This is a genomic window from Microbispora sp. H11081, from assembly GCF_012999535.1.
Lineage (GTDB): Bacteria > Actinomycetota > Actinomycetes > Streptosporangiales > Streptosporangiaceae > Microbispora.
Genome location: NZ_JABBWV010000002.1, coordinates 458,678 through 515,256, shown reverse-complemented (window position 1 = coordinate 515,256; position 56,579 = coordinate 458,678). Strand labels below are relative to the sequence as shown.

The 56,579-nt window shown below is 72.4% G+C and carries 48 protein-coding genes and 1 pseudogene (2 of these 49 running past the window's edge); 22 read left to right on the top strand and 27 right to left on the bottom strand.

What is annotated here, in order from left to right:
• Nucleotides 1–912, bottom strand: partial view of an SDR family NAD(P)-dependent oxidoreductase gene (locus tag HHX31_RS07400; RefSeq protein ID WP_169946371.1) — the 5' portion only. It extends 45 nt beyond the left edge of the window; only the first 912 of its 957 coding nucleotides appear in the window; the start codon lies at nt 910–912; its stop codon lies beyond the left edge, outside the window.
• Between the two features lie 100 nt (nt 913–1,012).
• Between HHX31_RS07400 and HHX31_RS07395 the strand changes: the two genes are divergently transcribed.
• The 4 genes from HHX31_RS07395 (at nt 1,013) to HHX31_RS07380 (ending at nt 4,593) form a co-directional block, all read left to right on the top strand.
• On the top strand, nt 1,013–1,936 hold the full coding sequence (locus HHX31_RS07395) for an AraC family transcriptional regulator (RefSeq protein ID WP_169946369.1): 924 nt from the start codon (nt 1,013–1,015) through the stop codon (nt 1,934–1,936).
• 131 nt (nt 1,937–2,067) lie between these two features.
• Nucleotides 2,068–2,643 (top strand): MFS transporter, encoded by a 576-nt coding sequence (locus HHX31_RS07390; protein ID WP_169946367.1) that lies wholly within the window; start codon nt 2,068–2,070, stop codon nt 2,641–2,643.
• Nucleotides 2,644–2,813: 170 nt separating this feature from the next.
• Entirely contained in the window at nt 2,814–3,389 is a 576-nt protein-coding gene (locus HHX31_RS07385) for a copper chaperone PCu(A)C (protein ID WP_169946365.1), read from the top strand.
• Nucleotides 3,382–4,593: a Dyp-type peroxidase gene (locus HHX31_RS07380; protein ID WP_249345691.1), complete on the top strand. Its 1,212-nt coding sequence runs from the start codon at nt 3,382–3,384 to the stop codon at nt 4,591–4,593. The genes HHX31_RS07385 and HHX31_RS07380 overlap by 8 nt, the downstream gene beginning before the upstream one ends.
• Nucleotides 4,594–4,701: 108 nt before the next feature.
• Here HHX31_RS07380 and HHX31_RS07375 read toward each other — a convergent pair whose 3' ends face one another.
• Nucleotides 4,702–5,442 (bottom strand): YcnI family protein, encoded by a 741-nt coding sequence (locus tag HHX31_RS07375; RefSeq protein WP_169946363.1) that lies wholly within the window; start codon nt 5,440–5,442, stop codon nt 4,702–4,704.
• 101 nt (nt 5,443–5,543) lie between these two features.
• Nucleotides 5,544–6,137, bottom strand: a complete 594-nt coding sequence (locus HHX31_RS07370; protein WP_169946361.1) for an MFS transporter — start codon at nt 6,135–6,137, stop codon at nt 5,544–5,546.
• A 216-nt stretch (nt 6,138–6,353) separates the two neighbouring features.
• Here HHX31_RS07370 and HHX31_RS07365 point away from each other — a divergent pair, with 216 nt between their 5' ends.
• On the top strand, nt 6,354–8,234 hold the full coding sequence (locus tag HHX31_RS07365) for a cytochrome c oxidase assembly protein (protein ID WP_169946359.1): 1,881 nt from the start codon (nt 6,354–6,356) through the stop codon (nt 8,232–8,234).
• On the opposite strand, the gene HHX31_RS07360 is transcribed toward HHX31_RS07365, so the two are convergent.
• Complete coding sequence (locus HHX31_RS07360) at nt 8,194–9,237, bottom strand: LacI family DNA-binding transcriptional regulator (RefSeq protein ID WP_169946357.1); 1,044 nt, start codon at nt 9,235–9,237, stop codon at nt 8,194–8,196. The genes HHX31_RS07365 and HHX31_RS07360 overlap by 41 nt on opposite strands.
• Nucleotides 9,238–9,422: 185 nt before the next feature.
• Here HHX31_RS07360 and HHX31_RS07355 point away from each other — a divergent pair, with 185 nt between their 5' ends.
• Complete coding sequence (locus tag HHX31_RS07355; protein ID WP_169946355.1) at nt 9,423–11,060, top strand: GH39 family glycosyl hydrolase; 1,638 nt, start codon at nt 9,423–9,425, stop codon at nt 11,058–11,060.
• A 105-nt stretch (nt 11,061–11,165) separates the two neighbouring features.
• On the opposite strand, the gene HHX31_RS07350 is transcribed toward HHX31_RS07355, so the two are convergent.
• Together HHX31_RS07350 and HHX31_RS07345 are read right to left on the bottom strand one after the other, a co-directional pair.
• Nucleotides 11,166–12,881, bottom strand: a complete 1,716-nt coding sequence (locus HHX31_RS07350; protein WP_169946353.1) for a DEAD/DEAH box helicase — start codon at nt 12,879–12,881, stop codon at nt 11,166–11,168.
• A gap of 169 nt (nt 12,882–13,050) precedes the next feature.
• Entirely contained in the window at nt 13,051–14,550 is a 1,500-nt protein-coding gene (locus HHX31_RS07345) for a von Willebrand factor type A domain-containing protein (RefSeq protein WP_249345690.1), read from the bottom strand.
• A 177-nt stretch (nt 14,551–14,727) separates the two neighbouring features.
• Between HHX31_RS07345 and HHX31_RS07340 the strand changes: the two genes are divergently transcribed.
• The gene (locus HHX31_RS07340) at nt 14,728–15,903 is read left to right on the top strand and encodes an MFS transporter (RefSeq protein WP_169946351.1); all 1,176 of its coding nucleotides are present in this window, start codon (nt 14,728–14,730) and stop codon (nt 15,901–15,903) included.
• A 60-nt stretch (nt 15,904–15,963) separates the two neighbouring features.
• Here the strand turns inward: HHX31_RS07340 and HHX31_RS34165 are convergent.
• From HHX31_RS34165 to HHX31_RS07300, 9 genes and pseudogenes are all read right to left on the bottom strand, one after another.
• Nucleotides 15,964–17,169: pseudogene (locus tag HHX31_RS34165) on the bottom strand (acyltransferase family protein); the annotation flags it as partial.
• A gap of 80 nt (nt 17,170–17,249) precedes the next feature.
• The gene (locus tag HHX31_RS07335; RefSeq protein ID WP_169946349.1) at nt 17,250–19,961 is read right to left on the bottom strand and encodes a glycoside hydrolase family 3 N-terminal domain-containing protein; all 2,712 of its coding nucleotides are present in this window, start codon (nt 19,959–19,961) and stop codon (nt 17,250–17,252) included.
• A 147-nt stretch (nt 19,962–20,108) separates the two neighbouring features.
• Nucleotides 20,109–20,831 (bottom strand): alpha/beta hydrolase, encoded by a 723-nt coding sequence (locus HHX31_RS07330; protein ID WP_169946347.1) that lies wholly within the window; start codon nt 20,829–20,831, stop codon nt 20,109–20,111.
• Nucleotides 20,832–20,903: 72 nt separating this feature from the next.
• Nucleotides 20,904–21,650 carry a copper homeostasis protein CutC gene (locus tag HHX31_RS07325; RefSeq protein WP_169946346.1) on the bottom strand — a complete coding sequence of 249 codons (747 nt, stop codon included), beginning with the start codon at nt 21,648–21,650 and terminating at the stop codon, nt 20,904–20,906.
• A 25-nt stretch (nt 21,651–21,675) separates the two neighbouring features.
• Nucleotides 21,676–22,632, bottom strand: coding sequence for an asparaginase (locus tag HHX31_RS07320; protein ID WP_169946344.1), 957 nt, complete (start codon nt 22,630–22,632; stop codon nt 21,676–21,678).
• Nucleotides 22,619–23,452, bottom strand: coding sequence for an amino acid ABC transporter permease (locus tag HHX31_RS07315; protein ID WP_169946341.1), 834 nt, complete (start codon nt 23,450–23,452; stop codon nt 22,619–22,621). Before HHX31_RS07315 ends, HHX31_RS07320 begins: the two co-directional genes overlap by 14 nt.
• Nucleotides 23,449–24,093 (bottom strand): amino acid ABC transporter permease, encoded by a 645-nt coding sequence (locus HHX31_RS07310; RefSeq protein ID WP_169946339.1) that lies wholly within the window; start codon nt 24,091–24,093, stop codon nt 23,449–23,451. The genes HHX31_RS07315 and HHX31_RS07310 overlap by 4 nt, the downstream gene beginning before the upstream one ends.
• Nucleotides 24,093–25,022, bottom strand: a complete 930-nt coding sequence (locus HHX31_RS07305; RefSeq protein ID WP_169946337.1) for a glutamate ABC transporter substrate-binding protein — start codon at nt 25,020–25,022, stop codon at nt 24,093–24,095. The genes HHX31_RS07310 and HHX31_RS07305 overlap by 1 nt, the downstream gene beginning before the upstream one ends.
• Before the next feature lie 22 nt (nt 25,023–25,044).
• Complete coding sequence (locus HHX31_RS07300; RefSeq protein ID WP_169946335.1) at nt 25,045–25,773, bottom strand: amino acid ABC transporter ATP-binding protein; 729 nt, start codon at nt 25,771–25,773, stop codon at nt 25,045–25,047.
• Between the two features lie 104 nt (nt 25,774–25,877).
• On the opposite strand from HHX31_RS07300, the gene HHX31_RS07295 reads away from it, so the two are divergent.
• Genes HHX31_RS07295 through cpt form a run of 3 tightly spaced genes read left to right on the top strand, consistent with a single transcriptional unit; the run spans nt 25,878 to nt 28,307 of the window.
• Complete coding sequence (locus tag HHX31_RS07295; RefSeq protein ID WP_211589374.1) at nt 25,878–27,020, top strand: ROK family protein; 1,143 nt, start codon at nt 25,878–25,880, stop codon at nt 27,018–27,020.
• A gap of 20 nt (nt 27,021–27,040) precedes the next feature.
• Entirely contained in the window at nt 27,041–27,760 is a 720-nt protein-coding gene (locus HHX31_RS07290; protein ID WP_169946333.1) for an HAD hydrolase-like protein, read from the top strand.
• A gap of 10 nt (nt 27,761–27,770) precedes the next feature.
• Nucleotides 27,771–28,307 carry a chloramphenicol phosphotransferase CPT gene (gene cpt, locus HHX31_RS07285; protein ID WP_311931645.1) on the top strand — a complete coding sequence of 179 codons (537 nt, stop codon included), beginning with the start codon at nt 27,771–27,773 and terminating at the stop codon, nt 28,305–28,307.
• On the opposite strand, the gene HHX31_RS07280 is transcribed toward cpt, so the two are convergent.
• From HHX31_RS07280 to HHX31_RS07260, 5 genes are all read right to left on the bottom strand, one after another.
• Entirely contained in the window at nt 28,282–29,511 is a 1,230-nt protein-coding gene (locus HHX31_RS07280) for an NAD(P)/FAD-dependent oxidoreductase (RefSeq protein WP_169946331.1), read from the bottom strand. The two genes, cpt and HHX31_RS07280, sit on opposite strands and share 26 nt — an antisense overlap.
• Before the next feature lie 91 nt (nt 29,512–29,602).
• Complete coding sequence (locus tag HHX31_RS07275; protein ID WP_169946329.1) at nt 29,603–30,547, bottom strand: RNA polymerase sigma-70 factor; 945 nt, start codon at nt 30,545–30,547, stop codon at nt 29,603–29,605.
• Nucleotides 30,548–30,595: 48 nt separating this feature from the next.
• Complete coding sequence (gene glpK / locus HHX31_RS07270) at nt 30,596–32,113, bottom strand: glycerol kinase GlpK (protein WP_169946327.1); 1,518 nt, start codon at nt 32,111–32,113, stop codon at nt 30,596–30,598.
• Between the two features lie 72 nt (nt 32,114–32,185).
• Nucleotides 32,186–33,010, bottom strand: coding sequence for an MIP/aquaporin family protein (locus HHX31_RS07265; RefSeq protein WP_169946325.1), 825 nt, complete (start codon nt 33,008–33,010; stop codon nt 32,186–32,188).
• Between the two features lie 138 nt (nt 33,011–33,148).
• Nucleotides 33,149–33,415, bottom strand: a complete 267-nt coding sequence (locus tag HHX31_RS07260) for a hypothetical protein (RefSeq protein WP_169946323.1) — start codon at nt 33,413–33,415, stop codon at nt 33,149–33,151.
• Nucleotides 33,416–33,578: 163 nt separating this feature from the next.
• On the opposite strand from HHX31_RS07260, the gene HHX31_RS07255 reads away from it, so the two are divergent.
• The gene (locus HHX31_RS07255) at nt 33,579–34,250 is read left to right on the top strand and encodes a bifunctional 2-polyprenyl-6-hydroxyphenol methylase/3-demethylubiquinol 3-O-methyltransferase UbiG (protein ID WP_169946321.1); all 672 of its coding nucleotides are present in this window, start codon (nt 33,579–33,581) and stop codon (nt 34,248–34,250) included.
• A 97-nt stretch (nt 34,251–34,347) separates the two neighbouring features.
• Nucleotides 34,348–35,577: a PP2C family protein-serine/threonine phosphatase gene (locus HHX31_RS07250; RefSeq protein WP_169946319.1), complete on the top strand. Its 1,230-nt coding sequence runs from the start codon at nt 34,348–34,350 to the stop codon at nt 35,575–35,577.
• A 61-nt stretch (nt 35,578–35,638) separates the two neighbouring features.
• Here HHX31_RS07250 and HHX31_RS07245 read toward each other — a convergent pair whose 3' ends face one another.
• On the bottom strand, nt 35,639–37,036 hold the full coding sequence (locus HHX31_RS07245; protein ID WP_311931644.1) for a PHB depolymerase family esterase: 1,398 nt from the start codon (nt 37,034–37,036) through the stop codon (nt 35,639–35,641).
• Nucleotides 37,037–37,152: 116 nt separating this feature from the next.
• Entirely contained in the window at nt 37,153–38,358 is a 1,206-nt protein-coding gene (locus HHX31_RS34160; protein WP_249345688.1) for a ricin-type beta-trefoil lectin domain protein, read from the bottom strand.
• A gap of 638 nt (nt 38,359–38,996) precedes the next feature.
• Here HHX31_RS34160 and HHX31_RS07235 point away from each other — a divergent pair.
• The 5 genes from HHX31_RS07235 (at nt 38,997) to HHX31_RS07215 (ending at nt 44,675) form a co-directional block, all read left to right on the top strand.
• A complete protein-coding gene (locus tag HHX31_RS07235) occupies nt 38,997–40,430 on the top strand; it encodes an endo-1,4-beta-xylanase (protein ID WP_169946317.1) in 1,434 nt (477 codons plus the stop codon).
• A gap of 295 nt (nt 40,431–40,725) precedes the next feature.
• On the top strand, nt 40,726–41,625 hold the full coding sequence (locus HHX31_RS07230) for a sulfotransferase (protein ID WP_169946315.1): 900 nt from the start codon (nt 40,726–40,728) through the stop codon (nt 41,623–41,625).
• An 11-nt stretch (nt 41,626–41,636) separates the two neighbouring features.
• A complete protein-coding gene (locus HHX31_RS07225) occupies nt 41,637–42,797 on the top strand; it encodes a glycosyltransferase family 4 protein (RefSeq protein ID WP_249345686.1) in 1,161 nt (386 codons plus the stop codon).
• A 160-nt stretch (nt 42,798–42,957) separates the two neighbouring features.
• Complete coding sequence (locus HHX31_RS07220; RefSeq protein WP_169946312.1) at nt 42,958–43,095, top strand: hypothetical protein; 138 nt, start codon at nt 42,958–42,960, stop codon at nt 43,093–43,095.
• Between the two features lie 314 nt (nt 43,096–43,409).
• On the top strand, nt 43,410–44,675 hold the full coding sequence (locus HHX31_RS07215) for an alkaline phosphatase (RefSeq protein ID WP_169946310.1): 1,266 nt from the start codon (nt 43,410–43,412) through the stop codon (nt 44,673–44,675).
• Here HHX31_RS07215 and HHX31_RS07210 read toward each other — a convergent pair.
• Nucleotides 44,664–45,662, bottom strand: a complete 999-nt coding sequence (locus HHX31_RS07210) for a helix-turn-helix domain-containing protein (RefSeq protein WP_169946308.1) — start codon at nt 45,660–45,662, stop codon at nt 44,664–44,666. The genes HHX31_RS07215 and HHX31_RS07210 overlap by 12 nt on opposite strands.
• 277 nt (nt 45,663–45,939) lie before the next feature.
• On the opposite strand from HHX31_RS07210, the gene HHX31_RS07205 reads away from it, so the two are divergent.
• Nucleotides 45,940–47,286 carry an MFS transporter gene (locus HHX31_RS07205; RefSeq protein ID WP_249345684.1) on the top strand — a complete coding sequence of 449 codons (1,347 nt, stop codon included), beginning with the start codon at nt 45,940–45,942 and terminating at the stop codon, nt 47,284–47,286.
• Nucleotides 47,287–47,337: 51 nt separating this feature from the next.
• On the opposite strand, the gene HHX31_RS07200 is transcribed toward HHX31_RS07205, so the two are convergent.
• Nucleotides 47,338–47,865 carry an NUDIX hydrolase family protein gene (locus HHX31_RS07200; protein WP_169947223.1) on the bottom strand — a complete coding sequence of 176 codons (528 nt, stop codon included), beginning with the start codon at nt 47,863–47,865 and terminating at the stop codon, nt 47,338–47,340.
• Nucleotides 47,866–48,058: 193 nt separating this feature from the next.
• On the opposite strand from HHX31_RS07200, the gene HHX31_RS07195 reads away from it, so the two are divergent.
• From HHX31_RS07195 to HHX31_RS07180, 4 genes are all read left to right on the top strand, one after another.
• On the top strand, nt 48,059–49,984 hold the full coding sequence (locus tag HHX31_RS07195; RefSeq protein WP_169946304.1) for an MGMT family protein: 1,926 nt from the start codon (nt 48,059–48,061) through the stop codon (nt 49,982–49,984).
• Nucleotides 49,985–50,060: 76 nt separating this feature from the next.
• Nucleotides 50,061–50,786 carry an NUDIX domain-containing protein gene (locus HHX31_RS07190; RefSeq protein WP_169946302.1) on the top strand — a complete coding sequence of 242 codons (726 nt, stop codon included), beginning with the start codon at nt 50,061–50,063 and terminating at the stop codon, nt 50,784–50,786.
• 2 nt (nt 50,787–50,788) lie between these two features.
• Nucleotides 50,789–51,952, top strand: coding sequence for a 5'-methylthioadenosine/S-adenosylhomocysteine nucleosidase (locus tag HHX31_RS07185; protein ID WP_311931642.1), 1,164 nt, complete (start codon nt 50,789–50,791; stop codon nt 51,950–51,952).
• Nucleotides 51,949–53,931, top strand: a complete 1,983-nt coding sequence (locus HHX31_RS07180) for a hypothetical protein (RefSeq protein ID WP_169946298.1) — start codon at nt 51,949–51,951, stop codon at nt 53,929–53,931. The genes HHX31_RS07185 and HHX31_RS07180 overlap by 4 nt, the downstream gene beginning before the upstream one ends.
• Nucleotides 53,932–54,015: 84 nt before the next feature.
• Here HHX31_RS07180 and HHX31_RS07175 read toward each other — a convergent pair whose 3' ends face one another.
• From HHX31_RS07175 to HHX31_RS07165, 3 genes are all read right to left on the bottom strand, one after another.
• A complete protein-coding gene (locus tag HHX31_RS07175) occupies nt 54,016–55,227 on the bottom strand; it encodes an acyl-CoA dehydrogenase family protein (RefSeq protein ID WP_169946296.1) in 1,212 nt (403 codons plus the stop codon).
• Between the two features lie 54 nt (nt 55,228–55,281).
• Nucleotides 55,282–56,247, bottom strand: coding sequence for a glucosyl-3-phosphoglycerate synthase (locus tag HHX31_RS07170; protein WP_169946294.1), 966 nt, complete (start codon nt 56,245–56,247; stop codon nt 55,282–55,284).
• A gap of 112 nt (nt 56,248–56,359) precedes the next feature.
• Nucleotides 56,360–56,579, bottom strand: partial view of a helix-turn-helix transcriptional regulator gene (locus tag HHX31_RS07165; protein ID WP_249345682.1) — the end only. 1,253 nt of this gene lie beyond the right edge of the window; only the last 220 of its 1,473 coding nucleotides appear in the window; its start codon lies beyond the right edge, outside the window; its stop codon occupies nt 56,360–56,362.

Here is a 56,579-nt window from a genome sequence, read left to right as displayed (position 1 = left end):
GTCCCCGTCGAGCGCATGGGCCGCCACGCCGCCCGGGACCCCGGGGACGGCGGGCGGGGCCTCCTGGTTGTCCTCGAAGTAGCGGCCGGTCACGCCTTCCACCAGGGGGGAGGCCGCCAGCAGCACCGACACCGCCGCGCCCTGGGCGACCGTCTTGAGGTAGGGCTGCGGGATGATCTCACCGTTCTCGTCGATCGCGCCCATCTCGCGCATGGCCGCTTCGTCCATGTGGCGCGAGAGGTTCGTCAAGATCCAGCCGGGGTTGAGCGCGTTCGCCGTGATCCCGTCGGCCGCCCACCGGCGCGCGCCGACCGCAAGCAGGACGTCCGCCGTCTTGGACTGCGCGTAGGCCGTCCACGGGTGGTAGGGCCGGCGCTCGAACTGCGGGTCGTCGAAGTCGAACGGCGTCGCGGTGTGGGCGCCGGAACTGACGACGACGATCCGGGCCCGGCCCGCCGCCCGCAGGCTGCCGTACAGGCCCACAGTGAGGGCGAAATGTCCGAGATAGTTGGTCGCGAGCTGCATCTCCCAGCCCTGGGCGGTGACCTGGCGGGCCGGCAGCGCCATGACCCCGGCGTTGGCGACCAGCACGTCGAGCGGGCCGCGCCAGTCAGCCACGAACGCCGCGACGGACGACAGATCGGCCAGGTCGAGCGTGGCGGACCGCACGGTTCCCGGCGCGCCGGCGAGGCTCGCCGCCATCGACTCCGCCGCGGCCGCGTCGCGGGTGGCGACGGTGACCTCCGCCCCGGCCCCGGCCAGGACGCGTACGGTCTCCGCGCCGATGCCCGCGGCGCCGCCGGTGACGACGACGCGCCGCCCGGACAGGTCCACCCCCTCGACGACCTCGGCGGCGGTGGCGTGGGAGTGGAACGGAGTGGTGAAACGGACCTGAGTGCTGTTGTTGTTCATGCGGCTACGCTAAAAGCGCCGCATCCGGACGCTCTATAGCGGAAAGTCCGACAGACTTCATCGATCGTCCAACCACCATCTGATCACTCCCGGAGAACCGATGGATCCGCTCGAAGACGTGCTCGCGCTGCTCGGCACCAGGGCGCACCTGTCCACGGGCATGTCGGCGGGAGGCCGCTGGGCCGTGCGCTTCGAGGCGCCGGACGGCGTGAAGTTCAACGCTCTGCAGCGCGGCCGGTGCCTCCTGGACGTCGAGGGCCTCGACGCGCCGATCTCCCTGGCGGAGGGCGACTGCTTCCTGCTCACGCGCCCGCTCGGCTTCACGCTCCTCAGCGACCCGCATGCCGTCCCCGTCGACGCAGGACCGCTGTGGGCGGCGGCCGGTGACGGCCTCCCCCACGTCGGGGACGGAACGGACACGCTTCTCATCGGCGGCCGCTTCTCGTTCGGCGACCGGGCCCGCTCGCTCCTGCTCGACGGGCTGCCGCCGGTCATCCACGTCCCCGCGGAGACCGGCGAGGCGGGCGCGGTTCGGTGGGCCCTCGAACAGATCGACGCCGAGCTCCGGGGCCGGGCGATCGGCTCGACGCTCGCGGCCGAGCATCTCGCCGTGGTCATGCTCATCCACGTCCTGCGGCTGCATCTCGCCCGCGAGCCCCGCGCGGTGTCGGGCTGGCTCTCCGGTCTCGCCGACCCCGTGGTCGCGGCCGCGCTGCGGTCCATGCACGCGCGGCCCGGCCACCCGTGGACCGTCGCGGAGCTGGCCAGGGCCGGCGCGGTGTCCCGGTCCACCCTCGCCGCGCGGTTCAAGGACACGGTCGGCCGCGGCCCCCTGGACTACCTCACCCAATGGCGCATCGAACTCGCCGCCCGGAGCCTGCGCGACGGCGGCGACACGCTCGCCACGATCGCCCGCGCCGTCGGGTACGGCTCGGAAAGCGCCCTCAGCACCGCGTTCAAGCGGATCACCGGCAGTTCGCCGTCCGAGTACCGCCGGCGGGAGCGCGGGCGGGCGGACCCCTGAGCGCCCCCGAGCCCGGGGTCGCGGGCCCGTGGCCGGAGAACAGGCGTCGGCCGCGGGCGGAACGGACCACCAGGGCGACACGGCGTCCCGGAGGGGGGACCGGCCCCCTGGCATGTCATATTGGCAGTGCCATGCAGGTCACGTCGCCGCTCCGCCTCGCCAGGGCCGCCGCCTTCACCGCGGTGTGCCTCGGCCTCGGCGTGCTGGCGCACCTGTTCGGCGGCGGCGCGGTCGCCCCAGACGCGCTCGCGCTCGGGCTGCCCGGGGTGTTCGCCGCCGCGCTGCCCCTGTCCGGCCGGGAACGCACGCTTCGCTCGATCCTCCCGCTGCTCGCGGTCCTGCAGGTCGCGCTGCACGTGCTGTTCGCCCTTTCGTCGCCCTTGTCACCGGCGCCCTTGTCACCGGCGCCCGCCCTGGGCGTCGTGGCCGGGCACCCGCACGCCGGGCCCGGCCTGGGGATGCTCATCGCCCACGGCTGGGCGGTGGTGCTGACGTCGCTGTGGCTCGCCAGGGGCGAGGCCGCCCTGTGGGCGCTGCTGCGGCGGCTCGCCGTACGCCTGACCAGGATCGCCCGCGATCCCGCGCCACCCGTGCGCACGCCCCCTGCGTCGCCGCACCCGGCCGAGCCGCGTGTCCCCCGCTCCGTCGCGCCGCGTCACTGCGTCACCCGGCGGGGCCCGCCACGCCTTCTCCTGCCGTCCCGCTGAGACGGCGCTCCTACCGCGCTCCTCACCGCGCTCCCGGCCGCCAAGGGCTCGGGGCGTGATCACATCTTTCCCGGCGGAGCACGCCCGCGCGCGTGTCCCCGGTTCTCAGCCGCGCCCGGCGCACGGGACGCGCCCGAGTGCCCGCCGGACGACCGAGAGAAGGCTTCCGCATGACCAGCACGACCGTTCACCGTGTCATCCCGGCGGCGATCGCCGCCCTCCTGACCGCGTCCGCCTGCGCCGCTCCGGCCTCCACCACCGCCGTGTCGCCGGTGGCGGCGCAGGTCTCCGCCTCGGCTCCCGCCACAGCGCCTGCCTCCGCGCCTGCTTCCGTGCCCGCCACACCGGCCGCCGCCCCGCTGTCGGTCAGCGATCCGTGGGTGAAGACGGCCCACTCGGGCATGAGCGCCGCCTTCGGCACGCTCGTCAACACCACCGGCGAGGCGATCACCGTCGTCGGGGCGAGCACGCCCGTCTCCCCCTCCGTGGAACTCCACGAGGTCACCGGAGACGCCGGCGCCACGACCATGCGCCGCAAGCAGGGCGGGATCGTGATCCCCGCCGGCGGGCGGCACGTGCTGGAGCCCGGCGGCGACCACATCATGCTCATGGACGTCCGCACGCCCGTCGAGCCCGGCGCCGAGGTGCCGTTCACGCTCACCCTGAAGGACGGCAGGACGGTGTCCTTCACCGCGGTGGCCAAGGACTTCGCCGGCGGCAACGAGTCGTACGCCCCCCATGGGTGAGCGCGAGAACTCGATGGGGCGGCGGCTCACCAGGCGCGGCCTGCTCGCGGGAGGGGCGGCCGCCGCCGCGGCGGCCGCCTGCGCGCCCGTCTCCGCCGTGCCGGCGGCCCGTGGCGCGGCGGCCGGGCCCGCGCCGCTCCCCGGCGGTGACGCCGTCGAGCCCTTCCACGGCGTCCACCAGGCGGGCATCGCGACCCCTCCGCAGACGTTCGGGGTGTTCGCCGGGTTCGACCTGCGGCCGGGGACCGATCGTGCGGCGCTGATCCGCCTGATGCGGCTGCTGACCGACGACGCGCGACGGCTCACCCGGGGCGAGCCCGCCCTCGCCGACACCGACGCGGAACTGGCGCTGCTGCCCGCCCGGCTCACCGTCACCTTCGGGTTCGGCGCCGGGCTGTTCGAGGCGGCGGGGGCCGAAGGCCTGGCGCCGAAGCCGCTGCGAGCGTTCAAGGGCGACGCCCTGCAACCCCGCTGGAGCGGCGGCGACCTGCTGCTCCAGGTGTGCGCGGACGACCGCGTCACGCTGGCGCACGCCTTACGCGTGCTCGTCAAGGACGCCCGCTCCTTCGCGACCGTGCGCTGGACCCAGCACGGCTTCCGGCAGAGCCCGCAGGTCCGCGCGCCCGGCACCACCCAGCGCAACCTGATGGGCCAGCTCGACGGCACCGTCAACCCGACGCCGGGGTCGCCCGACTTCGAGCGGGCGGTGTGGGTGCGCGACGGGTGGCTGCGCGGCGGCAGCACGCTGGTGCTGCGGCGCATCCGGATGGACCTGGAGAAGTGGGACGCCGCGGACCGGACCGCCAAGGAGTTCAGCGTCGGGCGGCGGCTGGACAACGGCGCGCCGCTGACCGGGCAGGCCGAGACCGACGAGCCCGACTTCGCCGCGCTCGGCCCGTCGGGCCTGCCGGTGATCTCCGAGTTCGCCCACATCCGGCGCGTCCGGACGGCCGACCCCGGCCAGCGGATCCTGCGCCGCGCCTACAACTACGAGGACGGCCTCAGCCCGGAGGGACGGCCGGACGCCGGACTGCTGTTCGCGTCCTACCAGGCCGACGTGGACCGGCAGTTCGTCCCGATCCAGGCGCGGATGGCGGAGATGGATCTGCTGAACCAGTGGATCACGGCCATCGGGTCGGCCGTCTTCGCCGTGCCGCCCGGATGCGCCGCGGACGGCTGGATCGGCGAGACCCTGCTGTCCTGATCCGGCCGGGGTGACCGGCCCGCGAGGAGCGGGAGGCCCTGCCGGGTCTCCCGCTCCTCGCGTAAGGCGACTCACGCCCGGGGGCCGAGTCGCCCGTGCTCCCCGGGATCAGCCCCGCGAACGGCGCAGGGCGGTCAGGCCCGCCCCCGCCCCGACCAGGCCGGCGACGAGGCCGACGCCGCCGAGCACCAGGGCCGTGGTGTTCCCGCCCTCGTCCTCGTCGTCGTCCTCGTCGTGGGCGGCGGCGGCCACCGTGGGCTGCGCGGCGGGCGCGGCAGCGGTCGGGGCGGCGGCGTGGCCGTCCTCCCCCTCCGCGGCGGCGACGAGCTTGAGCACCGGCGCGGGGTGCTCGGCCTCTGAGCCGTCGGTCTTCGGCGCGTCCGCCCACTTGACCTCCTCACCGTTGGAGTAGGTCTGCACGGTGGGGAAGGTGAGCGCGTCCACGTTCTTCGGCAGCGGCCCGACAGAGGCCTCGAACTCCTGGAACTGGCCGGACTCGATCTTCCCGCCGGACCAGGTGATCTTCAGCACCGACTCGGTGATCGTGTCGCCGGCGTCCGACTGGACGGGCTTGGGCAGCTTGCCGCGGGTGAGCTTCACGTCCCAGCCGGGCACGGGGCGTACGGACACGAACGGCAGCGGGTGGTCGGTGGGGAACTCGACCTCGACCTTGGTGGTCGAGGCGTTGTCCCGCTCGTTGGGCACGCGGAAGGCGATCTTGGTCCAGCCGCCCTGGACGGCGGTGCCGGGGTTGACGGTGACGTGGGCGAGAGCGGGCACGGCGAGGCCGAGGGTGAGCGCGAGGGCACCGGCGGTGACGGCGGCCGCGCGACGGACGTACGAGGTCATGGGGCTTCTCCAGTCGTCTGCGAGGTTACGAAGGCGCGCGGGGATGCCCCGGGAGGGAAGGGATCGATCCCCCGGAGTCGTGCGCCACCCGCGCGACAGGCTCAGAAGACGGGAAGACCAGGCGGCCCGCGCCGGACGACGACGTGCCGCAGCGCGCCCGCGGTGCGGCCCTCGCCCCCGGCGCCGGGCCGGAAACGCCGGCGAGGACGCCGTGCGGCGGCGAGATCCGCTCCCCGCGGCGCCGTCAGCGCGGCCAGCAGCGCGGCCACGGCCCGCAGGCAGCCGGCCACTCCCGCCCCGGCCGTGCGCAGCACCGTCCACAGCGCCTCCTCGCCGCGGGCCAGCCACCATCCGGTGAGCAGCGCCGCGGTGAGGTGGGCGGTGAGCATGCCGGTCTGCGCGCTCAGGCCGCCGTGCCACGTCGGATGCCTCGCCTCCGTGGCGGAGGCCGTGGCCTCGAGGAGCCAGTGCAGGAAGGCCTGGGCGCCGATCAGCAGGCCGGCGATCGCCTGGGGCGACCGTTGCCTGCCCGCGGCGACGGCCGCGCCCGCCGTGACCACGAGCACGCCCGTGAGGAGCGCGCCCGGCGCGGGCCCGCCTCCGCCGGCGAACCGGTGCGCGCCGACGGCGAGGAGCACGCAGACGGCGGAGAACGAGGCCGCCCGCGCGAGCCGGAGGGAGAGTGAGGCGCGCATGTCGCCGGGATTGTCTCACACCCCGGCGATCTAGGCCGGGTCGTCGGCGGCCCTCCGCACACCACGAGAAACGCGCCGCGACGGCCCCCGGACGAGCCGTGAACGTTTCAACGGAACGCGCTGGCGGCGGCCGGTCGTCAGGCGTGGTCTCCCGCGCGGACACTCGGTGGGCCATACTCGCAATCGATCACCGGTGCCGAGCCGAGGACGCCGACGATGACATCTCCCCAGCGCCTCCGCGGCGTGGTCGTCCCCGCCGTCGCCGCGACGGCGTTCACCGTGCTGCTGGCCGCCCTGTGGTTCGGCGGCGCCCGGCCGAGCCCGGCGATCCCGGGGCTGCCCTCACCCGGTGCGCTGACCGCCTGGGGGCTGCCGGTCGTGCGCCTCGTGCACGACGTCTGCGCCGCCGCCACGGTCGGGGCCCTGCTGGCCGCCGCCGTCCTCTCCCCCGCGAGCGGCAGGGCCGTCGTGCGGGCGGCCGGGGCCTGGGCGCTCGGCTGGGCGGCGAGCGCCGCGGTCACCGAGGTCCTGACGCTGTCGGACTTCCTCGGGCTGCCTCCCGGCGACGCGCTGCGCTCCGGCGCGCTGCCCGCCTTCGTCTTCCACGTCCCGCAGGGACAGGCGTTCCTGACGGTGACGGCCGCGGCCCTGGCGGTCGCCGTCTGCTCGCTCCTGCCGGACGGCCCGCTCCTGCGGCCCGCGCTGCTCGCCGTGGCGGTCCTCGCGCTGCTGCCCCCCGCGTACGTGGGCCACTCGGCCTCGGCGGCCGACCACAACCTCGCCGTCCTCAGCCTGATGGCACACGTCGCGGCCGTCGCGCTGTGGGTCGGCGGCCTGTACGCCCTCCTGGCGCACCTGCGCGCCGCGCCCGCGCTCACCGTCGCCGTGCGCCGCTTCAGCGCGCTCGCGCTGGGCTGCTTCGCCGCCGTCGGGGCGTCCGGCGCGCTCAACGCCTGGGTCAGGCTCGGCTCGCTGCCGCCGCTCTGGCAGTCGCGGTACGGCCTGCTCGTGCTGGCGAAGATCGCCGCGCTGGCCGCGCTCGGCTGGTTCGGGTGGCGGCACCGGCGCGGGACCATCAGGGCGATGGAGTCCGGCGGGGCCCGCGCGCCGTTCCTCCGACTCGCCTGCGGCGAGATCGTGGTGATGGCCGGGGCCCTCGGCCTGGCCGTGGCGCTTGGCCGCACGCCCCCGCCGCCCGCGCCGGCGGCCCCGCATCAGCACGACGCGCTGGGATACGCACTGCCCGCCCTCTCCCCTGGGACGCTCGCCACCGAGGTGCGGCCCGATCCGATCGCGCTGCTCCTGCTGGCCGCGGCCCTCGCCGCGTACCTGGCGGGTGTGCGGCGGCTGTCGCGCGCCGCGCCGCCGGGGGCCGCCGAGCGGTGGCCGGCCGCGCGCACCGCGTCGTGGATCGCCGGCCTGGCCGTGCTCGGCTACGCCACGTCGGGCGGGGTGGCGGCCTACGCGCCCGCGGTGTTCTCCGCGCACGCGGCGCAGTACGCGCTGCTCGGCGCGGTGGGGCCGGTCCTGCTGGTCTTCGGCGCCCCGCTGACGCTGTGGCGGCGGGCGCTCCCGGGCTCGGCGCCCTTCGCGGGCCAGGCGGGCCGCGCGCTGTCCCATCCGGTGACGGCCCTCGCGCTGTACGTGCTGCCGTATCCGGCGCTGTACCTGACGGGCCTGTTCCAGCAGGCCCAGCCGAGCCTCGCCCAGCGACTGGCCGCGCAGACGGTGGTGACGGTCACCGCGGTGCTCTTCCTCGTGGTGGCGGCCGGTGTGGACCCGCCCGCCCGCGCGGTCCGGCCGCAGGCGCGCGTCTGGATGCTCGCGGGGGCGATCGCCGTACGCGCGTGGACGGGCCTGGCGGTGCTCGCGGGGCCGCCGCAGGCTCCGGAGTGGTACGCCGCGCTGGAACTGCCGTGGGCGCCTGAACGGGCGGCCGACCAGCGGCTCGGCGCGTTGCTCGGCACGGGCGTGACCGTCGCCGTGCTCGCGGGCCTGCTCGCGCTGGTGCTCGCCGGGCGGGGCGCTCCGCGGCGGGACACGGCGCCCGGGCCGGTCAGCGCGACGGAGCGGGGCCCGTCGAGTCGCGGACGCTGAGGGTCGTCGCGAGCTGGAGATGGCGGGAGGCGGGCTGGACGCCGTCCGCCATGGCGAGGACGGTCTCGACGGCCATGCGGCCCATGCCGACGAGAGGCTGCCTGACGGACGTGAGCCGGGGCGTGGTCCACTCGGTCTGCGGGGTGTCGTCGAACCCGGTGACCGACAGCTCTCCCGGGACGGCGACGCCCGCCTCCTTCGCCGCCGCGAGGACGCCGACGGCGATCTCGTCGTTGCCCGCCACGATCGCGGTCGGCCGTTCGCCGAGCGCGAGGACGTCACGGCCGTGCCGCAGGCCCGCCTCGACGGAGAAGGCCTCGTTGCGGATCAGCGCGCGGTCCTGCGCGATGCCGGCCGAGTCGAGCGCGGCCTGGTAGCCGTGGAACCGCTCCGCCGAGGGGGCCGAGCCCGGCGGGCCGCCGATCCAGGCGATCCTGCGATGGCCGAGCCTGATGACGTGCTCGGTCGCCGAGCGCCCGCCCGCCCAGTTGGTCGAGCCGATGCTGACGACACGCGACTCCGTCGTGTCGATCGGGTCGATCGTCACGACGGGCATCCCGAGATCCTCCGCGGCGAGGAGCACCGCGTCGGGCACCGCGACGGCGAGCGCCACGAGACCCGCGACTCCGGACTCCTTCTGCTCATCCACCCAGGCACGCGCCGCCGTACGGGTCGTGCTGATCGGCTCGCCGGGCGGCAGGCGGAGGACGAGCTCGGCCTGCGCGGAGGTCGCGGCCATGAGGATCCCCTGGAGCACCGTCCCGGCGTAGCGGGACTCCACGAAGTCGAGCATGGTGACGAGGGCCCGGCCCCGCGCGCGTTCGTGACGCACCGCCGTCGGCTTGTAGCCGAGCTCGGCCATCACCGAGAGGACTCGCTCCCGGGTGCTCCGCCCCACGTCGCTGCGGCCGTTGAGGACCTTGGACGCGGTCGTCGGCGAGACGCCGGCCACTCGGGCGACATCAGCAAGGGTGGCTCGCTCGGAACGACCTCGCCGCACCATCAGGGCTCCTTCCGGCTCCGAAATTTTTTCGAATTTATCATGCGTGATTTTCGCCGATGTAACAGTAGGAACCGGCCGATTCCGGGCCGTTGACAGCGCAGTTTGCCCCATTTAGTGTCCTGGACACATCGAAGATGTTGCGAAATGTTTTCGAGCTACCGGACGATCGAGAGAGAAGTGAGCTCATGGCGGGCGACGGCGTGTTCGGCCCACGGCTGCGGATCGACGGAGAGCCGCGCGAAGAGAGCGCGTTCCCGCACCTGTGGACCGGGTGCGTCGGCGCGGGGCGGGCGAACGAGGCGTTGCGCGCGGACTGGCAGCGGCAGTTCGCCGAGGTCGTCGCCGCCTGCGGGTTCCGGTACGTCCGCTTCCACGGCCTCTTCCACGACGACATGTTCGTCTACCGGGAGAGCTACGGCGGCGGGTTCGGACCGGACGCGCCGCTCGCCTCGCCCGTCCACACGTTCAGCTACGTGGACAAGGTGTTCGACTTCATCCTCGACCAGGGTGTCCGCCCGTTCGTCGAGCTGGGCTTCATGCCGCGCGAGCTCGCGACGGTCACCGGCACGGTGTTCTGGTGGGGCGCGCACTGCAGCCCGCCCAAGGACATGGGGCGCTGGGTCGAACTGGTGAGCAGGACGGTCGAGCACTGGATCGGCCGGTACGGCCTCGACGAGGTGCGGGAGTGGCGGTTCGAGGTGTGGAACGAGCCGAACCTCGTCCCGCACTTCTGGACCGGGACGAAGACCGAATACTTCGAGCTCTACGAGCGGACCGTGCGGGCGATCAAGGACATCGACCCCGCGTTGAAGGTGGGAGGGCCCGCGACGAGCGTCTTCGTGCCCGACGACCGTTACAAGGGCGAGGTCGAGGACCGCTCCGCCACCCACGCGACGGCCGCGGCGACCGACGTGGACGCGCTCGACTGGCGGCCGGTGTGGATCGAGGACTTCCTCGCCTGGTGCGCCGCCCGCGACCTCCCGGTGGACTTCGTCTCGACCCACACCTACCCCACCGACTTCGCCTTCGCGGCCGACGGCGAGGCGGTGCAGATCACCCGGTACGCCGACGCGACGTTCGACGACCTGACCCTGCTCCGCGAGCTCGTGAAGAACAGCGCCTACCCCGATGCGGAGATCCACATCACGGAGTGGTCGACGTCGCCGTCATCGCGCGACTTCGTCCACGACACGCCGTTCGCGGCGGCCTACATCACCCGGGCCTACCTGCGCTGCGCCGCCCTCGCCGACTCGATCTCCTACTGGACCTTCACCGATGTGTTCGAGGAGGGCGGCGCCGGGATCGGGCCGTTCCACGGCGGGTTCGGCGTGGTGAACGAGTGGGGCGTGCCCAAGCCCACCTTCCACGCGTTCGCAATGCTGGCAGGGCTCGGCGACCGGCTGCTCCTCGCGACGCCCGACGGGGTCGTCACCCGTGACAGCCGCACCTCGGCCGTGTCGGCGGTGTTCTACAACTACCCCGAGGACATGGCCCTGCGCGGCCTCCCGGCGCAGACCTCCTATCCGGCGGTACGCGCGCTGGCCGAGGTGGGGCCGAGCCGGCGGATCCACCACTCGATCGGCGGGCTGGAACCGGGCGCCGCCTTCCTCGTCGAGATCGTGGACTGGGAGCACGGGAACGCCGCCGAGGCCTGGTATCGGCTCGGATCCCCTCTCAACCCGACCAGGGCCGAGAACGAGCACCTGCGCGGGGCCGCCGACTCGCTCCTCAGGTTCACCCTGACCGTGCCGGACACCGGTGTGCTCGATCTCGACGTCGAACTCGCGCCATGGGCCGTCATGTCGTTGCGGCAGGCGGTCTGAGGCCGCGTCCGCGCGGCCGTCCCAACCGGGACCGCATGGCCCCGGGAGGACGGCCGTACGCGGGAGCGGCGGCCGCCCGGCTCCGGCGGCGCGCCTCGGGGATGGTCAGCGACGGCCGCGCGGGGCGTCGTCGCGGTCCCTCCGCACGATCGGCCTCTTGCCCTTGATGGTGGTGCGGCGCAGCGCCGCGACCACCTCGTCCACGGCCCCGTCGGGGATCTCGACCAGGGTGAACCGGTCGGCGATCTCGATCGCCCCGATCTCCCGCCCGCTGACCCGGGTCTCCCCGGTGATCGCGCCGACGATGTCCTGGGGGCGCACGCCGGCGGTGCGGCCCGCGCCGACGAAGACGCGGCTCATCGGGCCGCCGGCGCGCCGCCCGCGCCGGTCGTCGCGGCCCTGCCTGTCGTCGCGCGGCCCGCGCTCGGGCCGCTGGGCGCGCGGCGCGATCTCGGGGATCTCCTCCTCGTCGGCGGCGGCGCCGGTGGACTCGTGCGCGAGCTTGACCGCCGCGAGCGCGATGGCGACCAGGTCGAACTCGTCGGCCAGCGTCTCCACCACCACGCGGAAGCGGTCGAGGTCGCCGTCCTCCATCAGGCTCTCCTGCAGCGCGGCGCGGGTCAGCTCCAGCCGCCGGGCGCGCAGGTCGGCGACCGTCGGCACCTTCTCGACCGCGATCCTGCTGCGGGTGACGCGCTCGATGGTCTTGAGCATCCGGTGCTCGCGCGGCTCGGCGAGCGTGATCGCGACGCCCTCGCGTCCGGCCCGGCCCACCCGGCCGATGCGGTGGACGTACGACTCCGGGGCGGACGGCACGTCGTAGTTGATGACGTGGGTGAGCTGCTCGATGTCGAGGCCGCGGGCGGCCACGTCGGTCGCGACGAGCAGGTCGGCGGTCCCGCTGCGCAGCCTGCTCATGACCCGGTCGCGCTGCTCCTGCCCCATGCCGCCGTGCAGGGCCTCGGCGCGGTAGCCCCGGCCGTTCATGGTCTCGGTGAGCTGGTCGACCTCCTCGCGGGTGCGGCAGAACACGATCGCCGCGGTGGGGGCCTCCACGTCGAGCACCCGGCCCAGCGCCGCCGGCTTGTAGGCCCGGGAGACGATGTAGGCGCTCTGCCGGATGAGCGGCGCCTCGCCGGCGGCGGGCGCCTCCCGCTCGATCCTGATCCGCACCGGCTCGCGCAGGTGGCGGCGGGCGATCCCGTCGATGCGCGGCGGCATGGTGGCGGAGAACAGCACGGTCTGCCGCTGCTCGGGGGTGTCCTGGAGGATCGCCTCGATGTCGTCGGCGAAGCCCATGTCGAGCATCTCGTCGGCCTCGTCGAGGACGACCATCCGCAGGCTCTTCAGTGGCAGGGTGCCCCTGCCGATGTGGTCGAGCGCCCGTCCAGGCGTGGCGACGACGACGTCCACGCCGCGCTCCAGCGCCCGCAACTGCCGCCCGATCGGCTGGCCGCCGTAGATGGGCAGCACCCGCGTGCCGAGGTCGCGGCCGTAGCGGTGCATGGCCTCCGAGACCTGGACGGCCAGCTCACGGGTCGGCACGAGCACGAGCCCGGCCGGCTCCACGCTTCCGCCCTCCTCGCCCAGCGGGTGGCCGCTGTGCAGCCGCTGGAGCATGGGCAGGGCGAACGCGGCCGTCTTGCCCGTGCCGGTCGCGGCCTGGCCGAGCAGGTCGCGGCCCTCCAGCAACGGCGGGATCGCCTCACGCTGGATCGGCGTGGGTTCCTCGTAGCCCAGGCCGGACAGGGCCTTCAGGAGCTCTGGGCCCAGTGCCAGGTCCGCGAATCCGGCTTCGTCGTCGATCTCGTTCACGGCCATGTCCTGCTCCTGGTCCTGCTCCTGGTCTCGCTCCTGACGGGGCGACTGTGCACGGGACGACCCTATGGTCTTTCCGCCCTTACCCCGAACGCCGCCCCCGGCACCCGGCCCGGTGCGCCCTGGGCTCCAGGGCGCACCGGGCCGCGCGCCGCCGTCCTCGTACGGGACGTCAGCCCAGGTCGCGGGTAGTGCGCAGCAGTGTGACCAGCTCGGTCACGGCCGGGTCATCGGTCCGCGCCGCCAGGCGGTCGGCCTGGTCGATCAGCTCGGCGAGGCTCCAGGTCCCGCCTTTCCCGGACCCCCGGCCGCGCAGATGCCCGGCGAGATCGGCGGCCACGGCGTCGACCTGGAGCCGGACGGAGGCGCTCCCCCACAGGGCCGGGGCCAGCGCGAACACGTCGACGCTCCGGTCCGCCTCGGACGGCCGGCGGGTGTCTGGGTCCAGCCAGCGCACGGTGGCGGTGGCGAGCCGGCCGTCCGCGCCCGGGCGCAGGCGTACCCGGTAGAGCGCTGTCACCGAGTGACCGGGACCGATCTCTCCGCCGTCCTTGCTGTCGTCACGGAAGTCCTCCGAGGCCAGCGCGCGGTCCTCGTAGCCGAGGAGCGAGTACGACTCGACCGCCGACGGGTTGAAGGAGACCTGCGCCTTGGCGTCCCGGGCGCGCACCTCCAGCGTGGTGGTGAGCCGTTCTGTGAAGGCCTTGCGCACCTCGTCCTCCGTGGAGACGTACACGGCCGCGCCGTCGCCCCTGTCCGCGAGCTGCTCCATGAGCTCGTCGCCGTACTCGCGGCCGACGCCCACGCACAGGAGGGTGATCTTCTTCCCCGCGTACTCGCTCACCCGGTCGAGGATCGCCCGCCAGGCGGTCTCGCCGGTGTTGGCCAGGCCGTCGGAGAGCAGGACGACGCGGTTGGTGACGTCCTCGCGGAAGGCGCCGGCCGCCAGGCGGAAGCCGGTCTCCAGGCCGTCCGACAGGTTGGTCGATCCGCCGGCGCCGAGCATGTCGACGGCCTCGTGCAGCTCGGACCGGTAGGTGACCGCCGTCGTCTCCGCGACCACGTGAGCCGTTTCGCGGAAGGACACGATGGACACCTGGTCGCCGGGCACGAGCTGGTCGACGAGCGTGTGCAGCGCCCGGCGCACGAGGTCGAGCCTGCCCGGCTCGGCCATCGACCCGGAGACGTCGACCACGAATGTCAGGCTGACGGGCCGCCGCACCGCCGCGTCCGGCTCGCGGGTCTGCAGGCCGACGCGGAGCAGCGCCGCCTGTTCCCCGGGCAGCCTGGCCCCGTCGAGGTGGACGGCGAAGCCGTCGCCGTCCGGCTCCGCGTAGTCCTGGCGGAAGGCGTTGACGAACTCCTCCGTACGCACCTGCCCCGGTTCCGGCAGGCGCCCCTCCCGCAGGGCACGGCGGGCGTAGCCGTAGGAGGCCGTGTCGACGTCGAGGGCGAAGGTCGAGGGCTCCTCCGCGCGGTGCTCGCCCTCTTCCCTGTCGAGTGAGGGCATCTCCGCGCCGGTGTCGTCGTGCCGGGCCGAGTCCGGGAATCCCCGGGGAGCGGCCGGCGCTCTCGCCCCGGCGTCCGGCGCGACCGGCCCGACGGCACAGGCGGTGGCGAACAGCAGGGCGATCATGGTCAGAACCGCGAGGATCGGGCTGGACTTCTTCATGGGCGCCTCCGAGGTAGGTCCACCCTCTGGGACGGACCACGGACGGCCGTGCGCCGCCTCGGTCATCCAAGTGAGGGCGAACCGTTCCCCGCTCGTGATCATCGAGGCCCGGTACGTCACCCCTGCCTCAGGGGTCACACTCCCGGAGCCGTCCCAGGAGGACATACCGTGTTGGTCGTGGATCTTCGGGAGCTGAAACGGGCCAGATTCGCGGTGTCGGTCGTCTTCGCCCTGCACGGGGCCGTGACCGGCGGCTTCGCCTCCCGCATCCCCTGGATCCAGGACCACGTCGGGGCCGGGCCCGGCGCCCTCGGGCTCGCCCTGCTCGCGCCCGCCGCCGGCTCGATCCTCGCGATGCCGACCGCGGGCCGCCTCACGCACCGCTTCGGCGGGCGGGCCGTGACGCGCGTCTCCATCGGCCTGTGGTGCCTGGTCCTCGTCCTGCCCCCGCTGGCTCCGGATCTCCCCCTGCTGTTCGCGGCGCTCCTGGTGTACGGCGCGGTGGCGGGCGTGGCCGACGTCGCGATGAACGCCCAGGGGGTGGTGGCCGAGCAGCGGCTCGGCCGGTCGATCATGTCCGGGCTGCACGGGACGTGGAGTCTGGGCACGCTGGCGGGCGGCGCGGTGGGCACGCTGGCCGCGAGCGCGGGCGTCGACGCCCGGCTCCATCTCGCCGGGGCCGCGGTCGTGCTGTTCCTCGTGGCCCTGGCCGTGGGGCCGCTGCTGCTCGACGTGCGGGCGGCCGGGGACGAGCCGGCGCCGCCCCACTTCGTGCTGCCGTCACGTGGGGTGCTGCTCATCGGGCTGGTGGGCTTCTGCGCGGTGTTCGGCGAGGGCGCCGCCCAGGACTGGTGCGCCGTCTATCTCCGCGAGGTCGCCGGCGCGTCCCAGGCGGTGGGCGCCGCGGCGTACACGGCCTTCGCCTGCATGATGGCCGTGGGGCGGTTCTGCGGCGACGCGGTGGTGCGGCGGCTGGGTCCTGTCGCGACCGTGCGCGGCGGCGCGGCGCTGGCGTCGCTCGGCGGGCTGCTCGTCGTGGTCTCCCGCACCCCGGTGCCGGCCACGGCCGGGTTCATGCTGATCGGCGTCGGGATCGCGGTGGTCGTCCCGCTGGTGTTCGCGGCGGCGGGAAACGCCGCCGCCTCACCGAGCGAGGGCGTCGCCGGAGCGGCCACCGTCAGCTACACGTCGGGTTTCTTCGCGCCGGGCGCGATCGGCGCGATCGCCGCCCAGGCCGGGCTCCCCGCCTCGTTCGCGCTGGTCACCGCCTTGCTGCTGGCGATCCTGCTGGGCGCGGGCAGGCTCGGGCCCCCGGCCGGGCGGGCGCGAGGACATGGCGTGCGCCGCACGTGACAGGCGGCGGCCCAGGGACTGGGCCGGACGCTCCACGAACCGGTGGGTCAGCGCGGCGCAGGCGAGCACCACCGCCAGCAGCAGGACGCCCATGGCCAGCCGTTCCACCAGGGAGAACCGGCCCGGGTCCATGGTGAGCCGCCTGAGCACCTGCACGGCGAGCGGATGCAGCAGGTAGACGGAGTAGCTGACCAGGCCGAGCCACACGAGGACGCGGGGCATCGGCCTGCTCCGCAGGAGACGGGCGGCCAGGAACGTCGCCCACGCCGCGGCGACGGCGGTGGACCAGCCCCGGGTGAACGCCAGCGCCTGGTCGCCGGGCATGCCCCAGCCGGGGCCGAACGCCCACGCGGCCGCGACGGACGCGAACGGCACGCAGGCCAGCGCCCAGGTCGTCCCCCTGCGACGCCGCCCCTGGTCGAGCCGGTAGAGCACGGTGCCGGCGAACATCGTGGCGAGGATGGCGAGACTCTGCCACGCCCCGATGCGGCTGTTGACGCCGAGCAGCACGAGAGCCAGCACGGCCGCCCCCACGGTGCCGAACACCCGCGCCCGGCCGCCCGCCGCGACCGACACGGCCGCCGCGAGCAGGACGACCACCGTGATCACCACGACCTGGGCGGTGCCCGCGCCGCGCGACAGCGCGCCCGCGGGCAGCAGGCCCCCCACGGTGACGGCCGCCACGGCGAAGCCGAGCATGCCGGTCGTGCTCGCGCGGTGCGCGCCGGCCACGAACATCGCCGTCACGAGCAGGTAGAAGACCATCTCGTACGACAGCGTCCAGAAGACGTTGACGACGCCGTCCACCTGGAGGAAGTCCTGCAGCATCGTCAGGTGCGCGAGGAGCGCGGTGCCCGGGTCGTCCGCCACCCTGGGCGGCAGCCGGGAGTACACGCCCACGACGGCGAACACCGTGCCCGCCGCCGCCGCGACCAGCCACAGGGGATAGAGGCGGAAGACGCGGTTGATCCAGAACCCGCCGACGCTGCCGCGCCGCTCCAGCGAGACCGGCACCACGTATCCGCTGACGAGGAAGAACACCAGCACGCCGTACTGGCCGAAGTTGAACCACGGGCTGACGCCGGCGCGCACCTCGGGGAACAGCGCGTCCAGGCAGTGCTCGAACACCACGACGACCGCGGCGAGGCCGCGCAGCGCGTCCAGCCACCCCTGCCGCGGCGCCGGGGACGACGGCCGGGGCCGGGCGGGAGGTGGAGCCTCCTGCCCGATCTCGCTCCGGCGCCTTTCCACAACATCGACGGACATCCGGTCAGGCTACTGTGTCAATCTTGGAAAATCGTGAGCGCCCCCTGGACCGCACGGCCTCAGGGGGCGCTCACGTGCCGCTATGTCAGGTCCGCGCAGTTTCGGGCGTCGGTGTCCCCGGCCGCGCCCGGCACCCACCGGACGTTCGCGAACGAGGCGGAGAACGCGCCGTCGGTGTAGACGAGGAACGGCGTGTTGACGTTCTCGAAGTCCAGGTTAGGCGAGAAGCAGGACACCGGGATCTTGACGGTCGCCTTCGTGCCCACGGGCAGCCCCTGGAACAGCGACGTCGCCACGACCTCGGCGAGGCACGGGTAGACGCAGTGCGCGCTGATCACCGTGCGGGCCGCCGGCGGCTGGTGGACGATCGTGTCGAAGACCAGCGCCGCGCCGGCGTTCAGGTAGCCGCGCAGGTCGCTGCCGCCCGCGGGGTCCTGCATGTAGAGCTGCGCCGCCCCCGCGCCGTTCCAGGTCGCCTTCAGCCCGTCGCCCTGCACGGTGACGTCCGACGGGACGACCGCGATCTCCGCGTGCGCCGCCTCGCCGTCAACGCCGATCTCCGTGCCGCCCCAGTTCTCGGCCGAGCCGATGTAGCTCCTGTACGGCGCCACGTCCTGACGGTTGTAGACCTCCAGGTCCTCCGTCGCGGTGCCGCCGCCGCCCGTGCCGGAGCAGCCAGGCCCGGGCGAGGTCTCGTCGAGCGCGCCGACCGCCCCGGTCTGCCCGTAACGCAGGCCGTAGCCCAGCGGGAAGAGCGGGTCGTAGCCCTCCTGCCCGGGATTCAGCGGCGTCTGGCAGGCGCTCCTCGGCCACGAGTACGACAGCGTGCCCGTGTAGCCGGGGCCGCTGTCACGGCTCCTGACCAGCAGGTCGGCCACACCGCCGCCCTCGGTGCCGGGCAGCCAGGCGACCACGAACGCGTCCGACCGGTTGAGCTCCTTGTTCACGTGCAGCGGGCGGCCCGTGACGTAGACGGTGACGACCGGCGCGCCCTTGCCGGACACCTTGTCGAGCACCGCGAGGTCGCCGGGGTAGAGGACGGCGGCCTCCAGCGAACGGCGGGCGAGGTCGCCCACGCCCTCGGCGTACGGCGTCTCGCCGATCACGGCGATCACCGCGTCGTACGCGCCGGGGTCCACGCCGTCGGCCGTCTCGCTGAAGGTCACCTGGTCCGCGCCGAGGACCTCCCGCAGGCCGCCCAGGATGGTCGTGCCGTTCGGGAAGTCGGCGTTGGTGTTGCCCGTGCCCTGCCAGGTGAGGGTCCAGCCGCCGGCCTGGTTCTGCATGCTGTCGGCGCTCTTGCCGACCACCAGCACCTTCGACCGGGGGGACAGCGGGAGGACCTTGCGGTCGTTCTTCAGCAGGACCTGCGACTCCCGCACCGCCTTCCTGGCCAGCGCCCGCGCCTGCAGGGCCTTCGCCGAGCCCGCGCCGGGGCGCGCGGAGGGCTTGGGCGCGTCGAACAGGCCCGCCCGCAGCTTCACCCGCAGGATGCGCGTCACGGCGTCGTCGATCCGGGACCTCGGGATCTCCCCCGCCTCGACCTGGGCGATCGTGGTGGAGACGAACGCCTTCCAGTCGTTGGGCACCATCACCACGTCGATGCCGGCGTTGATCGCCCGGGCGCAGTTCGAGTTCGTGCAGCCGGCGACCTGACCGATGCCGTTCCAGTCGGCGACGACCACGCCGTCGAAGCCCATCTTCCGCTTGAGCACCTCGGTGAGCAGTTTCTCGCTGCCGTGCACCTTGCCCTCGGTGATGCCGAGGTCCTCGTTGGTCCAGCTGTTGAAGGACGCCATGACGGTCTGCGCCCCGGCGGCGAGCGCGCCGTAGTAGCCCTGGCCGTGGATGTCGACCATGTCGGCCTCGGACGAGGGGTTGACCCCCTGGTCCTGCCCCTTGAGCGTGCCGCCGTCGCCGATGAAGTGCTTGGCCGTCGCGATCACGCCCCGCTCGCCCAGCCCGCGTGGGCCGCCGCCCTGGAGGCCGCGCACGACCTCGTAGCCGTACGCGCGGGTGACGCGGGGGTCCTCAGAGTAGCCCTCGTACGTGCGGCCCCAGCGGTCGTCCCTGACGACGGCGAGGGTCGGCGCGAAGGCCCAGTCCTGCCCGGTCGCCCTGACCTGCGCGGCGGTGGCGGCGCCGATGTCGCGCAGCAGGCAGGGGTCGTGCGCGGCGCCGAGGCCGATGTTGTGCGGGAAGAGCGTCGCGCCGTAGACGTTGTTGTTGCCGTGCACGGCGTCGATCCCCCAGATGACCGGGATCCTGGTCCTGGTGTTCACCGACGCCTGCCAGTACGCGTCGGCGAGGGCGAGCCAGTCCCGCGGGGAGGCGTGCTTGTCGCGGCCCGGCCAGGATCCGCCGCCGTTGAGCACGGAGCCGATGCCGTACTGCCCGACCTCCTCCGGAGTGATCGCGGAGATCTCCGGCTGGGTCATCTGGCCCACCTTCTCGGCCAGGGTCATCCCCGCGACGATCCCGGCGACGCGCTTCTCGTCGGCCGGGTTCCGCTTGATCTCGCTCTTGACGGTCGGCCAGTCGGGCAGCGGGGGCAGGCGCTTCTCGATGCGCGCGCAGCCGTGGTCCATGGCCGGCTTGCCGATCACCGGCCGGGCCTCGGGCTTCCCTGTGGGCTTTCCTGAAGGCTTTTCTGTGGGCTTTTCTGTGGGCTTTCCTGGGGGCTTCTCCGACGGCCCGCCGGGAGGCGCCGCCGCGACGGCGCCCGGCAGCAGGGCGACGCAGGCCAGGGCGGCGAGGACGCGCCTGGGCGATCGGGTGATGACTCTGCGCATGAACGTCCGTTCTCGATGGGCCACCAGGACCAGTTCGGGTGTTACGGGCGTGTTGCGCAGATCGTCACCCCGTAAGGCCCATCGGTCAAGAGAGCGCTCTCCAGCCGGGCGACCCGAAGGCGCGTGCGCGCGCGGGCACGGGCACGGTCAGTGCGACGAGCCTCCGATCCACCAGCGGACGGCCGCGGCCACTGTCTGCGGCGGCACCTGGTGCCCCCCGCGGAACTCCTCGTACGTCACCTCGTAGCCGCTCTCCCGCAACTCGGGGACGAGCCGCCTGCCGCACCGGTCGACGGGCAGCACCCGGTCGGAGACGCCGTGCGAGACGAAGATCCGGGGACGGCCGTGCCTGATCATCGGCGCCATGAAGCCCGGCGAGAACGCCAGCACGGCCTGGAACAGATCGCCGTTGGCCAGCCCAAGCGACAGGGCGTAGGACGCGCCGTCGGAGAAGCCGGCCACGGCCACCGCGCCGACGCCGCCGGCCGCCATGGAGAACGCCTCCTCAAGGGCGGCGTCGATCCTGGAGACGTCCGCGCCGTAGCCGCCGACGATGACGTCCCAGGTGGTGGAGACGGCCTGGGGCGCGAGCAGCAGCACGCCGAGGTCCCCCGCCTGGGGAAGCAGCCACTCCAGGGCCTGCTCCGCCGTGCCGCCCGCGCCGTGCAGCACGACGGCGAGCGGGCAGGGCCCGCCGGCCGCCGGGGCGGCCGGCACGTGGAACAGGGCACGTCCGCCCAGGCGGTGCAGCCCCGGTTCGAGCGGCACGGCGTGCTGAGGCGTCACGTCGACGGGACGAGCGGACAGGCGGCCGTGTCGCACGCCCTCCTCGGGCCCCGGATGGGGCCGGCTCCGCTCCGGCGTGGCCATCGGCCTCACCTCCCGCCCTCGGGTCTACCCCTCCTGGCGGCCGGTCATCGCGATCCCCGCGGCCCGGGGTCCTCACCCGCGGGTGGCGGCGATCACCTCCGCGACCAGGGCCGGCGAGGTGACCCTGCGGACGTACTCGGGCTGGCGCAGTTCGCCGCCCATGAAGGGGTGCGGGTTGCGGTGCACGGCAGGGCTCGGCTCGTCCACGAGGGCGGCGAAGTGGATCTCCCTGGCCCCGGTCGCCTCCACCACCCGGCTCACGTTGCGCGGGGTGATGCCGCCGCCGGGCATGACGACGATCCGGTCGCCCGCCCGCCGGACGAGCTCGGCGATCAGCGGCGCGCCCTCCAGGGCGGAGCAGTCCTGGCCGGAGGTGAGCACCCGGTCGACCCCCAGGCCGGCCAGCGTCTCCAGCGCGGCGAACGGGTCGGCCGTCATGTCGAAGGCCCGGTGGAAGGTGACCGGGAGCCCTCCCGCCGCGTCGATCAGGCGCTTGGACACCTCGGTGTCCACCTCTCCCGCCGGGGTGAGCGCCCCGATCACGATCCCCTGCGCCCCGGCGTCGCGCATCGCGGCCACGTCGCGGGCCATCGCCGCCACCTCGTGCTCGTCGTAGACGAAGTCGCCGCCGCGCGGCCGGACGATCACGTGGACCCGGATCGCCGAGACCGCCGCCAGCGTGGCCTCGACCATGCCCAGGGTGGGCGTCAGGCCGCCCTCGAACAACGCGGCGCACAACTCGACGCGGTGCGCGCCCGCGCGCTCGGCGGCCAGCGCCCCGGCCGTGCTGTCGATGCAGATCTCGTACGTCAGGCTCATCTCTTCCCCACTGAAAGGCCGTCCATCAGAAAACAGCGCTGATCTCACCGACCGGGACGCCTCCGCCCAGGACCGGAACGGTCGTGAACTCGGCCGCCGCCGAGACGTCCGCGCCCGCGGCGCGCAGCGCGGCGAGCGCGACAGCGGTCGTCGCGCGGGGGCCGCCGTCGATGGCCTTGACGGCCGCCGCGTGCCCGGAGGCGAGCGCCACGACCAGCACCCCCTCGGCGCCGCCCTTCACCACGGCGCCGGGCAGCGCCCGCATTAGCCGGGTGTTCACGTGGCCGGTCCCGCCGACGTACTCGGGGTGGGCCCGCATGGCGTCGGCGACCGCGCGCGGCGGCGTCCCCGGCGCGGAGACCACCAGGGCGCGCACGGCGCGGGCCAGGCCCGTCAGCGAGATCCCGAACAGCGGGGCGCCGCACCCGTCGACGGCGACGTGGGCGGCCTTCTCCCCCGACAGGTCCTCCACCACCGACCTGACCCGCTCCTGCACGAAGTGGCCGGGGTCGAGATAGCCCGTGGTGGGCGCGCCCGCGGCCACGGCGGCGGCGAGCATCGCGGCGTGCTTGCCCGAGCAGTTCATCCGCTCGCGCGCCGGCCCGAGGCCCGCCCTGACCAGCGCCTGCCTGGCGGTCTCGTTCTCCGGCCAGTCGGGCGGGCAGCACAGGTCGCCGAAGCCGAGCCCGGCGCCGGCGAGGATGTCGGCCACGAGCCGCACGTGGAAGTCCTCCCCCGTGTGGCTGCCCGCGGCGATCGCGAGCGCGGGGCCCTGCAGGTGGGCCCCGGCGAGCAGGCAGGCGAGCGCCTGGAACGGCTTGGCCGACGAGCGCGGCAGCACCGGCGCGTGCACCGGGCCGCGCGCGACGGCGATCTCGCCACCGGCCGAGAGCGCGACCGCGCTGCCGAAGTGGACGCTCTCCACGAAACCGGACCGCACGACCTCCGCGAGCGGGGCGTGTTCAGCTTCAGCGAGGGACACGAGTGATCTTCCTCCTGCGCGGCCCGCCCCCGCCCGCGACGGAGCGGTCGAGGGAACGGGCGAGCGCGGACAGCGACGCGTTGACCACCAGGTAGACCAGCGCGACGACGATGTACGTCTGGATGAGCAGGCCGTTGTAGTTGGCCAGGACCTTGCCGCTGTAGAGCAGCTCGGCGTAGCTGACGACGAAGCCCAGCGAGGTGTCCTTCAGCAGGCCCACCGACTGGCTGACGATCGACGGCAGCACCCTTCTGGCCGCCTGCGGCAGCACGACCAGCCGCATGGACTGCCCGTGGGTGAGCCCGAGTGCGAGGGCGGCCTCTCCCTGCCCCCGCTCGATGGACAGGATCCCGGCCCGGAAGACCTCGGCGAACAGCGCCGCGTTGGACACCGACAGCGGCACCACGAGCTTCCAGAACAGCGGCAGGTCCAGGCCGTACCTCGGCAGCGCGAACAGCACGAGGTAGACCAGCAGCAGCGCCGGGATCGTCCGCACGGCCTCGACGTACGCGGCGGCCGGCAGGCGGATCGCCCGGCGCCGCGACAGCCGTCCGAGCGCGAGGACGAGCCCGCCCGCCATCGAGAGCGCGGCGGACACGACGGCGGCCAGGGCGGTGGACCACAGCCCGCCGAGCAGGTAGCGCCACATCGGCCAGGTCGCGTACGGCTGCCAGCGCTCGGCGGCGAGCTGCCCGTTGGCGGCGAACTGGCGCACGGCCAGGGCCACCAGGGCGAGCAGCACCAGCACGCCCGCGACGGTGGCGAGGCGGATGCGGCGGCGGGCGCGCGGGCCCGGCTCGTCGAACAGCAGGCCGCTCATCGCGCCACCGCCAGTCGTCGTTCGATCCGCCCGGTCACGAACCCGGCGCAGGCGGCGACCGCCGCGTACGCGAGGCCCGCCCCCACGAAGATCGGGATGGGCTGGGCCTCCAGCAGGTTCACCCGGTTGGCGGCGGCGGTCAGCTCGACCACTCCGACGGCCGCGGCGAGCGAGGTGTTCATGGTGAGCGCGATGAAGATGTTGCCGAGCGGCTGCACGACCGTGCTCAGCGCCTGCGGCAGCACGACGTGGCGCAGCGACTGGCCGAACGTCAGTCCGAGCGCCCGGGCGGCCTCGCCCTGGCCCGCGGAGATCGCGTTGACGCCGGAGCGGAGCGCCTCGGCGATGTAGGCGCCCTCGTACAGGGCGATCACCACGATGGCCGTGGTGGTCAGGCCGGCCTTGAGCCCGATCTCGGGCAGGCCGAAGACCGCGAGCACGAGCAGCACGAGCAGCGGGAGGTTCTGCAGGGTCTCGACGTAGACGGTCGCGACCGCGCGCAGCACCGGGACCGGCCCGACCCGCATCGCCACGATCACGAGCCCCACGGCCGCGGCGCCGAGGAACGACGCCGCGGTCATCTGGAGGGTGACGACCAGCCCCTGCCAGAACTCGGGCAGGTGATCAAGCAGCGCCGACATCAGGAGCCCGGGACCGACCCGATCTCGGGCGGCGTCGGGGCCTCGCCCTGCACGACGCTGCCGAGGGAGTTCTTCCAGATGCCCTGCCAGACCCCGTTGGCCTGGATCTTCTTCAGCCAGTCGTTGACGAAGGACTTGAACTGGTCGTCACCGTGCTTGAGGCCGATGCCGTACGGGTCCTCGGTGAACGGCGTGCCCACGACCTGCAGTTCGGGGTCCTTCTTGGCGTCGGCGACGAGCAGCGTCTCGTCCTGGACGTAGGCGACGCCGCGGTCCTGCTTGAGCGCCTGGACGCACTCGGGGTCGCCGCCGAAGGTGATGATCTTCGCCTGCGGCGCGAGCTTCTGGATCACGGGGATCGCGGGGGTGTTGGCCCCGGCGATGACGGTCTTGCCGTTCAGGTCCTGCGGCGTGGAGATCCCCGTCGTGCCCTTCTTGACCGCGATGGACAGGCCCGAGGAGTAGTACGGCCCGGCGAAGGCGACCTGCTCGGCCCGCTCCGGGGTGATCGTGTAGGTCTGGAAGACCACGTCCACGGTGCCGTTGGCCAGCAGCGCCTCGCGGGTCTCGGACGCCGAGTTGACGATCTTCACCTTCGGCTGCCCGATGATGTACTTGGCCAGCGCCTTGCCGAGGTCGGCGTCGAAGCCCTCCACCTCGCCGGTGGCGGGGTTCTGCTGGGACAGCAGCGGCGCGTCGAGCGAGCCGCCGACGATCAGCTCGCCGCGCTGCTTGATCTTCTCCATCGTCGAGCCCGGCAGGATGTCCGCGGCGGCGGCCACCGGCGCGCCGGCGAGCACGCCGCCCCCGCCGCCCTCGCCCGGGGCCGCGCCCGGCACGGCGGAGCTCGCCGAGTCCGTCCCGGCACAGGCCGTCAGGCCGGCCATCGCCACAGCGGCGACAACCGCCACCCGCTTAATGGACACCATCGGGGTCCACCATCCTTTGCGATCAGTGCGTGAGTACCTTGGCCAGGAAGTCCCTGGCCCTGTCGGTGCGGGGCGAGTCGAAGAAGGCGTTCGGCTCTCCCGTCTCGACGATCCGGCCGCCGTCCATGAACACCACGCGGTCGGCCGCGCGGCGCGCGAAGCCCATCTCGTGGGTGACGACGACCATGGTCATGCCGTCGGCGGCCAGGCCCGTCATCACGTCGAGGACCTCGCCGACCATCTCCGGGTCGAGTGCCGAGGTGGGCTCGTCGAAGAGCATGACCTTGGGCCGCATGGCGAGCGCGCGGGCGATGGCGGCGCGCTGCTGCTGGCCGCCCGACAGCCGCGCGGGCTGCTTGCCGGCCTGCTCGGCGATGCCGACCCTGGCCAGCAGTTCGCGGGCGGTCCGCTCGGCCTCGGCGCGGCTCACGCCGCGCACCTTCGTCGGCGCGAGCATCACGTTCTCCAGCACGGTCTTGTGCTGGAAGAGGTTGAAGTTCTGGAAGACCATGCCCACGTCGGCCCGGAGCCGGGCCAGCGCGCGGCCCTCCCCCGGCACGGGAACGCCGTCGACGAGGATCTCGCCCGAGTCCGCCGCCTCCAGCCGGTTGAGGCACCGGCACAGCGTCGACTTGCCGGACCCGGAGGGCCCGATCACCACCACGACCTCCCCGCGCGCCACGTCGAGGTCGACGTCGTGGAGCACGTGGTGCTCGCCGAACCACTTGTTGAGGCCTCGTACCCGGATCATCGCCAACTTCCTTCGAAATCGAAGACAAGCCGGACCGTAATGGATGATTCTGGGCGAAGTCAACGCAATGGCGCATAAAGTCAAGACGTGGTATCTCTTCCTCCATGCCAGGCAAAGAGACGTTGCCGGTGCGGGGGGCGCAGGGCGACCTCCTGCGCCTCGTCGCCGCGGGCCACGCAGAGTCGCGCGCCGAACTCGCCCGCCTGTCCGGCCTGGCGGCCTCCAGCGTCTCGCTGCGTGTCGAGGAACTGATCGGCAGCGGGCTGCTGGTGGAGGAGGGCGCGGGCACGTCCCGCGGCGGCCGGCGACCCCGGCGGCTGCGGCTCAGCCCCCGCGCGGGCCTGCTCGCGGTCGCCGACCTCGGCGCGCACCACGCGCGGCTCGGCCTCCTCGACCTCAGCGGAACCCCGCTGGTGGTCGAGGAGCGCCCCTGCGACATCATGGACGGACCCGAGGCGACCATCGACTGGATGGCCGGCGCGTTCGAGGACATGCTGGCCGCGCACGCCCCGCCCGGGGTCCCGCTGCGCGGCGTCGGCACCGGCGTCCCCGGGCCCGTCGACCCCGCCACCGGCCGGGTGGTCGCGCCCTCGCGCATGCCCGGCTGGAACAACTTCCCCGTGGCGGAACGCCTCGCCGCGCACTTCGGCCTGCCGGCGCTGGTGGAGAACGACGCCAACCTCATGGCGGCCGGGGAGGCCAGGGCGTGGCCCGGGTGCGAGACGCTGATGGTGCTCAAGGCCGGCAGCGGCATCGGCTGCGGCGTCATCGTGAACGGCGCGCTGCACCGGGGGCGCGGCGCGGCCGGGGACATCAGCCACGTGCGGGTCAGGAGCGACTCGTCGGTCACCTGCTCCTGCGGGCACGACGACTGCCTTGAGGCGTACGCCAGCGGCGCGGCGCTGATGAGCGTGCTCGCCGAGCAGGGCATCGAGGTGCGCAGGCCCGCCGACGTCGTCGCGCTGGTCGAGGACGGGGTGCCGGAGGCCACGGCCCTGGTGCGCAACGCCGGCCGGCTCATCGGCGAGGTGCTGACGGTGCTGGTCAACTTCGTGAACCCGGACGCGATCGTGATCGGGGGCGGCCTGTCCGCCGCCGAGCCGCTGATCTCCGCCATCCGCGCGGCCGTCTACGAGCGGTGCCTCCCGCTGGCCACCCGCGACCTGGAGATCTCCACCACCCGGTCGGGCCCCGACGCCGCCCTGCTCGGCGCCGGTTCCCTGCTGCTCGACGCCGTGCTCGCCTGAACCGAAGGGACGCCCCGCACGTGACCCGGTACTGCCTGTTCGATCTCGACGGCACGCTGACCGATCCGGAGACCGGCATCGTCGCCTCGCTGCGGCACGCCCTGTCCGCGGTCGGGATCGCCGAGGTCGAGCACGGACGGCTCCGCTCCATGATCGGCCCTCCCCTCCAGGACGGCCTGCTCCGGCTCGGCGTGCCGCGGGACCGTGTCGCCGACGCGATCGACGCGTACCGGGAGCGCTTCACCGCGGGCGGCATGTTCGAGAACGAGGTGATCCCGGGGATCCCCGCCGTGCTGGAGGCTCTCGTCGACGGCGGCTGGACCCTGGCGGTGGCGACGTCGAAGCCGGCCGTCTTCGCCGCGAGGATCCTCGACCACTTCGGCCTCGACGGCTACTTCACGTACGTGGGCGGGGCGACGCTGGACGGGTCGCGGCGGCACAAGGCGGACGTGGTCCGCCACGCGCTCGCCGTGCTGGCCGCCCCGCCGGAGGCGGCCGTCATGGTCGGCGACCGCCTGGAGGACGTGGCCGGCGCCGCCGCCTGCGGCGTCCCGTGCGTCGCGGTGACGTGGGGGTTCGGCGAGGCGGCCGAGTTGGAGGCGGCCGGCGTCGTCGCCATGGTTGACACCCCCGCGCGCCTACTCGACGTGCTCTCGCAGACCGCCGCGGGCGGCCCAGGCGGCGGCCCAGGCGGCGGCACGGCGGGAAACGGCCGCGCGCCCGCGCGGCCCGGCCTCTAACGTGGAGGCCGTGGCGACCCAGGTGATCGTGCTCAACGGCGGATCGAGCGCGGGCAAGTCCTCGCTCGCACGGCACCTGCAGGCCGTGCTGCCGCGACCGTGGCTGACCTTCGGGGTGGACTCGCTCATCGAGGCGATGCCCCGGTCGATGCAGGACACGGACGGCGGAATCGAGTTCGCCCCCGACGGCGCCGTGGACGTCGGGCCCGAGTTCATGGCGCTGCAGGCGGCGTGGATGGAGGGGATCGCCGCGACGGCCCGCGCCGGAGCCCCGGTGATCATCGACGACGTGTTCCTCGGCGGAGGCGCGACCCAGCGGCGCTGGCGGCGCGCCCTGCGCGGACTGGACGTCCTGTGGGTGGGCGTCAGGTGCGACGCCGCGGTCGCCGCCGCGCGCGAGACGGCACGGGAAGACCGGGTCCCGGGAATGGCCGAGGCCCAGGCGGGCGTGGTGCACGAGGGCGTGGTCTACGACCTGGAGGTGGACACCACGCACACCGGGTCCCCGGCCTGCGCGAAGATCATCGCGGCCCACGTGACGGCGTAGGCGCCTCGCGCTCTACGCCGGCCTCCCGGCCACCGGGCTCTGCCCGCCGCAGGGTGACGGGACGGCGCCGGACCGGCAACCCGAACGTCGGGTGGGCGACGCCCCAGGCGGCGCCCCTGCAGACCACTTCCTTGTAGACGGCGGCGAGCCGCCCGGTGAGGGCCGCCCCCACGGCGCGGTCGTCGGCGGTGACGTACTGGATCAGGCCCTCCTTCCTGCCCAGTGAGACGCACTGGTTGAAGTAGCGGACGCGCGTGCCCGGGAGCTTCCCGCCGGTCAGGCGCGCCGCGATCGCGTCGGCGGCCAGCCAGGCGGCCGGGATGCCCGAGGCGCACGACATGCGCAGCGGCTTGTTCCCCGGGCCCAGCGCCATGGCCGCGTCGCCGATGGCGTACACGTCCGGGTGGGAGACCGAGCGCATGGTGCCGTCGACCACGATCTGGCCGGTGCCGGTGACCTCCAGACTCGTGGCCGCGGCGATCGGATGGACCGCGAAGCCGGTGGCCCACACGGTGACCGCGGCGGGGACTGCCCCGCCGCCGGCGGTGAGCACGCGGCCGGCTTCGACGCCGGTGACGGTGGTGTGCTCGTGCACGGTGACGCCGAGCCCGGCCAGGACCTTCCGCAGGTGCCCTCGGCCCTTGGGGGACAGCCAGTCGCCGAGTGCTCCGTCGGCGACGACGGCGACGTCGAGGTCCGCGCGGGCCTCGGCGATCTCGGTGGCGGCCTCCAGTCCGGTGAGGCCGCCACCGACGACGACCACCGTCTGCCCGGCGCCGAGGCCGGCCAGGCGCTCGCGCAGCCGGAGTGCTCCCGGCCGGCCGGCCATCTCGTACGCGTGCTCGGCGGCCCCGGGAACACCGTGGTCGTTCCAGCCGCTGCCGAGGGCGTAGACGAGCGTGTCGTACCCGATCTCGCTCACGCCGGACCCGGCCGCGACCGTGACGGTCCTGCGGTCGACGTCGACGCCGGTGACGGTCGCGAACCTCAGGCCGACGCCCGTGCCCGCGAACATCTCGCCGAACGGCCGAGGCCTGAGGTCCTGGCCGGTCGCCACCTGGTGCATGCGGACGCGTTCGACGAAGTCGGGCTCGGCGTTGACGAGGGTGATGGCGACGTCCTCGCGGCGGAGCCGCCTGGCCAGGCGCCCGGCGGCGACGGCTCCGGTGTATCCGCCTCCGAGGACGACGATGCGGTGCTGCATACCCCTGCTCCTGTCTCCCGTGGTCGCCCCTTGAACCGGACGGCTCGCGATTTCCTGACAGGAACGCGGTGTGACGTGCCTCACACCGCGATCAGAGGGCCTTGAGCAGCGGCTCCCCGTGCTCGGCGGCCGCCCAGCGCGCGGTCGCCCGTTCCAGCTTGTCGGGATTGACCTGGCTGCGGACCGCGGCGATGCCCCCGGCGGTGACCTCCAGGCACATGACGCCGACGACCCGGCCGTCCACGACCACCACGGCCGCGGGGTCGCCGTTGGCGGTCCAGACGTAGACGTCGGGCGAGCCGCCGACCAGGGCCCGCTTGGCCTCGGCCGGTCTGAACAGGCCCCGCAGGAACTTCGCCACCGCGACCGCGCCCTTGAACGCCTTGGCCCTGGCGGGGACCTTCCCGCCGCCGTCGCCGACCGCGACGGCGTCCTCGGTGAGCAGGCGCACGAGCGGCTCGATCCGGCCGCCGTCCGCGGCCGTCAGGAACTCCTCGACGATCCGCCGGGCGGCCTCGCGGTCGACCTCGGTGCGGGCCCTGCCGTCCGCGACGTGCTTCTTCGCGCGGCTGAGCAACTGCTGGCTGGCCGCCTCGGTGACGCCGAGGATGTCGGCGATCTCGCGATGGGGGCAGCCGAACGCCTCCCGGAGCACGTACACCGCCCGCTCGTACGGCGACAGGCGCTCCATGAGGGTGAGGACCGCGTACGAGACCGATTCGCGCTGCTCGGTGGTGTCGGCAGGGCCGAGCATCGGGTCCCCCGCGAGCAGCGGCTCGGGCAGCCACTGGCCCACGTAGGTCTCGCGACGCGCCCGCGCAGAGGCGAGCTCGTTGAGACACAGGTTGGTGAGGACCTTCGTCAGCCAGGCCTCCGGCACCTCCACGCGGTCGGCGTCCGCCGCCTGCCACCGCAGGAACGTCTCCTGCACGGCGTCCTCGGCCTCTGCCGCGGAGCCGAGCATGCGGTAGGCGATGGCCTCCAGGCGCGGCCTGAAGTCCTCGAACCGGTCGACGTGGTGCGCGGCCAGGGGCATGACCCGATCCTAGATCACGCCCCCGGACGCCCCCGGATCCAGGCGGGCTCAGTCGACGTCGACCCAGTCGAGCGTCCGCTGGACGGCCTTGCGCCAGCCCGCGTAGCCGCGCTCGCGCCGCTCGTCGCTCCATGTGGGCTCCCAGCGGCGGTCCTCGTGCCAGTTCCGCTTGAGGTCGTCGGTGGACTTCCAAAAGCCCACGGCCAGCCCGGCGGCGTACGCGGCGCCGAGCGCGGTGGTCTCCGCGACGACCGGCCGCGACACCGGGACGCCGAGGATGTCGGCCTGGAGCTGCATGCACAGCTCGTTGGCCGTCACGCCGCCGTCCACCCGCAGCACGTCGAGGACCACCCCGGAGTCCTGCTCCATGGCGGCGACCACGTCCTTGGTCTGGTAGCAGATCGACTCGAGCGTGGCGCGGGCCAGGTGGGCGTTGGTGTTGTAGCGGGACAGGCCGACGATGGCGCCGCGGGCGTCGGAGCGCCAGTACGGCGCGAACAGGCCGGAGAAGGCGGGCACGAAGTAGACGCCGCCGTTGTCCTCGACCTGCCGGGCGAGCGCCTCGCTCTGCGCCGCCCCGGAGATGATGCCGAGCTGGTCGCGCAGCCACTGCACGGCGGAGCCGGTGACCGCGATCGACCCCTCCAGGGCGTACACGGGCTTGGCCGAGCCGAACTGGTAGCAGATCGTGGTGAGCAGCCCGTGCCGGGAGCGCACGAGCTCGGTGCCGGTGTTGAGCAGCAGGAAGTTGCCTGTGCCGTAGGTGTTCTTGGCCGTGCCGGGCTCGAAGCACACCTGGCCGACGGTCGCCGCCTGCTGGTCTCCGAGGTCGCCCGACAGGGGCACCTCGCCGCCGAGCGGGCCGCCCGCGCGGGTCACGCCGTACAGGCCGGGGTTGGAGGAGGGCCGGATCTCGGGGAGCATGCTCCTGGGCACGCCGAAGAACGACAGCAGTTCGTCGTCCCAGTCCAGCGTCTCCAGGTTCAGAAGCATGGTGCGGCTGGCGTTGGTGGGGTCGGTCACGTGCGCGCCGCCGTCGGCGCCGCCCGTCAGGTGCCACAGCAGCCAGGTGTCGGTGGTGCCGAAGATCGCGTCGCCGCGCTCGGCGGCCTCGCGCACGCCGGGGACGTTCTCCAGGATCCATTGGATCTTGCCGCCGGAGAAGTAGGTGGCGGGCGGCAGTCCCGCCTTCCGCCGGATCACCTCGCCCCTGCCGTCCCGCTCCAGCGCGGAGGCGATGCGGTCGGTGCGGGTGTCCTGCCAGACGATGGCGTTGTAGTAGGGGCGGCCGGTGCGCCGGTCCCAGACGACGGCCGTCTCGCGCTGGTTGGTGACGCCGAGCGCCGCGAGGTCGGACGCCTGCAGCCCGGCGGTCCGCATCGCGGTCTCGATCACCGCCCGGGTGCGCTCCCAGATCTCGGTGGGGTTGTGCTCGACCCAGCCCGCCTGCGGCAGGATCTGCTGGTGTTCCAGCTGGTGGCGGGCGACCTCGTTGCCCCCGTGATCGAAGATCATGAAGCGGGTGCTGGTCGTCCCCTGGTCCACCGCTCCGACGTACTCTGCCATTCTCCTTGCGCCTCTCGTCTCGTGCGGGCCTCGCGCGTGCCTCGGCGAGGCAGGATCGCGGGACCCGCGTGATCAGCCGGTCCGCCCTGCGGGCTCCGGCGTGCGGCCGGGCTCGGGCGCGTCCGCGCGCGGCAGGAAACGGGCGACCAGCAGCCGGTAGAGCCCGGCGCCGGCCACGCCTCCGGCCAGCGGGCCGGCGATCGGCACCCAGAAGTACAGCCCGCCGTACTGGTCGCGGAAGGCCGAGCCGTAGCCCGTGAGGAACGAGGCGAGGCGCGGGCCGAAGTCGCGCGCGGGGTTGATGGCGTAGCCGGCGTCGGTCCCCCACGCCATGCCGATGACGACCACGAGCAGGCCGATGACGACCGGCGCGAGGTTGGCGAGCGGCGGAGAGTTGCGCTCCTCCGAGATCACGAAGATCAGGAACACCAGGATGGCCGTGCCGATGACCTGGTCGCGCAGCGCCCCCCATTGGGTGACAGGCAGCGTCCCGTTGCCGGGAAGGGTGGAGAACACCCCCTGCGTCTTGATCGTGAGCCCGGGGTCCACCATCGTCAGGACCTCGTTGTAGTTCCACCGGACCAGCAGCGCCGCCACGAAGGCGCCCGCGGTCTGCGCCAGCGCGTACGGCAGGACCTTCCGCCACGAGAAGCCCTTGAAGACGGCGAGGGCGAGAGTGACCGCCGGGTTGAGATGGGCGCCGCTGATCCGGGCGGCCGTGTAGACGCCGAGCGTCACCCCCAGGCCCCACGCCCACACGATGGTGTCGTGGTCGCCGATGCCGCCCGCCACCACCTGGGCCACCGCTCCACCGCCGAGCAGGATGATGATCGCCGTCCCCGCGAACTCGGCCGAGAGCTCGCCCAGCAGTCGCGGGCCGCTTCGCCCCTGCGCCATCCGTCCCCTCCCCGGCCGCCGCCCGTCCTCCCCGAAGTGCCGTGCGCGCTTCCGGTCGTCCGGACGCTAGACGCCTCCCTGAGACGCCGTCAACGGATGATCGCCGGCGCCCGCCGGAGCGCGCGGCCGGGCGGGAGACTACGACGTCGGGCCGATGTCGGGCTCGGGCTCGGGCATCGCCGACTCGTCGCCCGTCGCGGGCGGCGTCTCGGCGGCCGGCGTCTCGATGTCGGAAAGGTCGCCGATCATCTCCTCCAGGCCGCCGTCGTCCGGCTGGGGCGTCAACGGCTCGGGCGAGTCGCCCCTCGCGTCCTGTGCTCCGGATCTCTCCGCCACCACGTCCGCGTCTCCTCCCACGTGTCCTGCCTGGTGTCCGCCGGTCCCCCCGGCCTGCGGATCGTGCATGACCGCTCACCTGCCCCCGTCGTACGGCCTTCATTCATCCTCGCAAAGGCCCGTCACGCGTACGGCCCGGCCTTCCCGCACGGCCTCCCGCACAGCCTTCGACTGAGCGGGCGGCCCGATTCGTGAGAGGCTTCCGCTGGAACCGAGACGGGCGGGGAGAGCGATGACCGGCGCCACGGAGGAAGAGCAGCGCGAGTACGTCCGGCGGCTGGCCGCCGCGCACGTGGAGAAGGGCGATCCGCTCGGCTGGTTCGAGCCGCTCTACTCGGCGGCGGAGCGGGGCGAGGCCCTGGTGCCCTGGGCCCATCGCGTGGCCAACCCGCACCTGGTCGAATGGGCGGGCGGCCGTTCCGGCGAGGGGCGCACGGCGCTGGTCGTCGGGTGCGGCATGGGCGACGACGCGGAACACCTGGCCGGGCTGGGATGGGCGGTGACCGCCTTCGACGTGTCGCCCTCCGCCGTCAGGGCCGCCAGGAGCCGCTTCCCCGAGTCCTCCGTCGACTACGTCGCCGCCGACCTCCTCGCCCCGCCGCAGGAGTGGCGGCAGGCGTTCGACCTGGTGGTGGAGATCTACACGGTGCAGGTGCTGCGCGGCGAGCATCGCGAGCGGGCCGTCCGCACGGCCGGCTCGCTGGTCGCCCCCGGCGGCACGCTGCTGGTCGTCGCCCGCGCGCGGGAGGAGGACGAGCCGGTGGGCCGCATGCCCTGGCCTCTCACCCGCGCCGAGGTCGACGCGTTCGCGAGCGGCGGGCTGCGGCCGGTGCGGGTGCGGGACGTGTACGACGACGCGACCCCACCGCTGCGCCGCTGGGTCGCCGAGTTCATCCGTCCGTGACGTGATTCCTTACCCAAGTCGTTCTCCCGATCCCGCATTCGCCTTGCGCGTCATGCGGCATGGTGGGTAGGTGAAGCGAGGCGACGGGGGTGGGCCTATGGAGCGCGTCCCCGGTTCCCCGGACCAGGGGCTGCTGCGGGCCCTGGCCGGGATGCTGGACGACAGCCATCTGGTGGCGTTCGAGGACATCCCTTCGCTGATCGGCAGGTACGGACGCCTGGCGGGCTTCAAGGAGATCGGCGTCTACCTGACCGATCTCCGGGAGAGAGTGCTGCGCAGGTTGCCCGGCCCGGGCGAGCAGGACGCCCGGCCTGGAGAACTGGGGATCGACACCACCCTCGCCGGGCGGGCGCTGCGGGAGGTGCGGGCGTTGCGCGGCGGCCCGGAGAACGGCGGCCCGGCCTCCTGGTGGGTCCCCATGCTGGACGGCACGGAGCGCCTCGGCCTGCTGCGCATGACCCCGATGTCGGAGGACGACGGGCTCGAGGACCGCATGCGGCACATCTCCTCCCTCGTCGCGCTGATCGTGGTGAGCAAGCGTTCGTTCAGCGACCGGCACGCCCTTCTCGTGCGGAGCCGCCCGATGAACGTGGCGGCCGAGATGCTGTGGAACCTGATGCCGCCGCTGACGTTCGCCACGCCGGCCATGACGATCGGCGCCGTGCTGGAACCGGCGTACGAGATCGGCGGCGACGCCTTCGACTACTCCACCTCCGGTTCCCGCGCGCACGTCGCGATCTTCGACGCGATGGGCCACGACGTGTCGGCCGGGCTGACCGCCAACCTCGCCGTCGCCGCCTGCCGCAACCACCGCAGGCAGGGCATGGACCTGGTGCGCAACAGCGAGGCGATCGAGAGGGTCCTGATCGAGGAGTTCGGCCGGGGCGACCGCTTCGTGACGGCGGTCATCGGCGACCTCGACCTCGAGACCGGCGCCTTCACCTGGGTCAACCGCGGCCACCACGCGCCGGTGCTGATCCGCCACGGCCGCTGGACCTCCACCTTGACCTGCCCGCCCGCCCACCCGATGGGGCTCGACCTCGGCCTGCCGGTCACGCTGTGCCGCGAGCAGCTCGAACCCGGCGACCGGATCCTGCTCTACACCGACGGCATCACCGAGATGCGCAGCCCCGACAGCGGCGAGTTCGGCCTGGGCCGGTTCGTCGAGTTCGTGATCCGGCAGAACGCCGCGGGGCTGCCCGTGCCCGAGACGCTGCGCCGCCTGATCCGCACCGTGCTCGATTACCACGGCGACCAACTGCAGGACGACGCCACCGTGCTGCTCGTCGAGTGGCACGGCAACGCGCACGAGAAGCTCAGCCCCTGAGGCCCGTACGGAGGAAGCCTCCGGTGCGGGAGGGGCCGCATCGGAGGCTTCCCGGAGTGACCTATCTGGTCCAGGTCCACTTCTGGTTGGTGCCGCCGTGGCACGAGTAGAGCTGGAGCTTGGTGCCGTTGCCGGTGCCGGCTCCGGTCGCGTCCAGGCAGAGCCCGGACTGGACGCCCTGGATGCTGCCGTCGGAGTTCACGCGCCACTTCTGGTTGTCGCCGCCCCAGCAGCCGTAGATCTGGACCTTGGTGCCGTTGCCGGTGCCGGCCGCGTCCAGGCACTTGTTGCCGTACACGCGGATCTCACCGGACGAGGTGGACGCCCAGGTCTGGTTGGTCTGGCCGTTGCAGTCCCACAGCTGCACCTGCGTGCCGTCCGCGGTGCTCGCGCCGGTCACGTCCACGCAGCGGCCCGAGGCGACACCCTTGATCGGCCCGCTGCCGCCGCCGGTGGTGGGGGACGCGCTCGGGCTCGGGCTCGGAGACGGGTTGCCGCCGGACGACGGGCTGGGTGATGGGGACGGTGTGGTGCCGTCGAGTCCGAGGAAGGAGATGGCGTAGGCGAGCTGGCCGTTCATCGGGAGTTGGTGGCCGATGCCGGAGATGCTGATGCCTTCGACGGTGGCCTGGGTGCCGGTGTTGCCGTAGCGGGTGCGGGTCCAGGACGACTGCGGCTGGTCGGTGTAGGCCGGGGTCTGGCTCAGGCCGTTGAGGTTGGTCCACTGTTTGATCTCCTCGCCGAAGTTGGGGTAGGCGAGGGTGGTGTCGGTGGTGCCGTGCCACAGTTGCATGCGGGGGTAGCGGCCGGTGTAGCCGGGATACATGGCGCGGGCCTGGTCGCCCCACTGCTGGGCGGTCTTGATCAGGTTGCCGCCGGAGCACTGGCTGTTCCACAGGGATCCGTTGGTGGTGGCGAAGCATCCGGCGGGCACGCCGGAGAAGGCCGAGCCGGCGGAGAACACGTCGGGGTACTGGGCGGCCAGCACGTTGGTCATCATGGCGCCGGAGGAGAAACCGCTGACGACGATGCGGGCGGGGTCGACGTTGTAGCGCTGGCGGGTGTAGGTGACCATCGACATGATGGCGGTGGAATCGCCGCCGCCGTCGCGCCGCAGGGCGGCGGGGGTGGACACGTCGAAGCACTTCTCGCTGCGGGTGGCTTCGGGGACGACGATGATGTAGCCGTAGCGGTCGGCGGCGGTGACGTAGTCGTGGCCGTTGCCGTTGAAGATGGCGCCGGCCGATCCGCCGCAGTAGTGGACCAGGACCAGCAGGGCCGGCCGGGCGGCGACCCGGTCGGGCACGTACAGGTACATGTTCAGGTTGGTCGGGTTGTTGCCGAAGCCGGTGATGCGGGTCAGCGACGCGGCCGTGGCCGGCTGGGCCGCCAGGAGCATGCTCGCGATCACCACAGGCAGGGCGGCGGCCGCCAGGATCGCTCTGAGCCTACGTTTCACACCATGTCCTTCCGTCGTGTGTGGCCGGGTCCCTGGGCGGCCAAGGGGGCGGGGTGGGCCGCCCAGGGACCCGGGAGCGGCCCGGGGGGCACGGGCCGCGCCGAGGAGGGCTCCGCTCAGCCGCGGGCCCACTTCTGGTTGTCGCCGCCCCAGCAGGAGTAGAGCTGGATCTTGGTGCCGTTGCCGGTGCCGGCTCCGACGGCGTCCAGGCACAGCCCCGACTGGACGCCCACGATCGTGCCGTCGGAGTTCACGCGCCACTTCTGGTTGTCGCCGCCCCAGCAGCTGTAGATCTGGACCTTGGCGCCGTTGCCGGTGCCGGCCGCGTCCAGGCACTTGTTGCCGTACACCCGCAGTTCCTGGGCCGAGGTCGACGTCCAGGTCTGGTTGGTCTGGCCGTTGCAGTCCCACAGCTGCACCTGGGCGGCGTCCGCGGTGCTCGCGTTGGCGACGTCCAGGCAGCGGCCGGAGGCCACTCCCCTGAACGCCCCGCTGCCGCCGCCGGAGGTCGGAGTCGCGGTCGGGCTGGGGCTCGGGTTGCCGCCCGACTGGCCGATGCTGCCGGGCACCGTCTGCAGCGCGGCGTACCAGGCGGCGGCCATCTTGTCGTAGCCGTTCGCGGTCGGGTGGATGCCGTCGATCAGGTCGCCGGTGGTCAGCTTGCTGTGCATGTCGACCAGGTGGACGCGCTTGCCGCTGTTGACCTTGGACTGCACGATGCCGGGGATCGCGGAGTTGAACGTCCTGGCCGCCGACTCCTGCCCGGAGTTCGACAGCGGGATGATGGTCGCGACGAACACGTCGGCGTTCGGCGCCGCCGCGGTGATGCGGTCGATCAGCGTGGAGAGCCGCTGCGGCGCGCCGGACACGTTGTAGTTCTGCAGGATGTCGTTGGTGCCGATGTGCAGCAGCACGGTGCGCGGGGTGTAGGACTGCATCCAGCGGGTGATGTTGGCGTCGATTTGGTCGATCCGCCAGCCGGGGTGTCCCTCGTGGTCGTGGTCGCCGAGGCTGGACGGCCCGTTGAACTGCGACCCGACGAAGTCGATCGTGTAGCGGCCGGAGGCCAGCCGCTGCCACAACCCGATCCGGTAGCCGCCGGGCACCTGGGTGCCCTCGGTGATCGAGTCGCCCAGCGGCATGACCCGCACTCCGCCGTTGGACTCGGCGCTCGCGACCCCCGGCGCCGTCGCCACGACGGTCACGGACAGGATCGCGGTGGCCACGGACAGGACCGCGGTGGTGAGCAGGCGGCGCCACCGCCTCCAGCCGCGGGTGCGCGGGCTCTCCGTGGAGTCATGCCACATTGTTATCGCTAACATCAACAGCTGCCCAGCCTTTCCGGGGACGGCGAGGGTGAATGGGGGGTGAGTCTGGAATGGCGGCGCGACCCCGAGGGGGGGGCCGGTGCCACAAGGCGTGGTCCGTAGCGTCGACTCCACGGAGTTGTTAGCGCTAACAGAACACGGCGGACGCTGCTCCTGTTCTCACGACGGCCGGTTGGTGGTGGTGCGCCGGAGCAAATACGAGGCGGGAGGCTCCGTCAAGAGCCCGGGCGCGCCCGGTTCCGCCGCCGCGCGATCCGGACGTCCGCCTATCAGGAGCTATCTCCCACGCCCGCGCCACGTACGGCGCGGGCGGCGGGGTGAAAATTTCATCGGCGGCGCGTCTCACGCTGTGAGACGCCTGCCCTGTTCTCCATGGCCCTGCCATCGGCCGGAGGCGACGCGGAGCACGCACGGAGGAGCTGGTCTCCGAAAGTTTCAAGGCCACCTTGACACATTTCGGCGAGGTTTCCAGACTGAGTCCCCGAGAGGCGGTCTCCCCTTGCCAGATCGGTGGTGAAGCGGCAGGGGGTAGCCGTCCGCGACGCCCTCGTGGTGTGCGTCCCGGCTGTGGGACGTGGTGCCGATCCCGCGGATGTCCCCGCTTTCCGTGATTCAGTTGTGGAGGCTCAGGCATGGATAGGAACGCCACCCCCTCAGATCGGCCACGGCGCTTACGCGGCCGCGTGCTGCTCGCCGGCGCCCTCGGCGCGCTCGGCGTGATCAGCGCCGTGACGGTGTCGGTTCCCGCCGGCGCGGCGGAGAGCACGCTGGGTGCGGCCGCCGCGCAGAGCGGGCGCTACTTCGGCACCGCGATCAGCACGAGCAGGCTGGGCGACTCGCAGTACACGACGATCGCCAACCGTGAGTTCAACATGGTCACGGCCGAGAACGAGATGAAGATCGACGCGACCGAGCCGAACCAGAACCAGTTCAACTTCACCCAGGGCGACCGCGTCTACAACTGGGCCGTGCAGAACGGCAAGCGGGTCCGCGGCCACACGCTGGCCTGGCACAACCAGCAGCCCAACTGGATGCGGAACCTGTCCGGCAGCGCGCTGCGCCAGGCGATGATCAACCACATCAACGGCGTCATGAGCCACTACAAGGGCAAGATCTACGCCTGGGACGTGGTGAACGAGGCCTTCGATGACGGCAACGGCGGTCGTCGCGACTCCAACCTGCAGCGGACCGGCAACGACTGGATCGAGGTGGCCTTCCGCACCGCGCGGGCCGCCGACCCCGACGCCAAGCTCTGCTACAACGACTACAACATCGACAACTGGTCCTGGGCCAAGACGCAGGGCGTCTACAACATGGTCCGCGACTTCAAGTCCCGCGGCGTGCCGATCGACTGCGTCGGCCTGCAGTCGCACTTCAACAGCCAGAGCGCCTACAACAGCAACTACCGCACCACGATCTCCAGCTTCGCCGCCCTCGGCGTCGACGTGCAGATCACCGAGCTGGACATCCAGGGCGGCTCGGCCCAGACCTACGCCAACGTGGTCAACGACTGTCTGGCCGTGCCCCGCTGCACCGGCATCACCGTGTGGGGCGTGCGTGACAGCGACTCCTGGCTCGGCGCCAGCACCAGCCCGCTGCTGTTCGACAGCAACGGCAACAAGAAGGCCGCCTACACCTCGGTGCTGAACGCGCTCAACGCGGCCACGCCGAACACGTCGCCCAGCCCCACCCCGCCGGTCAGCCCGAGCCCGAACACCTCGCCCAGCCCCACGCCGCCGGTGAGCCCCTCCCCCGGGACCTCGCCCCTGCCTGGCGGGTGCAGCGCGACGATCCGTACGGTGAACTCCTGGCCCGGAGGCTTCCAGTCGGAGGTCACAGTCCAGGCCGGCAGCTCGTCGGTCAGCGGCTGGACGGTGAACTGGAGCTGGTCCGGCTCGCAGTCCATCACCCAGCTGTGGGGCGGCCTCACGTCCGGCTCCGGCTCCTCGGTGACCGTGCGCAACGAGTCGTGGAACGGCTCCATCGCGGCCGGTGCGTCCACCACCTTCGGCTTCACCGCCAACGGCAGTGCGGCCACCCCGACCCTCACCTGCACCAGGGCCTGATCTGCGGCCCCTGATCTCTGGCCCCCTGATCTCTGGGGCCTGATCCCTGGCGACCACACCGGATCCGGTTCGGACGACATGTCCGGCCGGATCCGGTTCGCGTTTCCGGACCCGAACGCCGGGTGGAGGGCCTGGAGGGGCGGCCCCTGCGGCGAGACGCCCACCTGGACGCCGCCCGCCGGTGGCTGACCGCGCCGAGGCAGCGGATCGCCTGGTGACAGGTGGTGGGGTCACAGGTGACCCTTGGGGTTGATTCTCAGGGAATTCCCCGGAAGCACCGGTACATTCGCGAGCCATGACATGGCAGCGGAGGATCAACGGCGCACTCGTCAGGTTCACAGGAGTCCAGCTCACCCGCGTCCGGCCCGCCACGTCGTCGCCGCCGTCGCCGCAGACCCCCGCCCCGGCGCCCGCTCCCGAGGAACTGGTGCGTCCACCGGCCGATCCCCGCACCGACCGCCTCCTGACCGCCCCGGTGTTCGTCATCTCCCCGGTGCGGTCCGGCTCCACCCTGCTGCGGTCGATCCTGAACGCCCACCCCGACCTGCACGCCCCGCATGAGCTGCACGTCCGGCGGCTGACCGTCGGGTTCGGCACGCCGCTGGCCCGCAAGGCCATGGAGGCGCTCGGCCACAACCAGGCCGACCTGGAGCACATGCTGTGGGACCGGGTGCTCCACCGCGAACTCGTACGCAGCGGCAAGCGGACCATCGTGGACAAGACCCCCGCCAACGCCTTCGCGTACGCCAGGATCGCCGCCTGCTGGCCCGATGCCCGGTTCGTCTTCCTGCTGCGCCACCCCGCCTCCATCGCCGCGTCCTGGTACGAGGCCGACCCCGTCAAGCGCACCCGGGAGGAGGCCGCCGCCGACGCGCTGCGCTACATGAAGGCCGTGCAGCGGGCCAAGAAGGCCCTCACCGGCCTGACCGTGCGCTACGAGGACCTGACCGGGGAGCCGGAGAAGACGACCCGCGCCATCTGCGAGTTCCTCGGCGTCGAGTGGGAGCCCGGCATGCTGGCGTACGGCGAGCAGGAGGTCGTGCGGAAGGGCCTCGGCGACTGGAGCGACAAGATCAAGTCGGGCACGGTGCAGCCGGGGCGCGACCTGCCGGGGCCGGACGAGATACCCGATCTGCTCAAACCCATCTGCCGTAGCTGGGGCTACCTCCCCCGTGAGGAGGGCCGGCGCGGATGAGGATCCGATACATGCTCCTACACGCCTACGGCATGGGCGGCACGATCCGCACCGTGGTCAACCAGGCGAACGCGATGGCCGCGCTCGGCCACGACGTGGAGATCATGAGCGTGGTGCGCCGCCGCGAGGAGCCGCAGTTCAAGCTGCATCCCGCCGTGACCCTCGGCACGCTCGTGGACCAGCGGGCCGGGGTCCTGACCGACTCCCTCGGCCGCCGGGTGTGGCGGCGGCTGCGCGGCAAGATCGTGCCCTACGGCGAGTTCGCGGCGGGCTACTTCACCGAGCGGGTGGAGAAGGCGGTCATCGACTACGTCTCCTCTATGGACGACGGCGTCCTCGTGACCACCCGCCCGGCGCTGAACCTCATCTCCGCGCGCCGCACCCCCAAGAGCGTGGTGCGGGTCGCGCAGGAGCACATGAACCTCGGCACCTATCCCGCGACGCTGCGCGAGGAGATCCTCAAGCACTACGGGGCGTTCGACGCGATCACCGTGCTCACGCCCAGCGACCAGCGCGACTACGAGCGGGCGCTGCCCGGCACGAGGATCGTGCGGATCCCGAACGCGGTCCACTCAGTGAACCAGGCACCGTCCCGGCAGGAGCACCCCGTGGTGGTGGCCGCGGGACGCCTGGTCAAGCAGAAGGGCTTCGACCTGCTGCTCCCGGCGTTCGCCCAGGTGGTGAAGGAACATCCGGAGTGGCGCCTGCGCGTGTTCGGCACCGGCCCGAAGAAGGCCGCCCTGCGCGCGATGATCGGCGAGCACGGCCTGGCCGGGCACGTGACGCTCATGGGCAGGACCAACCGCCTCGACGACGAGCTCGCGCGGGCCTCGATCTACGCGCTGAGCAGCCGGTTCGAGGGCCTGCCCATGGTCATGATCGAGGCGATGACCCACGCGTTGCCGATCGTGGCCTTCGACTGCCCGACCGGTCCGGGCGACGTGCTCACCGACGGGACCGACGGCGTCCTGGTGCCCGCCGAAGACGTGGACGCCCTGGCCGCGGCGCTCAACCGGCTCATCGCCGACCGCGACCTGCGGCTGCGCATGGGCGCCGCCGCGGCGGTCACCGCCATGGAGTACGCGCCGGAGAACGTGATGCCCCAGTGGGACGCCCTCTTCTCCGAGCTACTCGGCGCCAAGACGGGCAGCGGCACGCACGCGCCACGCTGACCCGGCCGGCCGCCCGCCCCCGCGCGGGGACGGAAAGGCGCTCGACCCGCGATGACGCCGGTCAAGCGCCTTCCGTCCGATCGGCCCGCGCCAGCCGTCGTCGTCCGGCGCCCAGGGGCTGATGATCAGGATCGGGGCCCGGTGGCCGTCGACTTGGCCGGTGCCGACCTGGGAGTCGTCCTCGACGACGAAGATCGCCGAGTCCTTCCAGTGCTCGCTGTGCGAGACCTCGTCCACGATCCTGCCCGTACGCCACGTCGAGGTCGACCCCGTCGAGTGCGGCCACGTCGCCGAATGACTTCGTGATCCCACGAGCCCGGACTGCCGGGCTCCTGCGTTCGTCGGCTGTTCCCATTCGTGTCCTTCCTCGGCAGCCGGCACCGATCGCGGGTTCGGTGATCGGTACGACAGCGAGAAAATTAGCCCCGCTGCGGACGCCGGACGGTGTGCATCCTGACAACAGTGGGTTTACGCACAGTAAACAAAGATCGCGAACGGCGGGGGACTTGGCCTGACGTGGTTAAAGATGTTTCCAGGCCACGTTCACCTGATGGTGGATTTTCGCCCGTAATATCCCCGTCTTGTCAACAGATACCCACTTGGGGGTTTTACATGGGTTCCTCTCGCAAGCGCCTGCTGCGGCTGCTTGTGCCGACGACGACTGCGGCTACGGCGGCGTTCGTCAGCGCGGTCCTCAGTCCCGGCCTGCCCGCGAACGCCGCCACCTCTCACCACGACGGGGGCCGGGCACGCAGCGTGATCTTCATCAACGGAGACGGCATGTCCGCGGCTCATCGTGAAGCCGCGCGGCTGTACCTGACCGGCCTCCGCGGACAGCTCGCCATGGACAAGCTTCCGGTCTCCGGGCAGCTGAGCACCAGCCCGCACGACCCCAAGACCGCCGTCACCGACTCCGCCGCGGCGGCCACCGCCTGGGCGACGGGGAAGAAGACCTACGACGGCGCCATCAGCGTGGACGTCAAGGGCAAGCCGCTGCCGATCCTGGGCCGGCAGGCCAAGGCGGCGGGCAAGTCCACCGGCCTCGTCACCACGGCTCAGGTGACCGACGCCAGCCCCGCCGCGTGGTTCTCCCAGACCGCCGACCGCGACTCCCAGGACGAGATCGCGCGGCAGTACCTGGAGGTCAGCAAGCCGGACGTCATCCTCGGCGGCGGCGAGGACTGGTGGCTCCCCGCGGGCACGCCGGGCGCATGGCCCGACAAGCCCGACGAGGCCAGCAAGGGCACCAAGGGCAACCTGATCGACAAGGCCAAGCGCGCCGGCTACCAGTACGTCTCCAACGCCAAGGAGCTCGCCCACGCGAAGCGAGGCAAGCTGCTGGGCCTGTTCAGCAACGAGGTGATGTTCCAGCCGAGGCCCGAAGGTCAGGGCGACGTCCACGCTCCGGCCGTGGACCTGGCCACGATGACCAAGAAGGCCCTCGACACCCTCAGCACGAACAAGAAGGGTTTCTTCCTCTTCGTCGAGGAAGAGGGCGTCGACTTGTCCGCGCACGAGAACAACGGCGCCGGCGTGCTTCAGGCCATGGCATCCCTGGAGAAGGCGGTCAAGGTCGCCAGGGCGTACGTGGCCGCGCACCCCGACACCCTTCTCGTCATCACGGGTGACCACGACTGCGGCGGCCTCACCGTGAAGGACGCCTCCGACACCGACGAGAGCGGCAGCGACCAGTCCGACGGCCCGTTCCCGATCCACGGCAGCAACCTCAAGTTCGTCATGGACTGGACCACCACCGGGCACACCGGCGTGGACGTGCCGGTCACTGCCGAGGGACCCCTGTCCACCCTCTTCACCGGCAAGCACCCCAACACCTACGTGCACAAGGTGCTCTCCCAGGTGCTGACCTCACGGCACTGAACGGGCGCTCGCCGCACCGGTGAGCCGGTCGCCCAGGGCGCTACGCCGATAGAGCACCTGCCGCCCGTCGCGGGCCCGGGCGACCAGGCCCGTGGCGTGCAGCACGCGCAGGTGCTGGGACACGGCGCTCGGAGTGACCCTGAGACGGCGGGCGATCTCGACGGTGGGCAGCGGCTCGCCGAGGAGGCCGAGCAGCCTCGCCCTCGGCGCGCCGAGAAGCGACACGAGAGCGGTCTCGTCCGCCACGGGCGCCGGGGTCCAGAGCGTCGCCACGCCGCGGCTGGGATAGACCAGCGTGGGAGGCTCCTCAGGAACGACCGGGGGCGCGGGCTTGTGCGCGAACACGGCGGGCACGAGCAGCAGCCCTCGACCGGACGCCGCGACGCGGAAGCTGCTGATCACCTTGTCGACGTGCAGCACGCCGTCGTCCCAGCGCAGGTTCGGGTGCATGCCCGCGAACAGCAGGCGGGCGCCTCCGACGGCGAGTTGCCGCGCCCGGTAGGTCATGTCGGCCTCCAGCACCAGCCGCATCTGCGGCCACATCGGCCGGACGGCGATCTCCCAGTAGCGGCCCAGGAGGTCGCAGACGGCGTCCCGGAGCCGTACGACCGCCGCGTCGCCGTCGGCGGCGGCGTCACGCAGCGGCTCGGGCACCGGAGCCGGCGCGTGCGTGGCCGCCAGGTCGCGCCGGACCACATCAGGAGGGGTACGGCGGACCGCCGCCAGCTCCTCCTCGAACCCGGGGGCGAAGGTCGCGGGCCTCGGGGTCAGGAAGTCGGGAACGGTGAACCTCTCCGCCACCAGGGACATCAGCAGATCCGTGTCGAGCGTGCCGAGCGTGCCGAGAACGGACCTGCGCCACGGGAGGTGCACCGCCGAAAGCCCCGGGTCGCGCAGCACCCGCAGGCTGAGCACCGTATCGGTCAACGGCGAGAGGGCGAATCTCGTGTCCGCGAGGTCTTCGACGTCGAGCACAAAGCTGATCATTAAGCGTCAGGCTACATCCGTTGGCGGCCTGAGCCTTTCGGCGTGGACTGCTGTCCATGATCCACGTACTACTCGAACGACCTACGGTGATCGGCACCGGGGCGGCCCCCGCGATCGCGGGCGACACGACCCGGGCTCGGGGACGTCGGCTCGCTCTCGGCTCAGGGCCGCTCCAGCGCCCGGCGGCACGGCCGATCCCGTCCAGACAGGTGGGCACGCGCGAACCGGGGCACGATCCGGTGCGTCGTGGGCCGGGGGCCGGCGCATGAGCCGCCGCATGCTCGCGATCCTGACCGTGACCTGTGCGGTGGCCGTGGGCAACGTCTATTTCCCACAGGCGATCGTGCCGCTGGTCGCCGCCGGGCTGCACCTGCCTCCCGACGCGGGCGCCCTGGTGGTCACCGCCACCCAGGTCGGCTACACCGCCGGGATCGTCCTGCTCGTCCCGCTCGGTGACCGGCTGCCGCACCGCCCGTTCCTCGTCGTACTGCTGGTCCTGACCGGCCTGGGCCTGCTCGCCGCGGGCTGCGCGCCGGCCCTGCCGCCCCTCGTCGCCGCCAGCGCCCTGGTCGGTCTCACCACCGTGGCCGCGCAGGTCGTCGGCCCGCTGGCGGCCGGTCTTGTGGCGGCCGACCGCCGGGGAGCGGTGATCGGCACGTTGCTGAGCGGATCGACCGGCGGCATGCTGCTGGCCCGGACCTTCAGCAGAACCCTCGGCGAATGGCTGGGCTGGCGGGCTCCGTACCTGGTGGCCGCAGCCCTGGCACTGCTCCTGGCGGCGGCCCTGGCCGTCACGGTGCCTGTCCCAGTGCCTGTCTCGGTGCCTGTCTCGGTGCCTGTCTCAGGGAATGTCTCGGTGCCTGCGGAGGGGCCGGTGAGGGTGCCGGTCACGGCAGCGGCTGCCCACCTGCCCTACCTCGCACTCCTGACCGGGGCGCTGCGCCTGCTCCGCACCGAGCCGGATCTGCGCCGCTCCTGCGCCTACCAGGCGGCCGTCTTCGCCGGGTTCTCGGCCGTCTGGACCTGCCTGGCGTTCCTCCTCACCGGCCCGGCGTACGGCCTGGGCGCCCAAGCCGTCGGGATGCTCGCCCTGGTCGGCGCGGCGACCATGGTGTGCACTCCCCTCGCCGGCCGTCTGGTGGACCGCCGGGGACCCGATCCGGTGAACCTGGTCTGCCTGCTCGGGGTCCTCCTGTCGGCCGCGGTGCTCGCCGCCGGGTCGCTCGGCGGCGCCGCGGGGCTGGCCGCGCTGGTCGCCGGCACCCTGCTGCTCGACGTCGCGATGCAGTCCGGCATGGTCGCCAATCAGGCCCGGATCTACGCCCTGCGTCCCGACGCCCGCGGCAGGCTCAACACCGCCTACATGACCTGCGCCTACCTCGGCGGCAGCGCGGGTTCCTGGCTCGGCGTGCGTGTCTGGAGCGCGGCCGGCTGGCCGGGCGTGTGCGCGCTTGTCGGCCTGCTCACCACACTCGTCCTGGCCCGTCATCTCCTGGGGATGTGCCGGCCCTGCCCGGCCGGCGCCCGATCACCGCGCGGCGATGACCGGCGACAGGAGGCGGCGAGGACGCGGGAGACCGGGGCGGCGGCACGACCTGAGCCCCGCCGCCGTGCACGGCGATAACCGATTGCCCGCTCCGGCACGGCGTGGGGACACTCTGCGGCAGACCCCGGATCAGGTCAGGCGGCCGACGTAGGCCAGCGCCTGCTTGAGCAGCACGCCCTGACCGCCGGTCATCTCCTGCTGCACGATCGGGGCGGCCGCCTCCTCGGGCGTGAACCACACCAGGTCCAGCGCGTCCTGCCGAGGCCGGCAGTCACCGCGTACGGGGACGATGTAGGCCAGGGAGACCGCGTGCTGCCGTGGGTCGTGGAACGGCGTGACCCCCGGGGTGGGGAAGTACTCCGCCACCGTGAACGGCGTCGGCGAGACCGGCACGCTCGGCAGCGCCACCGGCCCGAGATCCTTCTCCAGATGGCGCAGAAGCGCGTCGCGGATGCGCTCGTGGTAGTACACCCGCCCGGACACCAGCGCCCGGCTCACGGTGCCGTCGGCGCCGATCCGCAGCAGCAGGCCGACACGGGTCACGGTGCCCGTGTCGTCCACGCGCACCGGCACGGCGTCCACGTACAGGATCGGCATCCGGCCCCGCATCGACTCGATCTCGTCGGGAGCGAGCCAGCCTGGCGTCGTTTCGGTCATTTCGGTCACGGATCGATCGTACTTGCCCAGGCGGGAGGTGGTTCGCAGGTCGGCACAACCCGTTCGCACGCCCTTGCGATCCGCTCTGCCGATGATCGGCGAACGGAGATGTGAAGGTTATCCGAGCCGGGGATTTCCACCGATCCCTTGTTTATTCTGCCGGAGGCGACAGACGAAAGGCGGAAATCCCCCCATGGCCTATGCCGACGAGATCTCACCCATTCTCCGCGCCGCGCTCGAACTCCTGCGTGAGGCCGGACGGCCGCTGCCACCACAGGAGGTTCGCGAGGAGGTCGCGAGAAGAGTGACGATCCCTCCGGAGTTGCTCGGGTCCAACGCGCATGGCCAGGCGCGCTGGTGGGCGCAACTGGGCTTCCGCACGGGGGAAGCCGCCTCGCTCGGCTGGATGACCAAGAGGAACGGCTGGGCGATCACCGAACAGGGCGTCCGCGCGCTCGACGACTTCGAGGGCACCGAGCTCTACCGCGAGCTGACGAGCCAGTACCGGGCGAGGAGACTGCCGCCGCAGGGCCGCGTCTACAGCGACCCCCGCTGGAACGTCGTCCTGGCGGCCCTGGAGCGTCTCGAGCCGGGCCGCTGGACCACGTACGGCGACCTCGCGGCCCTGGTGGGCATGTCGGCGCAGTCGGTCGGAGGCTTCATGGCGGAGAGCTCCGACCAGGGCGGCGCTCACCGCGTCCTGCAGTCGGGAGGGCGCGTCTCCCGCCAGTTCCGGTGGGCGGACCCGGAACGCACCGATGACCCGCGTGAGGTGCTCGAAAAGGAGGGCCTGGCCTTCGACCACGCCGGCCGAGCCGACCCGCGGCGGCACGTCACCACCGACCGCTTCCGCGCGATGCTCGCCCGGGACGGCGTCGTCCTGCCCACGTCGGACGGCCCCGAGCTCCCGCCCCCGCCCGACGCCGCTCCTTCCGACGCCGCTCCGGCCGCGTTCGAGCAGTTCCAGCAGAACATCGAGTACGCCCGGCAGCTCGTCAACGGCGGCCGCAGCCTGGAGCAGCTCGGAGTCGGCTCCTTCGACGTCACCGACCTCTATCGCGCGGCCTGGACCCAGGCCGTGGCGGCTCTCGACCACTGGGTCACGCGCGAGATCGTCGACCGGGCCCTGTCTCTGGCCTTGAATCCGCGAGTGCCTCGTCCCCCCAAGTTCAACAGCCTGAGCATCCCCGTCGAGCTGTTCGAGAGAATTCACTACGGGGACGAATCCCTCGGGGAAACCTTCCGCGCTCACCTGGAGCGCCATTTCTCCTTCATGACCTTCCAGAACCCCGACAAAATCAAGGAGGGGTTCGCGTACGTCAGCAGGGTGAACCTGTGGGTGAAGGTCGCCGACGTCCTGACCGATCAGGACGCGAACAACCCGATCACCGCGGACGGCGTCCGTACGAGGCTGCGAGAGATCGCCTGGCGCAGGAACAACATCGCCCACACCGCGGACCACGACTCGGGGCGCCCCGGGCAGAAGACTCCGATCACCGCCGACCAGGCGGAGACGACCATCGACTGGCTCGAAACGATGGCCATCGCGATCCAGCTCGCCCTCGGCGACACCCTTCCCGCCCCCGACCCCGCCGGCCCGGGCGAGACGCGAGGCGCCCCTCTGCCGGCCGATGCGGCACAGGCGGCCGGTCCCCGGGTGAAGCGCACGTGGGACGAGGCCGGCTTCCTCGACGCCGTCCAGCGCTACTGTCCCGCCGACGTGCGCGAGACGCTGCTGGCCGTCTACCGCCACGCGGAGAGCCATCCGTCCTTCCACGACTACTACTTCGGCGACGGCGAGTATCCGTCGGTGACCGCCTGGTTCAACCTCGGCTCGGACAACGCCTCCGTGTGGAGCATCTACACCGGCCCGGTGAAGTCCGTCCTGGCCGTCAACTTCGGCGCCATCCGCAACCACGGCGCGTCACGAGAGCGCATGGCACGACTCGCCGAGAGGCTCAGCGTCCTCCCGGGCTCGGACCGTCTCCCGCACCAGCTCGAATCCGCCGGCTACGCGAAATACCCGTCGCTCCAGCCGCCCGCCCTCGCACGCCCGGAGTCCCGCGATGTCGTCATCACGGCCCTGAACGAGTTCCTCACCGGCGAACCACCCCACTGACCGCCCTGTCCCGGGACTGGAACGTCTTACCTCGCGGCTATTTCTGTCAGATTGACAAGAAGCTAGCCTCTGCCGCATGACCGAGGACCATTGGGTGCCGCCTGTCGTTCTCCTCGCCGTCGACCTGGTGATCCTGACCTTGCGGCAGTCGCGCCTGCATGTGCTGCTCATCGAGCGCGGTATCGAGCCGCACAAGGGGGCCCTCGCACTGCCCGGCGGATTCCTGCAGCACGCCGAAGAGGACATCATCGCCGCCGCCCATCGGGAGCTGTCGGAGGAGGCCCATCTCGACGTCGAAAGCCTCAGCCTTGAGCAACTGGGCGTCTATGGAGACCCGGGGCGTGACCCGCGTGGCCGGGTGGTGTCGGTGGCGTACCTGGCCATCGCACCCCGCCTTCCGGAGCCGATCGCGGGAACGGACGCAGCCGACGCAGCATGGCAACCTATCGAGCGGGTGCTTTCCGGCGACCTCGATCTCGCCTTCGACCACCGGCGCATCATCACGGATGGCGTAGAACGCGCTCGCGTCAAACTTGAGCACTCCTCCCTAGCCACGGCCTTCTGTGGACCGACGTTCACCATCACCGATCTGCAAGACGTGTACGAGGCGGTCTGGGGGATCTCGCTCGACCCAAGGAACTTCTATCGCAAGGTTCAGAAGACCGAGGGTTTCATCCTCCCGGCAGGTACAGCCCGCAAAGCCACTACCGGCCGGCCGGCCCGGCTGTTTCGAGCCGGTCCATGCACAGTCCTCTATCCGCCGATGGTCCGGCCCGCCGCGTCACCGAGCGCAAAGGAGTAAGAGTGAGCAACCGTCCGATCGTGATTCTCACTGCGCTGGACTTGGAATACCAGGCAGTCCAGGAAATGCTGGTCGACCCGAAGCTGCGTCGTCATCAACACGGCACTCGATTCGAGGTCGGCCGTCTCCGTGGTGGACGCTGCCAGCTGGCACTCACCCTTGTCGGCGCGGGTAATCAGTCAGCGGCCGTGCTGGCCGAGCGGGCCATCGCCGAGTTCGCCCCGGCTGCTCTGCTCTTCGTGGGCGTGGCGGGTGCCCTGCACTCCCACATCGCCCTCGGGGATGTCGTGGTGGCGACCCGTATCTACGCCTATCACGGGGGAACGAGCGAGGACGACGGGCTCAAGAGCCGTCCCCGCAGTTGGGAGACTTCGCACTCCGCTGACCAGATCGCGCGGCACATCGGACGCACAGGCGCGTGGACGCGTGGGCTCACCGATCCCGGCCATGCCCCGCACGTGCACTTCGGCCCGATCGCGGCCGGTGAGGTGGTCCTGAACTCCAGGGTGTCCGGGCACGCGCAGTGGATTCGCCAGAACTATCACGACGCCTGCGCCATCGAGATGGAAGGCGCTGGAGTGGCCCAGGCGGGCCACCTGAACGGGGCTCTGCCCGTGGTCGTCGTCAGGGGAATCAGCGACCGGGCCGACGGAACCAAGGAGGTGACCGACCGCGATAAGTGGCAGCAGCGGGCCGTGGCCAACGCCGCGGCGTTCGCGGCCGCGCTGGCGGAAGAGATCGCCGCCGAGGACCGGGACGGCGGCTGGCTGACGAAGACGGCGGCGAAGGGATCCACCATGCCGGAGCAGGGGACGACGTACAACATCGCACGCGACAACGCCCGGGTCGGCGTGCAGGCGGGCGTCGTGCACGGCGGCGTCCGGTTCGGACCCGACCCGGGTGACCCGGCTGACCTGGAGCAGGCGCTCGCCGCGCTCCGCGCCCGGCTGGAACGGACGTATGCGGACGGCCGCCTGGACGAGGACACCTACGCAGCGGCGGAGGCGGAGCTCACGGTGGCGAACGAGGCTCTGCGCTCGAAGGCCCCGCAGAGCAAGAGCAGGCTGACCCTGGCCCTCAAGAAGCTCCGCGGGCTCGTGGGTGATGTCGGTGAGCTGGCAACGGAGCTGGCGGCCATCATTGCTCTGGCGCAGGCCTTGTCATGACGCCGCCGCAGGACACCACGAACGTCGCGAGCGACGATGCTCAAGTCGGGGTGCAGGGCATCGTGCACGGCGACGTCTACTACTACGCAGTCGACCCGGATTCACCACCAGAGAAGAAGTTCGAGATCGGCGTGCGTTTCCTGGAGGGTGGGGCGGCGGGTCGAGCTCTGCGGCTCATCGACGAGGCGCTCGCATCCGACTACATCACGAATCGGGTGTGCTTCTACTGGCCGCTCGCCATGGTCAGCGGTAGGACCCGCCGGGAGCTGTCCGCCCAGGAGGCGGCCCGCCTCCGCGACTCCGACCGCTTTCTCCCACTGACGGGTGACGACTCCTGGGCGGACGGTGTGCGAACCATCCGCCGGCTGCTGGACGCCGCGGAGAAACCCGACGCGGACGTCCGCCATCTGATAGCGGAGCTCGACGATCTCCGTCCGGCGGAGCGGATCATGATCTTGCGCCACATGGAGCTGTTCCTCGATGGGTCGATCAAGGACCAGATGTGGCATCTCACACTTCGGGACGCCTGCGCGCGGCAGAAAACCGGCAGCCGCGAGGATCGGGTCTGGAAGTTCTTCGAACCGGAACCGGCCGCTCCCGAAGTACGGCGGCCCGAACTGCCAACGGTTCCCGGTCCGACGTGGCTGAAGGCGGTGGCGGGCACGCTGGTGTCCGTCCCGGCGACCGCGCACATCGGCCTGCTGCTGGTTCAGGGCGGCAGGGCCTCCGCTCTGCTCGCCTACCTGCTGAGCATCGTCGGCGGTTGTTTCGCCGCCCGTGCCGGCCTGGAGTGGCGCTTCCGTTCCGGGCGTCGCCATGCGTTGGACGAGGCGTACGCGCTGACACCACGCCTCAGAACCGACACGCCCCCTGATCGCTACGCGCGGAGAATCGAGCATCGGTTCGCGTACTACCTCGCCAAGTATGGGCCGACCGGGATGGACCGCGAGGTGTGGCTCATGTGGACAGCCGGCGTCCGCAGACGCATGCGGGATCAGGTGGCGGACGCCTATCGCGACAGGGGTACCAAGGTCGAGGCGATCAACTGGCTGATCCGCCATCGGGCCTGTGATGTGGCGCACCGATGGGCTGATGGCACGCTGTGGAGCTACCGTCAGGAACTGGCCACTCCCTCGCGCACGATAGTCACAGCCGTGTTCGGCACGATGGCTTTCTCTGCCGGAGGAGCTTGGGCGATCGGCAGCGCAGTGCAGGTCAGCGGGCCTACCGGAATTACGCTCGTCGTTCTGGCCATCGCGGCCGGCTGGATGGCCGGGCGCGCCTGGCTGCGGATCGCCTTCGAACGCCGCCGGTATGCCGCCGACTGGTCTGATTACGAGAAGCTGTCGGCCGAGTGCGCGGCGGCCTACGCTCGATGGAGGCGCCGTCTCGCGAACAAGCCCGACGATGGGGAGATGGCCGCCTGGCTGGACTGCGATCGCAAAGTGCTGCTGAACGAGGCACTACGGCACTACCGGCTCAAGATGAGCGACGTCGTCGCTTACGCCTTCATCGAGGCGCGGAGTGGCTCCGCCACCCGGGCGCGGATACAGGGCGGACCCTGGCGGTACCGGAAATACGACATGAAGATCTTCGTCATCACCGCCGACGGGGTACGACAGTACAACGCCAGGCTTCACTTCCCGGACGGGACATTCCATGATCGGAATCGGCTGAACTACCGCTTCGAGGCTGTCACGGCCGTCCATGTGCGGCAGTCGGACGACAACTCGCACACCTTCGAGCTCTCCCTGATGGACGGCCAGAAGATCACCGCTCAGATGATCGGGCCGGAGCTTGCGGAACACCAGCAGTCCGAGGATCTGGAAGATGTCTCCGAGGTATCGCTGGACGCGGCCGGACTCCGCCACACTCTGCATGTCCTCGAGGGTGTCGCGGCGGAGGGCAAGGCGTGGATGACCCCCGATCGCCGCCGCGGTGCGGCCAGCCTGGATGACCCCGGACGTTCCTCCGCGTAGGCAGTTGGGCGCGACTCTGCCGGCGGCTGAAAGGCTAGCCGCCGGCGGAAGACCAGATGCGCCTCAACGAAGTCTTCCGGCCGATCAGCGGACGGGGAGGCCGGTGACGGCGCGGCCGATGATGAGACGCTGGATCTCGCTGGTGCCCTCGAAGATGGTGAAGATCTTGGCATCGCGGTGGAAGCGCTCGACCGGGTGCTCGCGGGTGTAGCCGGCCCCGCCGAGGATCTGGATCGCCTGCTCGGTCACCCAGACGGCCGTCTCGCTCGCGACCAGCTTGCTCATCGAGCCCTCCGCCTGCTCGAAGCGCCTGCCGTGGCGGGCCATCCACGCGGCCCGCCACGTCATGAAGCGGGCGGCGTCCACGCGGGTGGCCATGTCGGCCAGCAGGAAGGCGACGGCCTGGTTCTCCCCGATCTTGCGGCCGAACTGCTCGCGCTCGCGGGCGTAGCCTCGGGCGTACTCGAAGGCCGCGCGGGCGACGCCGACGGCCATGGCGGCGACGAGCGGGCGGGTGGTCTCGAAGGTCCGCATCGCGGCCTGCTCGCCCGACCGCTCGCCGGCGCGCACCCGCGCGAGCCGCTCGTCGAGTTTCTCCTTGCCGCCCACCAGGCACCGGCCCGGCACCCGTACGTCCTCCAGGACGACCTCGGCGGTGTGGGAGGCGCGGATGCCGTGTTTCTTGAACTTCTGCCCCTGGGACAGGCCCGGGGTGCCGGGCGGGACCACGAAGGACGCCTGACCCCGGGTGCCTAAGGACGGGTCGACCGTGGCCACGACGACGTGGACGTTGGCGATGCCGCCGTTGGTGACCCAGGTCTTCACGCCGTTGAGCACCCACTCGTCCCGGGCCTCGTCGTAGACGGCCCGGGTCCTGATCGCGCCCACGTCGCTGCCGGCGTCGGGTTCCGAGGAGCAGAACGCCCCGAGCTTGACGTCGTCGGGAGTGCCGAACATCTGGGGCAGCCACTCCCCCATCTGCTCGGGGGTGCCGTTCGCGGCGATGGAGGCGGCGGCGAGGCCGGTGCCCACGATCGACAGGCCGATGCCCGCGTCCCCCCAGAACAACTCCTCGAACGCCACGGGCAGGCCGAGCCCCGACTCGTCGAACCACTGCTGCGCGAAGAAGTCGAGCGAGTACAGCCCGATCTTGGCCGCTTCCTGGATGACCGGCCAGGGCGTCTCCTCGCGCTCGTCCCACTCCGCACCCGCCGGGCGGACGACGTCGTTGGCGAACTCGTGCACCCAGTCCCGCACCTCGCGGACGTCGTCGTTCAATTCGGGGCAGAAGGTCATCTCCGCCGCTCCTCTCCTCGGTGTTACCAACGGTAACACCGTGACGGAAGCCGGTCAGCGCGACCGGGACGCGTACTGCGGGACCGTGGCCATCGGTGGGCGCTCGGCCACTCCGACGTGCCGCGCCAGCGGGAGGTGCCCGTCGGGGCCGCGTACGAACTGGACGAGCCGGGGGGACGGCTCCTGCAACGAAACGATCTTGTCCTGGCGCTCCAGCCGCGTCCAGGCCGTGTGCATGATCTGCCCGGCCATCCCCCCGAGCGCCTCCGTCGACTGGTGGGAGTGGACCCTGCGGCCCAGGTCGACCTGGGCGAACGCGTCGAGCCCCACCAGGTCCAGCAGGTCGATGAGGAGCCCCAGCTCCACGCCGTACCCGGTGACGAACGGCACCTGTTCGAGCACCGTGCGGCGGCCGGCGTACTCACCCGCGAGAGGCTGCACGAACCCGGCGAGCAGCGGCCAGTGCAGGTTGAGCAGCGGCCGGGCGACCAGCTCGGTGACCCTGCCGCCGGCGTTCGGCTCCGCCGCGCCGAGCAGGGGCCGGTCGTAGCACGCCTTCACGTATCCGACCGCGGGGTCGGCCAGCAGCGGCCCGAGCAGGCCGGTCACGAACGACGTCCGGAACTCGTGCAGGTCGGCGTCGACGAACACCACCAGGTCACCGGTCGTCACCGCCAGGGACTTCCACAGCGCCTCGCCCTTGCCGTCGCAGCGCGGGTCGTGCAGTTCGGGCAGGATCTCGTCCTGCGCGAAGACCTTCGCCCCGGCGCGTAAGGCCCGGGCCGCCGTGTCGTCCGACGACCGGGAGTCGATCACGACCAGTTCGTCCACGAGCGGCACGGCCTCGACGAGGTCGCGGCGCACGGCGGAGACGATCTCCCCGACCGTCTCCTCCTCGTTCCTCGCGGGCAGCACCACCGAGATCGTCATGTCTCCCTTGGCGGACAGCAGGGCGCGGGCCCGCCAGTCGGCCGCCGACGAGGTGCGCCGCCTCAGCCAGACCTCCACCTCAGGCAGCACGCCCGTCCTCCCCCATCCGCCGGCTTCACTGCATCACCTTATGCGGCGGCCGGACGAGGCGATCAGCGCGAGCCCCCTCCCAGCGGTGCGAGCCCTTCCCAGCGCGAGCGGCTCAGCCGCCGGCGGCGTGGCGCTCCAGGAACGCGTACACGTCGGCCTCGTCGACACCGGGGAACGACCCGGGCGGCAGCGCGGCCAGCACGTGGGAGTTGGTGCGCGCCGACGGCCAGGCGTAGCCCTCCCAGCGCTGCGCCAGCTCCGCCGGGGGGCGGCGGCAGCACTCGCCGTTCGGGCAGTTCGACCTGGTGCGGTGGGTGGTCTCGCGGCCCCGG

Bases quoted from the DNA above. Each gene is read 5' to 3' on its own strand.
- HHX31_RS07280 (WP_169946331.1), bottom strand. From the start codon at position 29,511: ATGCAGCACCGCATCGTCGTCCTCGGAGGCGGATACACCGGAGCCGTC.
- HHX31_RS07295 (WP_211589374.1), top strand. From the start codon at position 25,878: ATGCCAGGCAAAGAGACGTTGCCGGTGCGGGGGGCGCAGGGCGACCTC.
- HHX31_RS07200 (WP_169947223.1), bottom strand. From the start codon at position 47,865: ATGACCGAAACGACGCCAGGCTGGCTCGCTCCCGACGAGATCGAGTCG.
- HHX31_RS07380 (WP_249345691.1), top strand. From the start codon at position 3,382: ATGGGTGAGCGCGAGAACTCGATGGGGCGGCGGCTCACCAGGCGCGGC.
- HHX31_RS07255 (WP_169946321.1), top strand. From the start codon at position 33,579: ATGACCGGCGCCACGGAGGAAGAGCAGCGCGAGTACGTCCGGCGGCTG.
- HHX31_RS07345 (WP_249345690.1), bottom strand. From the start codon at position 14,550: ATGAAGAAGTCCAGCCCGATCCTCGCGGTTCTGACCATGATCGCCCTG.
- HHX31_RS07360 (WP_169946357.1), bottom strand. From the start codon at position 9,237: ATGGTGCGGCGAGGTCGTTCCGAGCGAGCCACCCTTGCTGATGTCGCC.
- HHX31_RS07305 (WP_169946337.1), bottom strand. From the start codon at position 25,022: ATGGTGTCCATTAAGCGGGTGGCGGTTGTCGCCGCTGTGGCGATGGCC.
- HHX31_RS07385 (WP_169946365.1), top strand. From the start codon at position 2,814: ATGACCAGCACGACCGTTCACCGTGTCATCCCGGCGGCGATCGCCGCC.
- HHX31_RS34160 (WP_249345688.1), bottom strand. From the start codon at position 38,358: ATGTTAGCGATAACAATGTGGCATGACTCCACGGAGAGCCCGCGCACC.
- HHX31_RS07365 (WP_169946359.1), top strand. From the start codon at position 6,354: ATGACATCTCCCCAGCGCCTCCGCGGCGTGGTCGTCCCCGCCGTCGCC.
- HHX31_RS07275 (WP_169946329.1), bottom strand. From the start codon at position 30,547: ATGCCCCTGGCCGCGCACCACGTCGACCGGTTCGAGGACTTCAGGCCG.
- HHX31_RS07335 (WP_169946349.1), bottom strand. From the start codon at position 19,961: ATGCGCAGAGTCATCACCCGATCGCCCAGGCGCGTCCTCGCCGCCCTG.
- HHX31_RS07225 (WP_249345686.1), top strand. From the start codon at position 41,637: ATGCTCCTACACGCCTACGGCATGGGCGGCACGATCCGCACCGTGGTC.
- HHX31_RS07230 (WP_169946315.1), top strand. From the start codon at position 40,726: ATGACATGGCAGCGGAGGATCAACGGCGCACTCGTCAGGTTCACAGGA.
- HHX31_RS07310 (WP_169946339.1), bottom strand. From the start codon at position 24,093: ATGTCGGCGCTGCTTGATCACCTGCCCGAGTTCTGGCAGGGGCTGGTC.
- HHX31_RS07315 (WP_169946341.1), bottom strand. From the start codon at position 23,452: ATGAGCGGCCTGCTGTTCGACGAGCCGGGCCCGCGCGCCCGCCGCCGC.
- HHX31_RS07195 (WP_169946304.1), top strand. From the start codon at position 48,059: ATGGCCTATGCCGACGAGATCTCACCCATTCTCCGCGCCGCGCTCGAA.
- HHX31_RS07175 (WP_169946296.1), bottom strand. From the start codon at position 55,227: ATGACCTTCTGCCCCGAATTGAACGACGACGTCCGCGAGGTGCGGGAC.
- HHX31_RS07370 (WP_169946361.1), bottom strand. From the start codon at position 6,137: ATGCGCGCCTCACTCTCCCTCCGGCTCGCGCGGGCGGCCTCGTTCTCC.
- HHX31_RS07395 (WP_169946369.1), top strand. From the start codon at position 1,013: ATGGATCCGCTCGAAGACGTGCTCGCGCTGCTCGGCACCAGGGCGCAC.
- HHX31_RS07180 (WP_169946298.1), top strand. From the start codon at position 51,949: ATGACGCCGCCGCAGGACACCACGAACGTCGCGAGCGACGATGCTCAA.
- HHX31_RS07215 (WP_169946310.1), top strand. From the start codon at position 43,410: ATGGGTTCCTCTCGCAAGCGCCTGCTGCGGCTGCTTGTGCCGACGACG.
- HHX31_RS07190 (WP_169946302.1), top strand. From the start codon at position 50,061: ATGACCGAGGACCATTGGGTGCCGCCTGTCGTTCTCCTCGCCGTCGAC.
- HHX31_RS07235 (WP_169946317.1), top strand. From the start codon at position 38,997: ATGGATAGGAACGCCACCCCCTCAGATCGGCCACGGCGCTTACGCGGC.
- HHX31_RS07325 (WP_169946346.1), bottom strand. From the start codon at position 21,650: ATGAGCCTGACGTACGAGATCTGCATCGACAGCACGGCCGGGGCGCTG.
- HHX31_RS07205 (WP_249345684.1), top strand. From the start codon at position 45,940: ATGCTCGCGATCCTGACCGTGACCTGTGCGGTGGCCGTGGGCAACGTC.
- HHX31_RS07265 (WP_169946325.1), bottom strand. From the start codon at position 33,010: ATGGCGCAGGGGCGAAGCGGCCCGCGACTGCTGGGCGAGCTCTCGGCC.
- HHX31_RS07210 (WP_169946308.1), bottom strand. From the start codon at position 45,662: ATGATCAGCTTTGTGCTCGACGTCGAAGACCTCGCGGACACGAGATTC.
- HHX31_RS07375 (WP_169946363.1), bottom strand. From the start codon at position 5,442: ATGACCTCGTACGTCCGTCGCGCGGCCGCCGTCACCGCCGGTGCCCTC.
- HHX31_RS07355 (WP_169946355.1), top strand. From the start codon at position 9,423: ATGGCGGGCGACGGCGTGTTCGGCCCACGGCTGCGGATCGACGGAGAG.
- HHX31_RS07250 (WP_169946319.1), top strand. From the start codon at position 34,348: ATGGAGCGCGTCCCCGGTTCCCCGGACCAGGGGCTGCTGCGGGCCCTG.
- HHX31_RS07260 (WP_169946323.1), bottom strand. From the start codon at position 33,415: ATGCACGATCCGCAGGCCGGGGGGACCGGCGGACACCAGGCAGGACAC.
- HHX31_RS07300 (WP_169946335.1), bottom strand. From the start codon at position 25,773: ATGATCCGGGTACGAGGCCTCAACAAGTGGTTCGGCGAGCACCACGTG.
- glpK (WP_169946327.1), bottom strand. From the start codon at position 32,113: ATGGCAGAGTACGTCGGAGCGGTGGACCAGGGGACGACCAGCACCCGC.
- HHX31_RS07330 (WP_169946347.1), bottom strand. From the start codon at position 20,831: ATGGCCACGCCGGAGCGGAGCCGGCCCCATCCGGGGCCCGAGGAGGGC.
- HHX31_RS07350 (WP_169946353.1), bottom strand. From the start codon at position 12,881: ATGGCCGTGAACGAGATCGACGACGAAGCCGGATTCGCGGACCTGGCA.
- HHX31_RS07390 (WP_169946367.1), top strand. From the start codon at position 2,068: ATGCAGGTCACGTCGCCGCTCCGCCTCGCCAGGGCCGCCGCCTTCACC.